The organism is Synechococcus sp. HIMB2401 (assembly GCF_042883245.1).
In the GTDB taxonomy this organism is placed as follows: Bacteria; Cyanobacteriota; Cyanobacteriia; order PCC-6307; family Cyanobiaceae; genus Parasynechococcus.
The window spans coordinates 1-46,064 of the sequence record NZ_JBDJKK010000006.1 but is presented as its reverse complement, the minus strand read 5'-3'; the positions used below and the strand labels follow the sequence as shown (position 1 = coordinate 46,064).

The 46,064-nt window shown below is 60.3% G+C and carries 45 protein-coding genes and 3 pseudogenes; 25 read left to right on the top strand and 23 right to left on the bottom strand.

Annotation, left to right across the window (positions count from 1 at the left end; genetic code table 11):
- Window positions 1–181: pseudogene (locus AAXE93_RS11900) on the top strand (photosystem II D2 protein (photosystem q(a) protein)); the annotation flags it as partial.
- Between the two features lie 53 nt (window positions 182–234).
- Here AAXE93_RS11900 and AAXE93_RS11895 read toward each other — a convergent pair.
- Window positions 235–873, bottom strand: coding sequence for a hypothetical protein (locus AAXE93_RS11895; protein ID WP_390131006.1), 639 nt, complete (start codon window positions 871–873; stop codon window positions 235–237).
- Window positions 874–1,090: 217 nt separating this feature from the next.
- Between AAXE93_RS11895 and AAXE93_RS11890 the strand changes: the two are divergent.
- The 3 genes and pseudogenes from AAXE93_RS11890 to AAXE93_RS11880 all read left to right on the top strand — a co-directional run.
- Window positions 1,091–1,552: pseudogene (locus tag AAXE93_RS11890) on the top strand (photosystem II D2 protein (photosystem q(a) protein)); the annotation flags it as partial.
- Between the two features lie 312 nt (window positions 1,553–1,864).
- Window positions 1,865–3,427 carry a hypothetical protein gene (locus AAXE93_RS11885; RefSeq protein WP_390131004.1) on the top strand — a complete coding sequence of 521 codons (1,563 nt, stop codon included), beginning with the start codon at window positions 1,865–1,867 and terminating at the stop codon, window positions 3,425–3,427.
- 58 nt (window positions 3,428–3,485) lie between these two features.
- Window positions 3,486–5,081, top strand: a complete 1,596-nt coding sequence (locus AAXE93_RS11880) for an ArnT family glycosyltransferase (RefSeq protein WP_390131002.1) — start codon at window positions 3,486–3,488, stop codon at window positions 5,079–5,081.
- Between the two features lie 31 nt (window positions 5,082–5,112).
- Here the strand turns inward: AAXE93_RS11880 and AAXE93_RS11875 are convergent, their stop codons facing one another.
- From AAXE93_RS11875 to AAXE93_RS11865, 3 genes are read right to left on the bottom strand one after another with little or no spacing between them, the layout of a single operon-like run.
- Window positions 5,113–6,549 (bottom strand): ArnT family glycosyltransferase, encoded by a 1,437-nt coding sequence (locus tag AAXE93_RS11875; RefSeq protein WP_390131000.1) that lies wholly within the window; start codon window positions 6,547–6,549, stop codon window positions 5,113–5,115.
- Window positions 6,550–6,604: 55 nt separating this feature from the next.
- On the bottom strand, window positions 6,605–7,735 hold the full coding sequence (locus AAXE93_RS11870) for a glycosyltransferase (RefSeq protein WP_390130998.1): 1,131 nt from the start codon (window positions 7,733–7,735) through the stop codon (window positions 6,605–6,607).
- A 23-nt stretch (window positions 7,736–7,758) separates the two neighbouring features.
- Complete coding sequence (locus AAXE93_RS11865) at window positions 7,759–9,309, bottom strand: ArnT family glycosyltransferase (RefSeq protein WP_390130996.1); 1,551 nt, start codon at window positions 9,307–9,309, stop codon at window positions 7,759–7,761.
- Between the two features lie 479 nt (window positions 9,310–9,788).
- Here AAXE93_RS11865 and AAXE93_RS11860 point away from each other — a divergent pair, with 479 nt between their 5' ends.
- The 5 genes from AAXE93_RS11860 (at window position 9,789) to AAXE93_RS11840 (ending at window position 16,738) form a co-directional block, all read left to right on the top strand.
- Window positions 9,789–11,210 (top strand): iron uptake porin, encoded by a 1,422-nt coding sequence (locus tag AAXE93_RS11860; RefSeq protein ID WP_390130994.1) that lies wholly within the window; start codon window positions 9,789–9,791, stop codon window positions 11,208–11,210.
- 210 nt (window positions 11,211–11,420) lie between these two features.
- On the top strand, window positions 11,421–12,926 hold the full coding sequence (locus AAXE93_RS11855; protein ID WP_390130992.1) for an iron uptake porin: 1,506 nt from the start codon (window positions 11,421–11,423) through the stop codon (window positions 12,924–12,926).
- Between the two features lie 115 nt (window positions 12,927–13,041).
- A complete protein-coding gene (gene cysK, locus AAXE93_RS11850) occupies window positions 13,042–14,010 on the top strand; it encodes a cysteine synthase A (RefSeq protein ID WP_390130990.1) in 969 nt (322 codons plus the stop codon).
- Window positions 14,007–14,675: a J domain-containing protein gene (locus AAXE93_RS11845; protein WP_390130988.1), complete on the top strand. Its 669-nt coding sequence runs from the start codon at window positions 14,007–14,009 to the stop codon at window positions 14,673–14,675. The genes cysK and AAXE93_RS11845 overlap by 4 nt, the downstream gene beginning before the upstream one ends.
- Window positions 14,672–16,738 (top strand): glycosyltransferase family 39 protein, encoded by a 2,067-nt coding sequence (locus tag AAXE93_RS11840; RefSeq protein ID WP_390130986.1) that lies wholly within the window; start codon window positions 14,672–14,674, stop codon window positions 16,736–16,738. Before AAXE93_RS11845 ends, AAXE93_RS11840 begins: the two co-directional genes overlap by 4 nt.
- On the opposite strand, the gene AAXE93_RS11835 is transcribed toward AAXE93_RS11840, so the two are convergent.
- Window positions 16,717–16,971 (bottom strand): NAD(P)H-quinone oxidoreductase subunit O, encoded by a 255-nt coding sequence (locus AAXE93_RS11835; protein WP_006850906.1) that lies wholly within the window; start codon window positions 16,969–16,971, stop codon window positions 16,717–16,719. The two genes, AAXE93_RS11840 and AAXE93_RS11835, sit on opposite strands and share 22 nt — an antisense overlap.
- An 82-nt stretch (window positions 16,972–17,053) precedes the next feature.
- Between AAXE93_RS11835 and AAXE93_RS11830 the strand changes: the two genes are divergently transcribed.
- The gene (locus AAXE93_RS11830; RefSeq protein ID WP_390130984.1) at window positions 17,054–17,983 is read left to right on the top strand and encodes a TIGR01777 family oxidoreductase; all 930 of its coding nucleotides are present in this window, start codon (window positions 17,054–17,056) and stop codon (window positions 17,981–17,983) included.
- Here the strand turns inward: AAXE93_RS11830 and AAXE93_RS11825 are convergent.
- From AAXE93_RS11825 to AAXE93_RS11805, 5 genes are read right to left on the bottom strand one after another with little or no spacing between them, the layout of a single operon-like run.
- Window positions 17,931–18,203: a hypothetical protein gene (locus AAXE93_RS11825; protein ID WP_114987461.1), complete on the bottom strand. Its 273-nt coding sequence runs from the start codon at window positions 18,201–18,203 to the stop codon at window positions 17,931–17,933. The two genes, AAXE93_RS11830 and AAXE93_RS11825, sit on opposite strands and share 53 nt — an antisense overlap.
- Entirely contained in the window at window positions 18,200–19,369 is a 1,170-nt protein-coding gene (locus tag AAXE93_RS11820) for a lipid-A-disaccharide synthase-related protein (RefSeq protein ID WP_390131012.1), read from the bottom strand. Before AAXE93_RS11820 ends, AAXE93_RS11825 begins: the two co-directional genes overlap by 4 nt.
- A gap of 14 nt (window positions 19,370–19,383) precedes the next feature.
- The gene (locus AAXE93_RS11815; protein ID WP_170951429.1) at window positions 19,384–19,551 is read right to left on the bottom strand and encodes a hypothetical protein; all 168 of its coding nucleotides are present in this window, start codon (window positions 19,549–19,551) and stop codon (window positions 19,384–19,386) included.
- A 46-nt stretch (window positions 19,552–19,597) separates the two neighbouring features.
- Window positions 19,598–20,017, bottom strand: coding sequence for a hypothetical protein (locus tag AAXE93_RS11810; protein WP_115080526.1), 420 nt, complete (start codon window positions 20,015–20,017; stop codon window positions 19,598–19,600).
- A 49-nt stretch (window positions 20,018–20,066) separates the two neighbouring features.
- A complete protein-coding gene (locus AAXE93_RS11805) occupies window positions 20,067–20,459 on the bottom strand; it encodes an iron-sulfur cluster assembly accessory protein (RefSeq protein ID WP_114987465.1) in 393 nt (130 codons plus the stop codon).
- Window positions 20,460–20,529: 70 nt separating this feature from the next.
- On the opposite strand from AAXE93_RS11805, the gene zds reads away from it, so the two are divergent.
- Genes zds through AAXE93_RS11790 form a run of 3 tightly spaced genes read left to right on the top strand, consistent with a single transcriptional unit; the run spans window position 20,530 to window position 22,926 of the window.
- Entirely contained in the window at window positions 20,530–21,996 is a 1,467-nt protein-coding gene (gene zds / locus AAXE93_RS11800; protein ID WP_390130980.1) for a 9,9'-di-cis-zeta-carotene desaturase, read from the top strand.
- A complete protein-coding gene (locus tag AAXE93_RS11795; protein ID WP_115131727.1) occupies window positions 21,996–22,433 on the top strand; it encodes an SRPBCC family protein in 438 nt (145 codons plus the stop codon). The genes zds and AAXE93_RS11795 overlap by 1 nt, the downstream gene beginning before the upstream one ends.
- Before the next feature lie 19 nt (window positions 22,434–22,452).
- Window positions 22,453–22,926 carry a hypothetical protein gene (locus AAXE93_RS11790; protein WP_390130978.1) on the top strand — a complete coding sequence of 158 codons (474 nt, stop codon included), beginning with the start codon at window positions 22,453–22,455 and terminating at the stop codon, window positions 22,924–22,926.
- Here AAXE93_RS11790 and AAXE93_RS11785 read toward each other — a convergent pair.
- The 5 genes from AAXE93_RS11785 to AAXE93_RS11765 all read right to left on the bottom strand — a co-directional run bounded on the left by AAXE93_RS11785 (window position 22,902) and on the right by AAXE93_RS11765 (window position 27,174).
- Window positions 22,902–23,699: a uroporphyrinogen-III synthase gene (locus tag AAXE93_RS11785; RefSeq protein ID WP_390130976.1), complete on the bottom strand. Its 798-nt coding sequence runs from the start codon at window positions 23,697–23,699 to the stop codon at window positions 22,902–22,904. The two genes, AAXE93_RS11790 and AAXE93_RS11785, sit on opposite strands and share 25 nt — an antisense overlap.
- Window positions 23,696–24,898, bottom strand: coding sequence for a glycosyltransferase (locus AAXE93_RS11780; protein ID WP_390130974.1), 1,203 nt, complete (start codon window positions 24,896–24,898; stop codon window positions 23,696–23,698). Before AAXE93_RS11780 ends, AAXE93_RS11785 begins: the two co-directional genes overlap by 4 nt.
- Before the next feature lie 65 nt (window positions 24,899–24,963).
- Window positions 24,964–26,565, bottom strand: a complete 1,602-nt coding sequence (locus AAXE93_RS11775) for a glycoside hydrolase family 3 N-terminal domain-containing protein (protein WP_390130970.1) — start codon at window positions 26,563–26,565, stop codon at window positions 24,964–24,966.
- A complete protein-coding gene (rbfA, locus tag AAXE93_RS11770) occupies window positions 26,546–26,968 on the bottom strand; it encodes a 30S ribosome-binding factor RbfA (protein WP_115131722.1) in 423 nt (140 codons plus the stop codon). The genes AAXE93_RS11775 and rbfA overlap by 20 nt, the downstream gene beginning before the upstream one ends.
- The gene (locus tag AAXE93_RS11765) at window positions 26,968–27,174 is read right to left on the bottom strand and encodes a DUF751 family protein (RefSeq protein ID WP_006850467.1); all 207 of its coding nucleotides are present in this window, start codon (window positions 27,172–27,174) and stop codon (window positions 26,968–26,970) included. Before AAXE93_RS11765 ends, rbfA begins: the two co-directional genes overlap by 1 nt.
- A gap of 59 nt (window positions 27,175–27,233) precedes the next feature.
- On the opposite strand from AAXE93_RS11765, the gene AAXE93_RS11760 reads away from it, so the two are divergent.
- The gene (locus tag AAXE93_RS11760) at window positions 27,234–27,959 is read left to right on the top strand and encodes a glutathione S-transferase family protein (RefSeq protein ID WP_390131010.1); all 726 of its coding nucleotides are present in this window, start codon (window positions 27,234–27,236) and stop codon (window positions 27,957–27,959) included.
- On the opposite strand, the gene AAXE93_RS11755 is transcribed toward AAXE93_RS11760, so the two are convergent.
- Window positions 27,925–28,602 carry a DUF6816 family protein gene (locus AAXE93_RS11755; RefSeq protein ID WP_390130967.1) on the bottom strand — a complete coding sequence of 226 codons (678 nt, stop codon included), beginning with the start codon at window positions 28,600–28,602 and terminating at the stop codon, window positions 27,925–27,927. The genes AAXE93_RS11760 and AAXE93_RS11755 overlap by 35 nt on opposite strands.
- On the opposite strand from AAXE93_RS11755, the gene AAXE93_RS11750 reads away from it, so the two are divergent.
- Entirely contained in the window at window positions 28,601–28,864 is a 264-nt protein-coding gene (locus AAXE93_RS11750; RefSeq protein ID WP_115131720.1) for a chlororespiratory reduction protein 7, read from the top strand. The two genes, AAXE93_RS11755 and AAXE93_RS11750, sit on opposite strands and share 2 nt — an antisense overlap.
- A gap of 3 nt (window positions 28,865–28,867) precedes the next feature.
- Here the strand turns inward: AAXE93_RS11750 and AAXE93_RS11745 are convergent, their stop codons facing one another.
- A complete protein-coding gene (locus AAXE93_RS11745) occupies window positions 28,868–29,443 on the bottom strand; it encodes a shikimate kinase (RefSeq protein ID WP_390130965.1) in 576 nt (191 codons plus the stop codon).
- 51 nt (window positions 29,444–29,494) lie between these two features.
- Between AAXE93_RS11745 and AAXE93_RS11740 the strand changes: the two genes are divergently transcribed.
- Genes AAXE93_RS11740 through AAXE93_RS11725 form a run of 4 tightly spaced genes read left to right on the top strand, consistent with a single transcriptional unit; the run spans window position 29,495 to window position 32,745 of the window.
- Window positions 29,495–30,415, top strand: a complete 921-nt coding sequence (locus AAXE93_RS11740) for a 6-pyruvoyl tetrahydropterin synthase family protein (protein ID WP_390130963.1) — start codon at window positions 29,495–29,497, stop codon at window positions 30,413–30,415.
- Between the two features lie 11 nt (window positions 30,416–30,426).
- Complete coding sequence (locus AAXE93_RS11735) at window positions 30,427–31,119, top strand: RibD family protein (RefSeq protein WP_390130961.1); 693 nt, start codon at window positions 30,427–30,429, stop codon at window positions 31,117–31,119.
- Window positions 31,120–31,152: 33 nt separating this feature from the next.
- The gene (locus AAXE93_RS11730; RefSeq protein ID WP_390130959.1) at window positions 31,153–32,328 is read left to right on the top strand and encodes a GNAT family N-acetyltransferase; all 1,176 of its coding nucleotides are present in this window, start codon (window positions 31,153–31,155) and stop codon (window positions 32,326–32,328) included.
- 9 nt (window positions 32,329–32,337) lie between these two features.
- Complete coding sequence (locus tag AAXE93_RS11725) at window positions 32,338–32,745, top strand: DUF4346 domain-containing protein (protein WP_390130957.1); 408 nt, start codon at window positions 32,338–32,340, stop codon at window positions 32,743–32,745.
- Window positions 32,746–32,748: 3 nt separating this feature from the next.
- Here AAXE93_RS11725 and AAXE93_RS11720 read toward each other — a convergent pair.
- Window positions 32,749–34,189: pseudogene (locus AAXE93_RS11720) on the bottom strand (B12-binding domain-containing radical SAM protein).
- 144 nt (window positions 34,190–34,333) lie between these two features.
- Between AAXE93_RS11720 and AAXE93_RS11715 the strand changes: the two are divergent.
- Window positions 34,334–34,426, top strand: coding sequence for a hypothetical protein (locus AAXE93_RS11715; protein ID WP_011365270.1), 93 nt, complete (start codon window positions 34,334–34,336; stop codon window positions 34,424–34,426).
- Here the strand turns inward: AAXE93_RS11715 and AAXE93_RS11710 are convergent.
- Window positions 34,419–35,642, bottom strand: a complete 1,224-nt coding sequence (locus tag AAXE93_RS11710; RefSeq protein WP_390130954.1) for an MFS transporter — start codon at window positions 35,640–35,642, stop codon at window positions 34,419–34,421. The two genes, AAXE93_RS11715 and AAXE93_RS11710, sit on opposite strands and share 8 nt — an antisense overlap.
- A complete protein-coding gene (gene rimO / locus AAXE93_RS11705) occupies window positions 35,639–37,015 on the bottom strand; it encodes a 30S ribosomal protein S12 methylthiotransferase RimO (protein WP_390130952.1) in 1,377 nt (458 codons plus the stop codon). Before rimO ends, AAXE93_RS11710 begins: the two co-directional genes overlap by 4 nt.
- A gap of 85 nt (window positions 37,016–37,100) precedes the next feature.
- On the opposite strand from rimO, the gene AAXE93_RS11700 reads away from it, so the two are divergent.
- Window positions 37,101–38,030 (top strand): vitamin K epoxide reductase family protein, encoded by a 930-nt coding sequence (locus tag AAXE93_RS11700; protein WP_390130950.1) that lies wholly within the window; start codon window positions 37,101–37,103, stop codon window positions 38,028–38,030.
- Between the two features lie 13 nt (window positions 38,031–38,043).
- Here AAXE93_RS11700 and nadB read toward each other — a convergent pair whose 3' ends face one another.
- The 3 genes from nadB to AAXE93_RS11685 all read right to left on the bottom strand — a co-directional run bounded on the left by nadB (window position 38,044) and on the right by AAXE93_RS11685 (window position 41,003).
- Window positions 38,044–39,702 carry an L-aspartate oxidase gene (nadB, locus tag AAXE93_RS11695; protein WP_390131008.1) on the bottom strand — a complete coding sequence of 553 codons (1,659 nt, stop codon included), beginning with the start codon at window positions 39,700–39,702 and terminating at the stop codon, window positions 38,044–38,046.
- A 70-nt stretch (window positions 39,703–39,772) separates the two neighbouring features.
- Window positions 39,773–40,180, bottom strand: a complete 408-nt coding sequence (gene psbU / locus AAXE93_RS11690; protein ID WP_115009316.1) for a photosystem II complex extrinsic protein PsbU — start codon at window positions 40,178–40,180, stop codon at window positions 39,773–39,775.
- Between the two features lie 112 nt (window positions 40,181–40,292).
- The gene (locus tag AAXE93_RS11685; RefSeq protein ID WP_390130947.1) at window positions 40,293–41,003 is read right to left on the bottom strand and encodes a DUF3120 domain-containing protein; all 711 of its coding nucleotides are present in this window, start codon (window positions 41,001–41,003) and stop codon (window positions 40,293–40,295) included.
- Window positions 41,004–41,113: 110 nt separating this feature from the next.
- Between AAXE93_RS11685 and AAXE93_RS11680 the strand changes: the two genes are divergently transcribed.
- From AAXE93_RS11680 to AAXE93_RS11665, 4 genes are read left to right on the top strand one after another with little or no spacing between them, the layout of a single operon-like run.
- The gene (locus tag AAXE93_RS11680; protein ID WP_390130945.1) at window positions 41,114–41,977 is read left to right on the top strand and encodes an undecaprenyl-diphosphate phosphatase; all 864 of its coding nucleotides are present in this window, start codon (window positions 41,114–41,116) and stop codon (window positions 41,975–41,977) included.
- Window positions 41,978–41,996: 19 nt separating this feature from the next.
- The gene (locus tag AAXE93_RS11675; RefSeq protein WP_390130943.1) at window positions 41,997–43,394 is read left to right on the top strand and encodes a TIGR03279 family radical SAM protein; all 1,398 of its coding nucleotides are present in this window, start codon (window positions 41,997–41,999) and stop codon (window positions 43,392–43,394) included.
- A 24-nt stretch (window positions 43,395–43,418) separates the two neighbouring features.
- The gene (locus tag AAXE93_RS11670; protein WP_390130941.1) at window positions 43,419–45,125 is read left to right on the top strand and encodes a TolC family protein; all 1,707 of its coding nucleotides are present in this window, start codon (window positions 43,419–43,421) and stop codon (window positions 45,123–45,125) included.
- The gene (locus tag AAXE93_RS11665; RefSeq protein WP_390130939.1) at window positions 45,119–45,922 is read left to right on the top strand and encodes an inositol monophosphatase family protein; all 804 of its coding nucleotides are present in this window, start codon (window positions 45,119–45,121) and stop codon (window positions 45,920–45,922) included. The genes AAXE93_RS11670 and AAXE93_RS11665 overlap by 7 nt, the downstream gene beginning before the upstream one ends.
- The last annotated feature ends 142 nt before the right edge of the window (window positions 45,923–46,064 follow it).

The following is a 46,064-nucleotide window of genomic DNA, read 5'->3' as shown; positions in this document are numbered from 1 at the left end:
GCGCGCCTATGACTTCGTGTCACAGGAAATCCGCGCTGCAGAAGATCCCGAATTCGAGACCTTCTACACCAAGAACATCCTTCTGAATGAAGGTCTGCGTGCCTGGATGGCACCGGCTGACCAGCCGCACGAAAACTTCGTCTTCCCTGAAGAGGTTCTGCCCCGCGGCAACGCCCTCTGATCTCAAGGCCGATTGTTTCTTCAACCGCCCATCCGGGCGGTTTTTTTTTTGGTTCAGTAGCTGTCTGAATCAGGTCCCAGACGCAAGGTGAGATCGAGGCTGTTGCGTTGATCGAGCAGCGCTCGCAGCAGTGCATCGATGAGAAGAATGATGCCAACCAGCTCCAGCGCTTCCTCCAGGCCAGTGATGGCGCCGTACCAGGGGCTATGCAGTCGGATCAGATTCGATCGAACGGCAAAGCTGCCGATCATCTCCATGCCGATGGCACCGCCGATATAGACGGCCCCTGCTCGCAACAACCGTGATGCCGTTGCTCGGGAGATTGAGCCGAGGAAGCGGCGAAAGCGCCACAGCAGGATGAGGGCGAGGACGGCGTAGGGCACCACCCAGGTGGATGCCAGAGCTGGGTGCACCTGGTGCCTGAGCCCTGGAATGATCAGGATCTCGTGGATCTGAAGGGCTTCGTCGAGTGCGAGAAAGATGAAAATCTTCGAGAGCAAACGCCAGTCTTTGGTCGCGATGCGATCGCTGCTCTGCCCCAGTCGTTGCATCAACAGGGCCGCCATCAGCAACAGCCCGCTGCTGAACAGGGTGGGCAAGTTGAGCTCCCGATCCATGTTGAGGCTGTCGAGCCAATGTTTCTTCGCCCCAAAGCCATAAATGCCCACTTGCACGACGCTGTGGGCAACCAATAGTCCTCCGGTGACGGTAGTCAGCAGCTTTCGGATCGATCTTGGCGTCAGTGGAATGATCCCGATCTGGTTTGGATTTGCTGTAGTGGGTTTTTTAATCACGGTTCGCTTGTGGGGTGGATGAACTCCGGCCTCATACTTCGTTCCTAAACCTTTGCTTAACCTGTGCTTCTAGCAAGGTGCTGCATTGGGCTATGACCTGCAAGGGGGTTACACCTCCTTCGGTGTGGCTGCGATCCTCCGCTTCCTTCTCTTCCTCCAGGGCTTCCACAACTGGACCCTGAACCCCTTCCACATGATGGGCGTCGCCGGCATCCTCGGCGGTGCACTGCTCTGCGCCATTCACGGCGCCACGGTGGAAAACACCTTGTTTGAGGACGGTGAGCAGGCCAATACCTTCAAGGCGTTCGAGCCCACTCAGGAAGAAGAGACCTATTCCATGGTCACCGCCAACCGCTTCTGGAGTCAGATCTTCGGTATCGCCTTCTCCAACAAGCGCTGGCTGCACTTCTTCATGCTGTTCGTGCCTGTGATGGGCCTGTGGACCAGCTCCATCGGCATCATCGGCCTGGCCCTCAACCTGCGCGCCTATGACTTCGTGTCACAGGAAATCCGCGCTGCAGAAGATCCCGAATTCGAGACCTTCTACACCAAGAACATCCTTCTGAATGAAGGTCTGTATACAATAATTTGATAAAACTTTTATAAATTATTTGCACTTATTTTGAAATTTAGGCTGCTCTTTTTGATGGTTTCTGGACGACACAAAATGGCAAATCTGTTTGCATTAGCTTGCCGTTGCTTGGTAAAAATATTCTCTAGATCAGACTTAAGTATTTCTCGCACCTCGCTCTGGGCTCGTAAATTGTAATCAACACTTCGCCTGGTGGTCGATATTTTTGAATTCAAAAGGTAATTAAATTTGGTTACAAATTATCTTTTTGTGCCATCTGTGCTTACGCTTTACATGCCTTACCTATTTAAAAAGTTGATGTCTATACGCGATTTAAACTCAAAAATTTCACTTAAATTAGTATTTATACTTTATATCGTGACTACACTAGTTGGCGTCTCTTCACATGTGCTTTGGCGTGATGAGATGCAGGGTTGGTTAGTAGCAGTAGGAAGCTCAAATGTTTTTGAGCTGTGGAATAATAATGCTCCATCTGGGCACCCTATAGTTTACCCATTATTAACGTTTATTTCTTCGCTGATATATGAAAACCCACTGTCCATGCAGCTAATGCAATGGTCATTTGCCGCGATTTGTGTGCTTATATTTTTAAGACGAGCTCCTTTTTCAAAGTTTCAGAAGTTATTATTCACATTTGGCTATTTCCCATTTTGGGAGTATTGCCTTATCTCTAGGCACTATGTTGTAATACAGCTTTTGTCCTTTATTGGTGTAATTTATGTAAGCAAGAGAAATTATAGCCTAGTTTATATATCAGTTCTTATAGCTTTGCTGCTAAATACTCATGCTCTCGCTTGGAGTATTGCAATTGGATTTTTTATTGCAATAGCCGATGACTTTTTATATAAAAGATTGCGCAAAGGTGAGTGGGAGTTTTCTTCTGTAGATTCTTTGAGTTGCCTTGCGTCTGCGATTCTTTTATTTATCGCTTCGTGGCTGTCATTAAATAGCCTTTTTCAGACCTCCCGAAGTATTGATAGTGCGTCCATTGAAGTAAGCTTGAAGTCAATTTTAGTCGCGTTTGGCAGATACTTGGGCGGTAATATTTTAATTGTACCTGACTCCTCCCGATGGCTTGATTTATCAGTGTCTGCTGCTGTATCTGTCGCATTAATCATCGCTACTATCTTGTATATATGGCGTTCACGAAAAGCTCTATTGTTCTATTGTTCGTCTACATTTTGCTTGCTTTGCTTTAATGCTGCTGTATATAGTGGAGCAGGCTCAAGGCATTTCGGAATTTATTTTATAATTATAATGGCTTCGGTTTGGCTTTGTAGATCAGATCTTTCTGCATCTTGCAGTAGTTTGGTGGCCAATGTTAAGGAGTCCAACTTAATTGAATCTAGATCTGGATTTTCGCTATTTTTGTCTTTTATTCTAGCTATTCATTTTTTTGCAGGGATTCATAGAGTTTCCCTCGATATTGTTTATCCATATTCTGCGAGCAAAGAAGTTGCTGCTTTTATAAGAAATTCAGAGTATGCTAACTGGCCTTTGTTTGGTTCCAGGGATGTAGAGCTTGCTTCTGTCTCGGGTTATCTTGGGAAATCAATTTATTATCCTGAAATCAATCGATTAGGCACCTTTACTGAGTGGATTAATCGGAATTCATCATTAAGTAGAGAGAACTCATTGGATTATATTCAGGAATACATGGATTCACATCCAAATATCAATTCGTTGCTTGTAATTCTAAGCAATAGCTCAAATTTAAAGCATGATTTTGGGCGAGGTGATTTAACGATCTCCGATGATATATCGATTGAGTTTGTCAAAAGTTTTCTTCGATCGTATAACAAGCCAGAAAGGTACTATATTTACAAAGTTGGACGGGCTATCAATGTCTTGAGTGAGTGATGTGCAATACCCTGTATCGATACTGTGAATTTTGTTGAGAGCTACTCCTTCTTTTTTAATGCAGTTGCTTATCAGGCTTTCAATGTGTTCTCTTCTTAAAAAGAAAACTATAAATGTGCATATTTTTCTTCTATCTCTATTGATATTTATCGTCTTTATTTCGCTAATGTGGGCTGATGTGCAGAGTTTAATTGCTCATGACGAAGGCCTTTATGCAAGGCGAGCAAAATTAATATCTGATTCAGGTGATTGGCTCTCTCCATTTGCATCGCCACACCACAAAACAGTTGGTTCGTATTGGGCAATCGCTATAAGTCTGAAGATCTTTGGAATTAGCGACTGGGCTTCTAGATTACCGAGCATTGTAGCAGGATATATAGCAACATTGCTCTTTTATTTTACTTCTCTGAGATACTTTAAGCCCCTGAATTCTTTAGTTGCTTCTTTGGCATTAATTGCCATGCCTATTTATTTTCAGTCGTTGCGTACAGCAGGTCCTGATATGATTTTGATAGCACTAATCATGGCGCAAGTATATTTTTTAACCTCTGCTAAAGATGCACCTCGTAGAGTGTTTCGCTGGAAAATATTTGGCTTTGGTGCGTGCGTCGCAATGTCCTTTTTTGTGCGAAGTTTGGTGGCATTAATACCGCTTGTATCGTTATTTCCACTAATTCTTGCGCTGCAATATGTGCGCAGTATCCAATTTTGGATTTGGGCAATAAGTGGTCTATTCCTAGGTTCCATTCCGTTAATGTTTAATCTCTTATCGGTTTTTGAAGACCACGGATACTCTGGCTTGGTTTCTCTTGTTTCGTTTGCTTCGAGAAAAGCTGATGTTACTGAATGGAATTTATTCTCCAGTCTTCCATTCTACTTCACTAGGCTTGTATTATTGACGTTTCCTGCATTTGTCTTTCTTTTGCCACGCATGCAATCTTTCGGCAAAAGATTATTTTCTGATAAAGCATGTGGATTGCGAATTGAGCTTAATGCGTTGACAATATTATTTCCATTAATCTATATAATCTTATTGTCTTTTATAGGGACTAGGCATTATCATTATTTGCTGCCTCTTGTGCCCCTGCTTGCGCTGAATATTGCTCGTATGAATTTAATATTTAAAAGAAGCGCATTTAGGTTTGAGACTGGCTTTGCTGGTGTCATGTTTGTGCTTTATATGTTGGGTGCATGTGCTCTTTATTTTAAGCGTGACTATCTGCTTGATGCCGCATTTTATACTGGATTTTTTGCAATAATTTCTTCTTCTATTTTATGCTTCTATGCTTTTTATTCTAGATTTTTCTCTCGGCGAAAGCTTTCTCCTTTTGCCTCGATTTTTGCGTTTCTCATGGCGCAATATTTGACTATTTCTGCATTATCAGCAAGCGGTATTATTTGGAGTACTAACAAGGATCTCAAGGCATTGGCTAGCTCTATTAATAGTGAGTGTAAGTCCGGTGTATATCTTTATGGGCTTCCTAGTAAAGATGAAACAATCCTAAGATTTTACCTGGATAATTCTTATGTATTGCGGTCTTTGGGTGGCTTGTCCGCTGAATATGGTCGGTGCTTGGTCGCAGTAGAGTCTTCGAAGAGTCAGGTCTTGCAGGATCTGTCTAGTCATAAAATATCAAATTTTTACTTTAGATAATATGTTAACTTTACGAGTTAGCGTAAATTACCTAAGGTATCAAGTTTTTTATTGGAATCAAATATGTCTCCTCTTTGTTATCTATAAAAGATATATTATGTGCCTGAATTAGTTCCCTTATCCTATTTGATTCGGCTTCTTGCATTGGCGTATAAGTGTTACGCCAGTTCAGGCTGCCCGTTACGTAGCTGGCTCCATCGTCTTTGAGTTTTTTGAGTTGATCTATTGTTAGTTCTCTGCTTGGGATGATCCATCCCTGCCTTCGTGCAAGGTTTAGCAGTGTTGGGTCTGAATCAGTGACACAAACAACTCGGGCATTGACTGGGATTTCTTTTCGAATGCTTTCTGCGAGGGGCATCCAGGTGCTTAGTCGTCGTATTTCTACTGCCCAGTAGTCAAATGAGAGGATTGAAAGGCTGGCGATTAATGTGATGCTGAGTAATATTTGAATCGTCCAGCGTCGTTGTTTGTGCTGCAGGGTTTGCCACCCGAGGCCTACAAGCGGTGAGCTGAATAGTAAAAAGGGGAATTGGTAATACTCATGCACGGTGCTTGATCTCATCGTCGCAACGGTGCAAATCAGCATCCCGACGGCTCCTCCAAGTGCTATGCGCCCTCCGCCAAATCTCCAGCACCTCATGGTGCCGATCATCAGCAAGGGGACTCCTGTTACAACAAGCGCACGTAGACCAGTTCGGATTGCAAGATTCACCCAGCTTGAGAGATTTAGTGCTAACCCGATGTTGCTACGATCGCTATCCTCTCCCCAGAATCCAAACGTCAAGCCGCTTGCTTCACCTAGCTGGTAGGCATGCACGTACCAGGCTGACGTAACCGCGAGGGCCGTTGATACATACACCCAGAACCAGGGATTCAGAGACAAGCGTAAGAGCCGTCGCAGCATCTGCTCAGGAGATTCCGCCTTTGCGCGAGGCGATGGTGTGAGCTGCACGAGTAGTAGAGGTAGGCCTAGCCAGAGCCAAGGAATCACTTTGATGAGTGCTGCTCCGGTAAAGCAAATCCAGCTCAGGCTCAGCGCCAAGGCTTTTCGTCGTTCAACAAAGATGCTGTGGGCTTCTAGTGATCCCGCGGCGCACAGCACTAATAAGGCTTCTGCCTGAAACGTCCTTCCGTAGTAAACCCCCAAGGGTGCGAGGGCGAAGGCCATGCCCGCCCACCAACCGACCTGGGGGGTGAACCAACGCCGGCCCAGGCGCATCACCAGCCAGATGGTCAGTGCGCTGCAGAGCACCGACAGCCCGCGACCCAGCCATTCCTGCACGCCTATCAGGTTGTACAGGCGGCTTACCAGAAAGGGGTAGAGGGGAAATTCCGATTCCACAAAGCCGGCACTTGCACCGCCCCAATCGATCTGAGGCAGCCAGATCGGAGTGCCTTGCTGGCTGAAATGCCTTGCCATGGCTGCAGTGTCGGCCTGGCGCCAGCTGTGAACGCCGACCACGGGCATCCAGATCTGCACCAGCCGCAGCAGGCTTCCCAGGACGATGGGCAGCCAGGTCGGCTTAGGGGCTGTTCCAGACAAATCGGGATGAGGCCGCATAGTTCCAGACGTAGACGACAACAATGCCCGCCAGTTGGGCCCAGAGCGTATGGGCCTGGATCAGGGTGTAGAAACTGGTAGCCAGGCCAACATTGGCAAGGGCCGGCAGGGAGGCCACCAGCAGGAACTTCAGCAACCCCCGGAGCAATTGCCGTCCGCTCTGGCGTCGGTCGCGAAAGGTGAGGGCATTGTTCACCAGATAGTTCGAGCTTGCGGCGGTAATCACCGCCACAGGAAGCGCCTGCTGAAACGCCAGGTTGAACAGGCTCATCAACAGTGCTGTGGATAGCAGCTGCACCACCACGCCTGAGGCGCCCACAAGCCCGAAGCTGATGGCCCGCCGCGGCAGCAGCCGCAGGGTTGCGGTGTGAATCAGGGACACGACGAAGTCCCAGAGGACGGCGAGATCGAGCTTGGAGCTGCCATGCAGCCTTGGCTGAAAACGCAGCGGAATTTCTCCCACCTTCAGCTGGCCACGACTAATGGCCAGGAGTTCGTAGAAGAATTTGAAGCCGTTGACGTCCACTTGACGCACCAGCGGCAGGCAGCGCTCGAGGCGCAGCACCATGAAGCCGCTCATGCAATCGCTCAGGTGCCGGTAGGACCTGGGCAGGCTCCAACGGGCCAGACGGTTGGCGAGGGTGGAGCCATCGGTACGTCGATCACTGAGTCCCCGGATTTCTGAGTGGTCGAGGAAACGACTGCCCGCCACAAGGTCCAGTCCCTCTCGATCCAGGAGCTGCAAGGCCTCGCTCACGGAGGTCGGTTCGTGCTGTCCATCGCTGTCCATCACCACGGCGATGGGATAGAGGGCTGCGATCAGGCCTTCCTTGATGGCGCTGGCCAGTCCGGAGCGTCCAACGCGTTGGATGATCCGGATTCTTGGGTCCTGGCGGGCCAGGGCGCGAACCAGATCTGGGGTGCCATCGCGGGAATCGTCATCGACGATCAGGATTTCGAGCGGATGATCCATCTCCAGGTGAAGCAGGGCTTCGATCACCTGGCGGATGGAACCACCTTCATTGAATGTGGGCAGCACCACGGACAGGCCGCTGTGGCTTGTCGTTCCTTCACGTTCCGCGGTGGACGACACAGTGCGCTCCAGTCGGGCTCAGGTTACCGACAGTTGGCCAGGCTCCATCGCCCCGCCTGGCCTTCGGTGATGCAGTCCTTCTGCGGCTTGTCGCTGAGACGACGGCCTGGGCCACCTCTAAAGCGCTGAATGCGTTGTTCGGCATACCAGTTCAGGCTGGGGCGTTCGCCGTAGCCCTTCAGCTGGATCTCGTCTCCAGGGTTGGCACGGGCCAGGGCTGCCACCGGTTGCACGGGCCAGGTTTCGTTGAGCTCCCACAACCACAGGGGGGAGTGAAACAGCAGGACCAGTGCTGCCACATTGCCGCAGCTGAGGCTGATCACCCCAAGGCGTCGTTGCTGTGGTGCGCCAGAGCGCAGCCACCATCCGCCGCCACACCAGCCGAGGCCTAGCAGGCCCGCCAGGCCGCGGTAGGGCCCAAGGCTGCTACCAATGCTGCTGAAGCTGCTCAGCCAAAGCAGCAGGAGCAGCAGCCCGAGCCCGCACCAGAACATTGGAAGCCGCAACAGCAGCCAGCGGCAGGGGGGATTTGGGCTCTCGGGTGCACTCTTGGAAGAAAATGGCCACTCCACCAGCCAGACCAGCAGCGGAGCACAGAGGAGAGCGATGGGCAGCCAGAGCGGATGGCTGTACCAGGGGAGCTGGGTGCGCAGCGGAAGAATGGCTCCGGCCAAAGTGAGCAGGCAGGCCAGTGACCAACGGCCCCAACGACTCTGACGCCAGCGCCAGGCCCAGACCAGGGCGAAGGGCAGCAGCGGCAGCCAGGGCCAGCCCCCCTCCAACACTTCGATCACCGGGACCCGCCAGCCCAGATCACTGCCTTCGCCGGCATCTAACAGAACCCGCCCGGCGCCATCGCCGCCCCAGAGCCAGAGCGCCTGGCTCCCTCGGATATGGGCATGCCAGAGATGCCAGCCGATCCCGGGTGCCAGGCCCAGCAGCACCCCGATCAGGGCTGTCATCCTGTTGTTCCAGCGTCTCCATTCCTGGCCCCAGACCAGTGCCAAACCGGCGGCCGCCGCCGCGGGCACCAGCAGCGGGGCTTTGAGCAGCAGCATGGCGCTGGCCATCAGGCCGGCGACGCTCCCCCAGAGCGCACTGTTTCGGCTGCCGTCGAGCTGCAGCAGGGTCAGCCAAAGCAGAGCCATAGCCGACAGCTGGGTGCCATCCAGCATGGCCAGACGTCCGTGCCGGGCCACCGGCAACAGCGTCAGCAGAATCACGCTGGTGGCGAGGGCGCTGGAGCGATCTCCCGGCCGCAGCGTCCATTGCAGCCAGCCTCCAAGGGGCACCACCAGGCACGACAGCAAGGCGGGTGCCAGGCGGATGGTCCACTCCGAAGGGAGCTGGTTGTGCTGTGTCGTGGCGCCGATCACGAGGGCGATCAGGCTGTGCAGACCAGGTGCCTTGTTGAGGTAGGGCTTGTCCCAGAGGGTGGGGAGCAACGGGGCTTCCCCGAGGCCGTGGCGAAGTTCAAGGGCCACCCGTGCCACGGTGGCTTCATCGAAGTCCCGCAAGGGGAGATCGCCGAGGCTGATCAGGGCCAGCACGGCAGCGGCTATACCGAGCGCCACCAATGCGATCCAGGGTGCTGCGTCAGGAGCTGAGCCGGAGCGCATGGGGCCCCTCTTCACATCAAAAACTGAGTATGGTCCGGATGTTCAGGATGCAGCGGCGTGGAGAGGTGAGTGCTTCTTTCGTGAGGTGCTCACAATTCCGAAGGCGTTGCCGGCATTCACAATCCTTCAGGAGGAGGTGTCCATGATTTCCAGTTGTTTGATCCAGGGTCTGCTGATCGCGGAGAACGCCGGCTGAACGGCGCCTTCTGACTGATCATCCGGTTCCGCGGCAAAAGCGGACCCGGCGAGAGCCCCCGTACGGCCTGCCGGACGGGGGCATCGTTTATTCAGAGTGAATTCGCTGGAGACCCAGAGAGTATCTGTCGATGCATGTCGATGTAAGTACCGGCACAAGCTGCATTGGATAACGAGTGGCCAGCCCTCAAAATCCGGATTGGCGTAGTAGCGCCAACTTCCTGTGTGAGGAATCCAAAATGAAGCTTTTCCAGCAACTGCTGGTGGCTCCCGCCGCCCTTGGTCTTCTGGCCACCGGCGCCAATGCTGCCGAGCTGAACATCAACGGCGTTTCTGATTACGCGGCTTCCGCTGATCAGGTCACCAGCGTCACCCAATTCTCCGACGTCTACCCCACCGACTGGGCCTACCAGGCTTTGGCTGGTTTGGTTGAGACCTACGGCTGCGTCGCCGGTTACCCCAACGGCACCTTCCGTGGCAACCGGGCCATGACCCGCTTCGAAGCGGCTGCCCTGCTGAACGCTTGCCTCGACCGCGTCACCGAAGTGACCGACGAGCTGCGTCGCCTGATGGCTGAGTTCGAAACCGAGCTGGCCATCCTCAAGGGTCGCGTTGACGGCCTCGAGGCCCGCGTTGGCGAACTGGAAGCTACCCAGTTCTCCACCACCACCAAGCTGAAGGGCTATTCCGCCTGGGTGCTGGGTGCTCTCGACGGTATCGATGGCAAAGAAGCCACTACCCTCAACTACGACCTCCGTCTGAAGCTGGCAACATCCTTCACTGGTAAGGACCAGCTGACCACCGTTCTGCGGTCTGGCAACTTCGACGATTCCATCTTCGGAACCGGTCTGACCTTCGTCGAAACCGCTATGGGTTCGAAGAACAGCGTCAAGGTTGGCCGTCTGTTCTACACCTTCCCTGTTGGCGACTCCCTGAGCGTCACCGCAGGTCCCATCGTCCGTACTGACGATGCCTCCATGTACGCGGGCTATGCCACGTACTACCCCTCTGATCTGCTGCTCGACTTCTTCACCTACGGCGGTGCACCCACCACCAACAACCTGGGCTTCACTGGCTCTGGTATCGGTGCTGTGTACACCCTGGGTGACAGCGGCTTCAAGGTGAGCGGCAACTACGTCGCCAAAAATGGTGCTGATTCCAGCGCCGGCATTGGTACTGACGAGTCTGCTTCTACTTCTTCTTGGCAGCTGTTCTACGAAGGTGAAGCCTTCGACGGCAACCTGCTTGCTCAGGTTGGTTACTCCTTCGACCAAAACGTTGGTCTTGCCATCGGCAACTCTTCCACTGCTGACCGCGAAGGCTTCAGTGTCGCTGCAGCTTGGAAGCCCGCTGATGCTGGCATCGTTCCTTCCATCAGCACCGGTTATTCCTCAGCTGATGAAGAGGGCGTGACTGACGACATCGATTCCTGGTATGTGGGTCTCGAGTGGAGCGACGTGTTCATTGAGGGCAACTCCTTCGGTGGCGCAATCGGTTCTGCCCCCGCATATGAAGATGGTGTCGACAACACCATGTGGGAAGTCTTCTACAGCTTCGCTGTTAGCGACAACATCACTGTCACCCCTGCAATCTTCGGCATCGACGAGGACGGCAAGGACGACGTGTTCGGCGGTATCATGAAGACCACCTTTAAGTTCTGATCACAAGACTGAGTTCTAGGACTCTTCCTCAGATCTTTAGCCCTCCACCTTTGGTGGGGGGTTTTTTTTGCGTCACAACGCAAATGAATGGTCTTAACCGATACTTAAACAGCCCTTGATTTGCCTTTGGCGATGGAGTGAAGCCGCGCCAATAGCGTGGAGCCGCTGGCATGTATTGCTTGCACTTTTCTCTTGGTGTGAGAACCCAAAATGAAGATTTTCCAGCAACTGCTGGTGGCTCCTGCCGCCCTCGGCCTGATGGCCGCTGGCGCTAACGCCGCCGAGCTGAACATCAACGGCGTCTCTGATTACGCGGCCACCGCTGATCAGGTCACCAGCGTCACTCAATTCTCCGACGTCTACCCCACCGACTGGGCCTATCAGGCTCTGGCTGGTTTGGTTGAGACCTACGGCTGCGTCGCCGGTTACCCCAACGGCACCTTCCGTGGCAACCGGGCCATGACCCGCTTCGAAGCGGCTGCACTGCTGAACGCTTGCCTCGACCGCGTCACTGAAGTGACCGACGAGCTGCGTCGCCTTTTCAAGGAATTCGAAACCGAGCTGGCTATCCTCAAGGGTCGCGTTGACGGCCTCGAGGCCAAGGTTGGCGAACTGCGAGCAGCTCAGTTCTCCACCACCACCAAGCTCAAAGGTAAAGCCACCTTTGTGACTGGTGCCATGGATTCTGAAGAGGGTGGTGCTCAGGCTGACGACGATGCGTTCAGCTTCTCTTATGACTACCGCCTCGGCTTGAAGACCTCCTTCACTGGAAAGGACCTTCTGTTTGCTCGCCTGCGTGCCGGCAACATGAAAGATGGTTCCGCTTTTTCTGGCGGCTTCCGAAAGCTGGACGTTTCCGGTATGTCCGGCAACACCCTCAAGCTTGATCGCTTGTACTACAAGTTCCCGGTGGGTTCGGGTTTTAGAGCCATTGCTGGACCTATGGCTCGTAACACCGAAAGCCTTGGCATGAAGCCCACGGCCTACACGGTGAAGACCCTGAACATGTTCGGTGGCCAGTTTGGTGCTGGCAACGTTTACAACAAAGAGACCGGCGGTCTCGTTGGTGTGATCTGGAAGCAGAAAGTTGCCAAGGGTGAGCCCCGCTTGACAGCCGCTCTGAACTACGTCGCTGATGACGGGGAACAGGCCAGCTCCGCTAAGGGCATGTTCACTGCTGAATCCAACGGCAATACCACCGCTCAGATTGGTTACGGCACCAAGAAGTGGGGCGCTGCTATCGGTTACCGCTACGGCCAGTGCGGCGCAGGCTTCGGTACTGCTTACTCGGGTGTTAAGCAGAGCTGCGGCACTGCTGACAATGTCGATTCCCAGAACTTTGCTCTGAACGGTTTCTGGAAGCCTGAAGAGACTGGTTTCATTCCTTCTGTAAGCCTTGCTTACGGCTGGTCTGACCTCGAAGGCAGCACCGTCGATGAGGCCCGCACTTGGATGGTGGGTCTTCAGTGGGACAAAGTTGCCAATACCCCCCACACCCTGGCTGTTGGTTTCGGCGCCCCTCTGTACGTCGAGTCCCAAGACGGCACAGACCCTGATGCTCCCGAGATCGCTTGGGAAGCTTCTCTGAAGTACAAGGTCTCCAGCAACATCACCATGATTCCGGCAATCTTCTATCTGCCTGAGTCCAACTCCTCCCAGGGCGTTTCTGGCAAGGAGCAATTCGGTGCTGTTCTCCAGACCGTCTTCAAGTTCTGATCACCCGGCCCGACTTCGGTTGGGCCTTCAGAACCACTTTCCTCACACACACATATCCCGAGCCCTCCCCTGCGGAGGGCTTTTTTTATGGTCGTTCTGCGGGCAAGCTGCAGTCATGAGCATTGCTCCTGACATCACAGCCTTGATCGGTGGCACGCCCCTTGTGCGGCTGAATCGATTGCCCCAGGCCTGCGGCTGCCAGGCCGAGATCCTGGCCAAGTTGGAGAGCTTCAACCCATCCGCCTCGGTCAAAGACCGCATTGCCAGCGCCATGGTGCTGGAGGCGGAGCAGGCCGGCACGATCGTTCCCGGGCGAACGGTGCTGGTGGAGCCCACCAGCGGCAACACCGGGATTGCCCTGGCCATGGTGGCGGCGGCTCGGGGCTACCGGCTGATTCTCACCATGCCGGACACGATGAGCACGGAGCGTCGCGCGATGCTGCGGGCCTACGGCGCCGAGTTGCAGCTCACGGACGGTGCCCAGGGCATGAATGGGGCCATCGCGCTGGCCAAGGAGTTGGTGGATGAGATTCCCAACGCCTACCTGCTTCAGCAGTTCGACAACCCCGCCAATCCAGCTGTGCATGAACGCACCACGGCTGAAGAGATCTGGCGCGATACCGACGGCCAGATCGATGCCTTTGTGGCGGGGGTGGGCACCGGTGGCACGATCACCGGCTGTGCCCGTCTTTTGAAACAACGCCAGCCGCAGCTTCAGGTGATTGCTGTTGAGCCCGAGGCCAGTGCTGTGCTGTCCGGAAAGCCCCCGGGGGCCCATCGCATTCAGGGGATTGGAGCTGGTTTTGTTCCTGCGGTGCTGGAACTCGATCGGATTGATTCGATCCTCACGGTGAGCGATGAGGAGGCGATGCAGGTGGGCCGGCGCCTGGCTCGGGAGGAGGGTCTGCTCTGCGGCATCAGCAGCGGAGCAGCCATGGCCGCTGCCCTGCGGGTGGGCCAAGCCCCCGCCATGGCGGGCAAACGCCTGGTGGTGATGCTGGCTAGTTATGGCGAGCGCTACCTCTCCACCCCGATGTTCAGTGCTGCTTCGCAGCTTCCCGCTCGGAGGGATGGTCAGCTGTGAGCGATCCCTATGCCGTGCTCGGTGTCAGCAGCACCGCCAGCAATGCTGAGATCAAGGCGGCCTACCGCCAGCTGGTGAAGCAGCACCATCCCGATGCCGGTGGCGACGACCAGCAGATGCTGGCCCTCAATGCCGCTTGGGAAGTTCTTGGCGATGCTGAGCGCCGTAAGGCTTTCGATCGCACGCGGCCCCAGCCGGGCCGAGCGGCATCCCCGACGGACCTGAGGCGGGCCAGCCGTGCCCACGATCGTGCTGTGGCCGCTGACGATGCCCTGGTGGAGTGGTTGCGGCGGGTTTACGCCCCGATCGACCGCATGCTCGGTGAGGTGATCAATCCCTTCCCCAAGCAACTCAAGGCACTGTCAGCAGACCCCTACGACGACGAGCTGATGGAGGCGTTCTGCAGCTATCTCGAGGCGAGCGGACGTCGGATGGACAAGATCAAGCAACTGTTCCAGTCGTTGCCCACACCGGCCTCGGCCCGTGGCTTCGGGCTGAGCCTTTATCACTGCCTTTCCGAAGTGGAGGACGCTCTGGCGGAACTGGAGCGCTACACCATGGGCTACGTGGATGGCTACCTCCACGATGGTCGCGAGATGCTGCGGGAGGCCAAGCAGCGACGCAAGCGGCTCCAAGATGAACGGCGTCGCTTGGAGATCGTGTGAAACAGCGTTGGCGTTTCTGGGCTTCGGTGGCCCTGATCTGGGTGCTCTCCACTCTGGTGGATCGGCTCTGGTGGACGCTGCAGACCGGCGTCCCCGCCTGGGATCAGGCTGACTACCTCAACAGCGCCATGGACCATGGCCGCGCCTTGGGCTTGCTGCCGGGCGGCGGTTGGCAGGGTTGGCAGGCCCTGCTGGATCTGTCACCGAAGATTCCGCCCCTGGCCTCGCTGGTGAACGGCAGCGTGATGGCTTTGAGTGGTGATGCCCCGGAGCAAGCGGCCTGGAGCCTGAGTCTCTGGCACGGTTTGCTTCTGGTGGTGATGGCGGGTTGGGGACGACGGCTGCAGGGGGATGGCCTGGCCTTGGTCGCCTGCCTGCTGGCGGCATTGACGCCGGCCTTTCTGGATCTGCGCACGGACTACGTGCTGGAGATGGCCCTGGTCGCCACTTGCAGCCTGGCGGTCTGGCGTCTCGGGGTCTGGTGCGATCCCAAGGGCGGTGGCCGCTGGGGGCAGGCCTGGGGTTGCACCCTGGCAGCCATTGCAGCGGTGCTGGTGAAGCAGAGCGCCCTTCTTGTGCTTGTCCCTGCGGGACTCTGGGCTGCGGGGATCGCGTTGCAGCGGGGTGGCCCTTGGTTGCGGCAGGCTCTGCTGCTGCCCCTGCTCACGGCGGTGCTGATCGGCCCCTGGTTGCGTCACAACTGGATTACAAGCTTAGGCGGCACCAATCGGGCTGTGTTTGAGTCGGCGGTCCGGGAGGGGGATCCAGGCGCGCTCAGTCTGGCCGGCTGGCTTTGGTATCCCCGGATTTTGCCGGTACAGCTGGGCAGCGTGTTGTTGTTGGTGGGGCTGTCAGGGTTGTTGCTCTGGTGGCTGCAGCGCCAGCAGTGTTCAACTGATCACTCCTGGTCCTGGCGCTGGCTCTTGCTCAATCTTGTGGCGGCCTGGGTGTTCACCACCCTGAGTCCGAACAAGGACGCTCGCTACATCACGCCGCTTTTGCCATCACTTGTGTTGCTGCTGGCCCGGGGGTGGTGGCAGTGGGGCCATTGGTTCGAGGCCAGGCGTTCCAGGCTGGTGTGGCCCTTGTTCGGTGCTGGGCTGCTGGCCTGTGTCCCGGCGGGCTGGGCGCATCAGCTTCATCGGTTTGAGCACCGTTCCCGCGGTCCGGTGGAGGCTGTGGTGGAGGCCGCCGGCGGTGCAGATCCCAGTAGGCCTCCTGCCACCCTGATCGTGGTGCCCAGCACCTCCGACCTCAACCAGCACAACGTCAGCTTCTACGGCCGTCGCCGCGGTGGTCAGACCGTTGGACGCCAGTTGGGTGGCAGTCGAGAGGACCGTGAGCCTGTGCTGGCACGATCGGAATGGGTGGTGTTGGCGGAAGGGGACCAGGGATCGGTGCGCAAAGCGGCCCGATCCCTGGACCAAGCCGTGCGCCGCAGCGGTGTTTTCGAGCTGGTCAATCAGTTTCCGCGTCTTCGGGGGGGCAGTTATTCGCTCTGGCGCCGCAGCGCGACGCATCCGATTGAAGGCCCCTCTTTTGCGCAGCGCTTCCCCGAGCTCGCCGCTGGCTTGGCGGCAGGGCCGGTGGGGCTGGATCCGGTGTTCGCTGTGGTGGGGCAGGAGCACATGCTCGATGGCCATTTCAGTTACAGGGAGCCGGTGCGTTCTGAGGCCTTGGCGGCCTTGGCGCAGGATCCCGATGCTGTGCAACCGCGTTGGACCCTGGCGCTGCTGGCGGTGCTGGAAAACCGCCCTGTGCAGGCAGCGGAGCAGTTCGAGGCTCTGCAACGGCTGTTGCCTGATAACCCCTGGCCAGCGGCCTACCGCAGTGTGGTCAACCTTGCGGGGTGGAACCCCTGGCAGGCAGCCGCCGCTGCGGATGGGGCCGACGTTTCGAATCCTGTGCTGGCGGCGCTGGGGGATCTCAGCGGCGTGCTCTCCGGTGCTGTGTGGCGCATCCCCGCCGCCATGACGTCAGTTCCAGCGGCCGTCACAGCCGTGGAGGAGGCCCTGGAGTCTGCCTCCAACGAAGATCAGGATCAGGAGCAGGCTTCCAGCTGATCCATTCGCAGCCACACATCGGGCACCGGACGGTTCCAGCGCACCTGGCCGTAGTCCCCTTTCACCACCAGCAGCTCGCCGGGACCTTCAAAGATGTAGTCGGGTGCTGTGGGATCGCTGGCGCCAGCCTCAAGGCTGGAGCTGTAGGCGGCTCTGTTCACCTTGACCAAGGCACCTTTGCGCAGCGCAGCAGGCTTGGCCTTGGCGGGGGCAGCGGCGTCGGATTCGGCCATGACAGGGGATGGTGATGGCACCAGGCTAAAACCAATCGCCCACGAACCCCCTTAGCCTCCCAGCCGCACCACCCCCGCTTCCATGCGTCTGCTGCTGTTCGGCTGCACTGGTTTTGTTGGCCGTGAGCTCCTGCCGCTCCTGCTTCAGGCTGGCCATCAGCTCACGGTGGTCAGCCGCCGCTTGGCCCGTGGCTACGACGCTGAACGGGCGGATGGGCGACTGACCTGGATGCAGTTCGACCCCGCCAGCAGCAGCACCTGGGCCGATGCCGGGCTGCTGGATGCCCTGAACCAGGCCGATGCGGTGGTCAACCTGGCGGGAGAACCGATTGCCGAGAAGCGTTGGACCCCGACCCACCGGCAGCTGCTTGAAACCAGCCGTCTGGAAACGACCTCTCAGTTGGTGAAGGCGATCGAGGACTGTGCAACGCCACCGAAGCTGCTGGTGAATGCCTCAGCCATCGGCTTCTACGGCTCCAGCCTGGACAAGCGTTTTCTTGAATCGAGCACCCCTGGCGACGACTTCCTTGCGAGCTTGTGTGAGCGCTGGGAAGCGGCGGCTGAGGCGGTGCCTTCCGCTGTACGGCAGGTCACCCTGCGGATCGGCATTGTGTTGGCGGCGGACGGCGGTGCACTCGGAAAAATGCTTCCGGTGTTCCGCACAGGGTTTGGTGGTCCGATCGGCAGTGGCCGGCAATGGATGAGCTGGATCCACCGCACTGACCTATGCGCCCTGATCCTTCAATCCCTCACAGACGAGAGCTGGAGTGGCGTGATCAATGCCGTGGCTCCTGAGCCCGTCTCGATGACGGCCTTCTGCAAGCAACTGGGGCGCAGCCTGGGCCGTCCGAGTTTGTTGCCGGTGCCCGCTCCAGTGCTTCAAGTGCTTCTGGGGGATGGCGCCAAGGTGGTGTTGGAGGGCCAGCAGGTTGCCTCGGAGCGGCTGGACGCTCTGAACTTCAGCTTCCGCTACCCCGATCTGGCTTCAGCACTCGCCGCTGCCACCAGCTGAAGATGCCGCTCACCAGGGCCGCCATGATCAGCAGGCTGATGGCTGGGGCGAACAGGGGTTGCCACAGCAGCTGAACCTGGTCCATCAGCCAGTCATGGCCTTGGCCCTGTTGCACCACGGCAACGGCGAAGACCCCTGCGCCGATAAACACCAGCAGCACGTTCACCATCAGCAGGCGGTCGAGCCAGCGTTTCCAGGCCGGTTCAGGCGTGGCACTCATGCAAGCAGTGAGCAAATGGCTGCCGCCATTCTCGGGCCTCCACCAGCGTCTCCGAGGCGCCATTTGGCCTCCTCTTGGCATTGCTGTTGCAAGTCAGGATCCCGTCGCGCACGTTCAAGCAGAGCCATGGCCAGCGCCGCTGTTCCCTCCAAGGCCTCATGGCTGCCACTCTCCCCGTCGGCACAGAACACAGTGGGGCCCAGCAGGCGCCGTTGGGCCTCGGCGAATGCTGCTGTGAATTGAGGCCCATGGCCCGGCAGCTGCAGCACCGGTTTGGCCAGGCCAACGGCTTGCTCGATGGCGGTACCTGCCATGCCGATCACCAGATCGCTGTGCTGCAGCACGGCACGGAAGGCCTCGCGGCGAACGTTGATCCCCCAGGCCCCCTCACGCTCCAGCACGCCGTTTTTCAAGTGCCAACCGCATCGTTCGCTCAGCCGCCGCAAGCTGTCGTCATCGAGGCTGGGCACCAAGGCCAGATCCACGTTGCAGCGAACTGTGTTGGGCAGCAGCTCGATCAGCCGCAGCAACAGCTGAAGGTTCTGTTCCAGTTCCGGTCGGCGGCTGCCGGGCAGCAGACCGATGCGTGGCGTGCTGCTGGGCGGTGGGGTGGCCGCTGTGAGCACCGAATCCATGAACGGATTGCCCAGGAAGGTCACCGGCCGTTGCAGTTGTCTGCTGAGGTCTTCGGCGGTGCGTTGATCGCGGCTGTACACCGCTTTGAAGCGGCGGCTTTTCAGCAGGTTTGCGCAGGGCCAGGGGAGCCGCAGCGTCCCTTCGTAGTGGCTGGAGTAGGCCACCAGGTAGGTCGCCACAGGCCGTTGGCTGAGCCATGCCGCGATCACAGGGATCACATCTCCCACCACCAGGATTAGATCAAAGCGACGCCGGTACCGCATCAGACGCCCCAGGCGTCGGAGCAAATACAGCACTTGCCCTTGGGCGATCTCAGTGAGGCGGCCGCGAAGGCTGGTGTAGCCGATGCCGCCGGTGCTGAATTCATGGCTGCGTCCCAGCAGCGGCACGCCGGCTTTTTGGTAGGCGCTGCCAAGGCCCACCAGCGGAAGAGCCTGCACGTTGTGGCCCTGCTGCTGAAGCTCCTGGGCTAGCAGGGCGCCGGAGAGGTCTTCACCGTGGCCATTGCTCAGCAGCAGGATGCGTGCCATTGCCGGGCTGCCCATCACCACATCCAGGTGTTCGGATCCGGTATGCCGTTGGCGCGCCTGGCCAGTTGCAACCGCCGCGCTTCGCTGGCCAGGCGTTCCTGCCGCAATTGAGCCGAACGATCCGCTGGAGGTCGCACGCGAACCTGGGACGGCAGACGGGTGATGGTCCAGGTGGCTGTCATGCAGGGTTTGTCAGGCAGTGGCTGTCAGGCAGAACGTCCGTTGTGATCAGAGCTCAAGCCAGGCTTTCACTTTCTCGAGGGCCTTCCAGCCGGGTTTGCGTTCAAGCCCGTCGGCGATCGAGGCCTTGAGTTCGCCGGACACCTCTGGGGCCAGGGTCATCACCTGCTGGACCACCTGGATGTGGTCACGCACGCCCTTGGATTGGGTTTCCAGCAACGCCAGGCTCAGGTTGATCCTGGCCTGGGGGTCCTGGCCGTTGAGTCTCACCGCGAAACGTGCCGACCGCAGCGCCTCCTCTGGTTGGTCGCAAAGCAGCTGCAGCCAGGCCAGGCAGGTCCAGCCCGCCGATTGGCGAGGAGCGGCTTCAACGATGCGGGCGAAATCAGGGAGAACCTCTTCGGCCGCGGCGCCAGCCTGATAACGGGCCATGGCCTGCTCAAACAGGCTGTCCTGGGAAGTCTCCATCACTAGGGAGAGGGCAGTGATCTCCCCTCAGATTCCCACGTGGCTTCGCTCACACGGCGAAGGAACTGCCGCAGCCACAGGTCTGGCTGGCGTTGGGGTTGGTGAAGTTGAAGCCACCACCGATCAGAGCCGTGCTGAAGTCCAGCTGCATTCCGTAGATGTAGAGCAGGCTTTTTGGATCACAGATCACCCGGAAGCTCTGACCGTCAGCCGCCATGTATTCGTAGGTCTCGTCGTCGTCGAGGGTGTCTGAGGCGGGCACGAAATCCATCGTGTAGCTCATGCCGCTGCAGCCCCCAGACCTCACCCCGACGCGCAGCACCTGGTTCTCACCCTGTTCGCCACACAGCTTGGCCAGCTGCTGCATCGCCGGTTCGGTGATCAGGATGCCCTTGCCGTCTTTGGCGGTATGGGCCGGCGCGGTATCGGGGGTGGAAGTCATGGTCAACGCAGGCTCGCGCTCTCACTCTATGAACGCTCATACATAGAGTCGCCTTAGTTGACCAGATCATGTGCGGGTCGCGATCGTTGGTTCCGGCCTCGCCGGCCTCTCCGCTGCAGTGGACCTCGTGGATGCGGGCCATGAGGTGAATCTCTACGAAGCCCGTCCCTTCATGGGCGGCAAGGTGGGCAGCTGGGTGGATGAGGGCGGTAACCACATCGAGATGGGGTTGCACGTCTTCTTCTTCAATTACGCCAACCTCTTCGCTCTGATGCGCAAGGTGGGAGCGTTCGAGAACCTTCTGCCGAAGCAGCACACACACCTGTTCGTGAACAAGGGGGGCGATCTGCGGGAGCTGGATTTCCGCTTCCCCATCGGCGCACCCTTCAACGGCCTCAAGGCCTTCTTCACCACACCGCAGCTCAGCTGGATCGACAAGCTGCGCAATGCCCTGGCCCTGGGCACGAGTCCGATCGTGCGGGGTCTGGTGGACTACGAGGGGGCGATGCGCACCATCCGAGCCCTCGACTCCGTCAGTTTCCAGGACTGGTTTGTGGGCCATGGCGGCAGCCCCGAAAGCATCCGGCGGATGTGGAATCCCATTGCCTATGCCCTGGGCTTCATCGACTGCGAGGCCATCTCCGCCCGCTGCATGCTCACCATCTTCATGATGTTTGCGGCCAAGACGGAAGCCTCCAAGCTCAATCTGCTCAAAGGATCACCCCATCGCTGGCTCACGGGTCCGATTCTCGACTACATCCAGCAGCGTGGAGGCAAGTTGCATCTGCGTCATCGGGTGAAGCAGGTGGACTACAGCGAGGGTGAATCCCCTGAGATCACTGGCCTGCAGCTGGGAACGCCCGAAGGAGACATTCGTGTAGAGGCTGACGCCTACCTGGCCGCCTGTGACGTGCCCGGGATTCAGAAACTGCTGCCCGAGGCCTGGAACCGTTACCCCCAGTTCAAGGCGATTCATCAGCTGGAGGCCGTACCCGTGGCCACCGTTCAGCTCCGCTACGACGGCTGGGTGACCGAGCTGGGAGATGCCCAGGAAGCCCAGCGCCGGGATGTGGCGACACCCACGGGGCTCAACAACCTGCTGTACACGGCTGATGCCGATTTCAGCTGTTTTGCCGATCTGGCCCTGGCCAGTCCGGAGGATTACCGCAAGCAGGGAGAGGGCTCTCTGCTCCAATGCGTGCTCACCCCTGGTGATCCCTGGATTCCCAAGTCGGTGGATGAGATCGTGGCCCACACCGACCGTCAGGTGCGCGAGCTGTTCCCCTCGGCCCGCAATCTCAAGCTCACCTGGAGCAACGTTGTGAAACTGGCGCAGTCGTTGTACCGCGAAGCCCCTGGTATGGAGCCCTACCGCCCGGAGCAGCGCACGCCGATCCCTAATTTCTTCCTGGCCGGCAGCTACACCCGTCAGGACTACATCGATTCGATGGAGGGGGCCACGATGAGCGGTCATCTGGCGGCGGCGGCCATCCTCGATCAGCCGGTGAAGCTGGCCACCAATGCGGCGGTGGCCTGATGGGACGCTGGCTCGAACACACGGTCACCTCCGAGGTGCAGGCCCCGGCCTCCAAGGTCTGGGAGGTCTGGAGTGATCTCGAAGCGATGCCCCGTTGGATGCGCTGGATTGAGTCGGTCAAACCACTCGACGACCCTGATCTCACCGATTGGACTTTGGCGGCACAGGGCTTTCGCTTCAGCTGGAAGGCCCGGATCACCCAGCGGGTTGAAGCCCAGCAACTGCACTGGGAATCAGTGGGTGGTCTGCCCACCAAGGGTGCCGTTCGCTTTTATCCCGAATCCGACGACCGCACTGTGGTCAAGTTGAGCGTGACCTACGAATTGCCGCGGGTCTTGGCACCGCTCATGGAACCCAGCATCCTGGGGGGCATCGTGACCAAGGAGCTTCAGGCGAATCTTGACCGTTTCCGTGACCTGGTGGAAGCAGGCGGCTAAGAGGCGGCTAAGCATTGGCTTGCCCCCGTTGCCGTGTTGGTGGTTGTGGGGGGGCTGTGGTGGCGAAACGCCAACGGCCACGGCGCTGCCATTGGTTCCAGTGAAACCTGAGCCGCTTCCGGAAACCTCAGCGGTTCAGGCCCCGTCGATTGGCCTGACCCCTCTGCCTTTGGCTGAGGAGGTGCAGCAGGCTGCCCCCGGCGGCCGGGTGGATCCCTTTGCTCCTCTTGTTGGTGTGGAGGCTGCGGATGCTCAGGCTCCCGCGACTGGCCTCGCTCTGACTGGCGTTTTGTTGGTGGGAGATCAGAAACGAGCCATCGTGACCACCCCCAACGGCAGCGGTGTGATCTGTGTGGGCGCAGAGGGCCGCTGCGGCGCGGATGCTCCGCTGTTGCTGCCGACTGGATGGTCGGTGCTCAGTATTGATGTGGCGCGCGGTTGCATTCGCTTCGCGCTGAACGATGAGCCTCAGGATCCCTTCTGTATTGCCTGAGCGCAGGCTTCGGCTAACCCTTCGAGATCGTGGGGGTCGGCCTCAGCATCCACCCGGCCGAAGCATTGGCGGCAGCTGCGACTGGTCTGGGGGCCGATTGAAACCAGCTTCACCCCCTCCAACCGTTCAGCCCAGCCTGGACCGAAGCGCTGTTCCAGCAGCTGCGCGGTGTGCTCCGCTGTCTTCCCGCTGCTGAAGGCGATGGCATCAACGTCACCTTCCTCCAGGGCGGTCGCTGTGGGCTCCGGCATCGTGGCGGGGCAGCCCGACTCATAGGCCGCCACCTCCACCACCCGCACCCCGGCTTCACCGAAGGCGTCCGCCAGCAGGGTGCGACCACCGCTCTGCACCCGTGGAAGGAGAATCTTGAGACCCCAGCCTGACACCGGGAAGTGATCGATCAAGCTGTCGGCCACGAAGCTCGGAGGCACGAAATCAGCGGCCGCCCCCAGGTCGTCCAGCACCTGCGCCGTTTTGCGGCCCACCGCGGCAATCTTGAGACTGGCGGGGCGTCTGGCCAGGCAACGGCCAAGGCGTTGCAGCCGCTGTTCCACGGCCTGCACGCCATTGGCACTGGAGAACACCAGCCAGTGAAAGCTCTCCAAGTCCTCGAGGGCGTCATCCAGAGGACCCCAGTGGTCGGGTGGTCCGATCACCAGGGCAGGAAGATCCAGCACCGTCGCACCCCGCTGCTCCAGCAGCTGGCGCGCGGCTCCCAGTTGGTCGGCCGCGCGGGTGACGACCACCGTTCGGCTTTGCAACGGCTGGCTCAAGCGACAGCCTCCCCGTCCAGTTTCACCACCCCCTCCACCCTTTCGCGCAGCTGCTGAGCAGCGTCAGCGTTTCCCTGAGCCTGAAGCAGGTTGATGGCGCGGATGAAGCTGCCGCGAGCGGCGTCGATGTTGCCGCCCAACAACTGGGCCACGGCATTGTTCTGATGGCACTCAGCGTTGTTGGGATCCAGGGTGAGGGCGCGCCCGTACGCCTCCAGGGCCGCGGCGAGGTCGCCGCGCCTCCGTTGCATCAGCCCCAGGTTGTACCAGGCGAGGGCCACTTCCGGTGCCCGCTGGGCGGCGGTTTGGGTGAGGCTGATCGCTTCCTCCAGGTTGCCCTGATCCATCAGTCGAGCCGCCAGGTTGAGGCGGGCTCCAAGACTCACCCGAGTGTCCAGCGGAATCTCCAGGGCTTGTCGGTAGCAGTTCACCGCCTTGTCGGGATCACTGGGGGTCAGGGCCAATCCCAGGTGCAGCAGCAGTTCATACCGTTCGGCACCGGCTGAACCGCACTTCTTCAGGCCGTTTTCCAGCAAGGGAATGGCGTCTTCGTTCTTGCCCTCACTGATCAACAGCCCCCCGAGCTTGGCGCTGGCATAGGGATTACCGGGACGCTCCTGCAGATCAGCCTCCATGGCCTGCCGCAGCCGATCGGCCTTGTCGCTGCCCGCCAGCAGTTCCGGTCGGTAGCCGTCATGGAGGATTGCCGGCTCACTGCAATCGGCGATGCGCCATTGGGTTTCGGCGTCCAGCAGGCTGCGAACGCTGTCGTCGATCATCGAGTGGTATGGCCGGCTCCACTGGATCGAGGGGTGGCGGCGGAACAGACGACTGACGCTGGAATAGGGAGCCATGGCAGCCCCCACCTCGTAACGCAGCAGCTTGATCACCAGCACATCTGGCTGGGCCATCAACGCCTTCAGGGCTGGGATGGCCTCGGGGCGCAGTTGTTCATCGGCGTCCAGCACCAGCACCCAGTCGCCGTTGAGAAACTCCAGGGCCTGGTTGCGGGCTGGGGCGAAGTCCCCCGGCCAGGGAATCTGCTCAACCCGGGCTCCGGCCGCTTCGGCGATGTCCACCGTCGCATCGGTGGAACCGGTGTCCACTACCACCATCTCGTCGGCGAAGCCCTGCACGGAGCGCAGGCACTCCCCGAGACGCGCCTCTTCATCGCGCACGATCATCGAGAGGCTGAGCATGGTCGGCCGGCTTGGGGTTGGCGCGAGGTTAAGTGCGGTTGGCCAGTGCGGTTGGTTGGTGGTGGTCAGTCGGTGAACGCACCGCTGTTGCCGGTCGGCATCGCGCTGGGGAACAGTTCGGTGAGCACCTGGCGTTGGGCTTCCTGCATTTGGCCGGCGGAATAGGCGGCAGGGCAGCTGCTGGGCAGAAGTGGCTTCAGGCTGTCCCAGAGGTAAGGGCTGCCGTAGACCACGACTCCGGCCAGCCGGTTGATGGCGATCAGTTGCTGGATCGCTGCGGCCCAGGGTTCTTGGGCATCCCGTCCGGCGCGGAAGGGGTTGCCCCGCAGGAACAGCTGCAGCAGCACCGCTCCATCGCCGAGGCGGTCCATCGCCAGGGGCGCGTCCGCTTGGCCGCTCCAGGGCGATAGCCCTTCGCCATGAATCACGATTGAGCGAAATCCTTGTGCTTGAGGAGTGCGCAGGGCCGGGGACCAGCCGCTGAGGGCGGCTGCGCTGGGCACCATGGCATCCACGCGCACCAGGTTGATTCCTGCTTGTGGAAGAACCTTTGCTTCGCCGACCGTGATGCTGTGACGCACCAGCTCAGCCTCAAGGGCTTGCTCGTCTGCGCTGACGATCGGACTTGAAGCTGTGCTGGTGGGGATCGATGCCAGCGCATGGCCCCGGCGCTGCAGGCTCTCGTCCAACCGCTCGAGGCACAGCCTTCCACTGCTGAAACCGTCGCAGAGACCATCGATGGCGGCATCCGCATCCGCCGGCATCAGGATCAGGTCGGCCCCGGCTTCAAAGGCCAGCACAGCTGCTTCGGCGGCGCCGTGCCGTGCGCTGATCGCTTCCATCACCAGGGCATCGGTTACCACCAGCCCGTTGAACCTCATCTGGCGCCGCAGCAAATCGGTGAGCACGGCGTTGGAGAGGGTGGCGGGCTGCTGCGGATCCAATTCCGGCAGCACCAGATGGGCCGTCATCACGCTCTCCACACCGGCGGTAATGGCGGCCTGAAAGGGCGGAAGTTCGATCTGTTCCAGCCGTTCGCGGCTGTGGGGCAGCACCGGTAGGTCGATATGGGAGTCGCTGGTGGTGTCGCCGTGGCCGGGAAAGTGCTTGGCGCATCCGAGCACCCCCGCTTGCTTGAGCCCCCGCTGGAACGCCACCGCCAGGGCACTGGCAGTCTTGGAATCCTCGCCCCAGGCCCGCACATTGATCACAGGGTTGGCGGGGTTGTTGTTGACGTCGCACACCGGCCCCAACACCCAGTTCAGCCCACAGCGGCGGGCCTGTTCGCCGGTGCAGCGGCCATAGCGCTCACTCAAATCCAGGGCCAGCTCGGGCTCCCGCTGGTGGAGTCGCCCGAGGGCCAGGGGCGGCACCAGCCAGCTGGCCCCTTCGAAGCGCTGGCCAACGCCCTCTTCAACGTCCGCGCAGATCAGCAACCGCTGCTCACTCCAGCCCTGCAGTTGCTGGGTGCGTTGTTGCAGCTCAACAGCGCTGCCCCCCAGCAGGATCACGCCACCAACACCTTCCCGCAGCAGGCGCTGCAGTTCGCTGTTTGGAAGCTCCCACTGCGGGTAGCGACGCTGCTGGTCGCTCAGATGACCACTGGCCCGCACCACCAGCAGTTCCGCTACGCGGCGCCGCAGGCTGTTAGCCGGCCGGCTGTTCATCACTGCCTGGCTGTTGATCACTGCCGGGGGGAATCTCGCCCCGCTGCTGCCGTTCGTCTTCGAGGCGATTCAGCAGTCCCAGCACTGAGGTGCCGCGTTCCAGACCCCGATCCAGTTGGAACACCACTTCGGGAGCGCGTCGCATCTGCAGCCGTCGCCCCAGTTCTCCCCGCAGGAAGCCGCTGGCGGCCTGAAGCCCCTCGAGCACCTGGTCGCGCTCCTGAGCTTCCCCGAACACGCTCACGAAGATCTTGCAGTGCTGCAGATCGCCGGACACTTCCACTTCGGTGATGCTCACCATGCCCTGGTGCACCCGTTCATCACGGATGCCATTGATCATCAGTTCGCTGACTTCTTTGCGGATCAGGGCGGCCACCCTCTCCACTCGACGCCCCTGTGCCATCACGCCATCGGTGCTGAATTCACCATGGCACGCAGCACCAAGGTGAGGCTGATTCCACCGCTGATCAAGGCGCCGATCAAGGCCACGGCCGTGACGGGATTGCTCCGGCGTGCGGCCAGGGGTTCGGCAACGGAGTTCATCACCCCGAGGGTGAAGGCGATCAAGTAACGGGGATAACGGGAGACGTTGAGGAAAAACTCCCGCATGGTTCTGGCGTGCTTGCAAATCTGCTGGCTACTCTGCCGGGCCCATGGCTGTTTTGGACATGTTGGAGCTGCATCAATTCCGCCATTCCGCGTTTTGTCTCAAGGTGCGGATGGTGTTGCAGGCCAAGGGGCTGAGTTTCCGCACCGTGGAGGTGACCCCCGGTGTCGGCCAGGTGGCCGTGTTCCGGCTGTCCGGTCAACGGCAGGTTCCCGTGTTGGTGGATGGTGATCAGGTCATCGCCGACTCCAGCGCCATTGCACTGCATCTGGATCAGCGGGAGCCAGGCCCTGCACTGATTCCCGCTGATCCGCGTCAGTCCGCCCAGGTGCATCTGCTGGAGGACTGGGCCGACACCACCCTGGCCATGGCGGGCCGCTCCTCCCTGGTGCAGGCCGCGGCACTGGATCCTGAGCTACGGGTGGCCCTGTTGCCCGACGACCTGCCCGACCCCGTGCGTTCGGTGATGGGAGTGATCCCAGGCGGTTGGGTGAGCAACATCACCGAACTGGTCAACCAGAAGGAGCGCACCGAGCTGCTGACCAGCCTGGAGCAGTTGGCCACATCCGTGCAGGCCAGCCCCTGGTTGGTGGGGGACAGCATGACCATTGCCGACATCGCCGTTGCGGCTCAGTTGTCGTTGCTGCGCTTCCCCTCTTCGGCGGGAGCAGCCCTGGCCGGTAAAGGTGTGCCTGGGCTGAGCGATCACCCCAAGCTGCAGCCCTTGTTCCAGTGGCGCGACCAGATCGAACTCAAATTGATGGAGCGGACTCTGGAAGAGGTGTGAAGCGCAGTTGGTAGTGGTGCTGGGCGATGGCCTGATCCCGCAGGCTCTCGCCCGGAGAGGCGTAGCGCCCTTGCCATTGCTCGGCGCAGATGTCCTTGCCGCAGCGGTGATAACGGCTCAGGGTTTCGATCCTGCTCAGCCGCGGCGGCCCGGGCGCATGCAGGATCTGCAGCACCAATTCATCGGCCAGGAAAGTGTCGGCGCTCGGGCTCTCCTGGCGGCGGCCCGTCACCGTGGTCTCGAGATAGAGATCCCCTTTCAGTCGGGCAATCTGGCGATTGGCGGAGTCGGGGTCTTCTTCTACCCCCAGAAGCTGCTCGCCAAGCAGGGCACGACCGATGGCCGTGGCGTTGAAGCTGCGATCGCCGACCAGTCGACCGCGCCGGTCGGCTTGAAATCGTGCTTGATGCAGCAGGGGTGGATCGTCGGGGGCATCGAGATCAACGCTCTCCACTTGCCAAAGCCCGGCAAACCAGTCGGGGTAAATCAGGTCGTTCCGATTTGAGGGCCGCGGCAACGGTGCCGGCAGGCTCCAGTCGGGCCAACTGTTCAACCGCTGCTCAAGACCTGTCTGGGCCCAGGCGGGGCCGCCACTGAGCAGGATGGTGAGGCTGATCAGCAGCATCCACAACCGCCGTTCCATGTCTGATCCCCTGATCCGTGCCCTTGATGACTATGTGGTGCTGGAGCCCGGCAAGCCGGAGCAGTTGCTCAGCGCTGCTGACACGTTGACATGGCTGAGCGGTTGGTTGCGCAGCCTCGATCAGTTGCCGGACGATCTGGCAGATCAACCCGATGTCGACGCAGCGGCGCAGCGGTTGATCGATACGGCCTGTGATCTGGAGATCAGCCCTGGGGTGACTTTGCAGTGGTTTGCGGTGCGGTTGGAGCCGCCCACCGCTTGAGATTCAGTCGGTTCGGCGTTGGGTCGGATCCTTCAGCAGGCTTGGCACCAGTTGCAGGATTCCGTCGGCCACGGCCTCTGGGGTTTCGTCGTTGATCACCACCGTGAGATCGGCCTCGGCATAGAGGGGACGACGCTCGTTCAACAGTGCGTTCAGAGCCGCCTCCGGATCGGCGGTTTGCAGTAACGGGCGCACGGTGCTGTCGGCGTTCAGCCGCTGCAGCAACTGGTCTGGCACCACATCGAGCCAGATCACGATGCCGCTGTGCAGCAATCCCCAGTTCTCCGGTTGGGTCACCACGCCGCCTCCGGTGGCCACCACCAGCGAGTGACGCTGACTGATCGCACTGAGTACCTGGCTTTCCAGGCTGCGGAAGCCCGCTTCACCATCCCGATCAAAGATTTCCGGGATGCTGCAGCCCGCCGCCTGTTCGATCACCGCATCTGCATCCACAAAGCCGTAGCCCAGGCGTTCGGCCAGGGGGCGGCCCGTGCTCGTCTTGCCGCTGCCCATCATTCCCACCAGATAAAGGCTGCGCCCGGCAAGACGCTGCTTGAGGGTGGGGGTGGAATCCGCCATGACTCGGAAACGGCAATAGCTCATTAGGATGCCTCGCGGCCGGAACGTCACATGACTGAAACGAAGTCACCAGCACGGCACGGCCAGGGTCGTGGTTGTGTCATCACCCGGAGGGCCTGTTTCAGTGCCAGTCATCGCTATTGGCTGCCGGAACTGTCTGCCGATGACAATGCCGCCCGTTTCGGGCCCTGCGCTTTGGCTCCTGGCCACGGCCACAACTACGTGCTGATTGTCTCCATGGCTGGCGGTCTGGACGCCGACGGCATGGTGCTCAACCTCTCGGAGGTGAAGCACGCCATCCGCAACGAGGTGACGGGCCAACTCGATTTCCGCTTCCTCAATGAGGCCTGGCCGGAATTTGACGTTGCCACCGCTGAAGGTTGCCTCCCCACCACCGAGGCCCTGGTGCGGGTGATCTGGCAGCGCCTCAGTCCTCATCTGCCGATCACGGCGCTGCGCCTCTACGAACAACCGGGCCTTTGGGCCGACTATCTCGGACATCCCATGGACGCCTTCCTCACCATTCGCACCCACTTCGCCGCCGCTCACCGACTGGCCCGCCCGGAGCTCAGTCAGGAGGAGAACGAAGCGATCTACGGCAAGTGCGCCCGTCCCCACGGCCATGGCCACAACTACCTGGTGGACGTGACCGTGCGTGGTGAGATTGATCCCCGCACCGGGATGGTCTGCGACCTCTCCGCGCTGCAGCGCCTCGTGGATGATCTGGTGGTCGAGCCCTTCGACCACACCTTCCTCAACAAGGACGTCCCTTTCTTTGAGGAGTGCGTGCCCACGGCCGAGAACATCGCCCTGCACATCGCTGATCGTCTCTCCAGCCCGATCAAGGCCATCGGCGCCAGCCTGCACAAGGTGCGATTGCAGGAGAGCCCGAACAATGCGGCCGAGGTTTACGCCGAAGCACCGCAACTGGAGATGTCCCCAGCTGCCCTTGATGCCGTGGCTGCCGTCTGATCGACGGCTTGATGCCCCAAAGCCCCACTCCCACACGCCCAACCCCTTCTCGCCCCTGCGTGCGGCTGGTGCTGGCCATCAGTCTCGATGGACGCCTTGCTCCGCATGAAGGCGGTGCGGCCCAGCTTGGTGGTGAAGGAGATCGGCGCGCCCTGGAGCAGGCGCTCGCCTGGGGGGATGCCTGCTTGATCGGTGCTGGAACCCTGCGGGCCCATCAGTGCACCTGCTTGATCCGCAGCCCTCAGCTGCTTGAGCAACGCCGAAGCGAGGGGCGCGCCGAGCAGCCGGTCGCTGTGGTGGTGAGCCGATCCCCCGACTTCTCAAGCACCTGGCGGTTTTTTGATCAGCCGCTTCAACGTTGGCTGCTGGCTCCTGAACCTGTGGATCAAGGTTTTGATCGTTGGTTCCCTTTGGCCCCAACCTGGCCGGACCGGCTCAAGGCGCTCGGAGCAGCTGGGATTCAGCGTCTGGTGCTTCTGGGTGGCGCCCAGCTCAGTGCCGATCTGTTGCAAGCCGATTGCGTCGATGCGCTCCAGCTCACCTTGGTGCCCCAGCTCCTGGGCGGCCGCTTCAGTTGGTTGCCTTGCACCGATGTGCCGTTGCCAGCTGCCTTGGCGCAACCAGGTGCTTGGCAGTCCGATGGTGCTGAGGATCTCGGGGACGGTGAGTGGCTTGTTCGCTACCGACGGATCCGATCTGGTTAAGGTCGATCCACCTCGGCCAAAGGCACCGTCGCAATGACGTCACTTACGGCCCGCTGGCATCGCTCCATCAACGAAATCCCGGAGCAGCAGTGGAACAGCCTGGTTGGAGACGCCGCGATCCCCTTCTACCGCTGGAGTTGGCTGGAGGCCTTGGAAAGCTCCGGAAGCATCATTCCCGAGCAGGGCTGGCAGCCCCTGCATCTGGCCCTCTGGCGTGATGACATTCCGATTGCGGTGGCTCCACTGTTCCTCAAGGGCCACAGCTATGGCGAGTTTGTGTTCGACCAAACCTTTGCCCGTCTGGCGGCGGATCTGGGGCTGCGCTACTACCCCAAGCTCCTGGGCATGAGTCCGGTGAGCCCAGTGCTGGGCTACCGCTTCCATGTGCGATCTGGAGAAGATGAAGCTCTGCTCACCCGGGAGTTGCTGCGGGCGATCGATCGCTTCTGCGAACAGAACGGGATCCTCAGCTGCAATTTCCTCTACGTGGATCCGCAGTGGCGGCCCCTGGCGGAGGCCGCCGGCTGTGCCGCCTGGCTGAACCAGCAGAGCCTGTGGAGCCGCGGCGACGACCGGACGTTTGAGGATTACCTCAAGGGCTTCAATGCCAACCAGCGCCGCAACATCAAGCGGGAACGCAAGGCCGTGGCCAAAGCCGGGATCACCGTGACACCCCTCAGCGGCGATCAGCTGGATCTGCCGCTGTTGCAATCCATGCATCGTTTCTACGAGCAGCACTGTGCTCGCTGGGGACCGTGGGGCAGCAAATACCTGGAAGAGGGCTTTTTTGAAGCGTTGGCACGGCTGCACCGCGATCAGCTGGTGCTTTTTTCTGCCCACCGAGGTGACCCGCGCGATCCGGTGGCCATGTCGATGTGCGTGCAGGACGGTCGACAGCTCTGGGGCCGCTACTGGGGCAGCCACGAGGAGATCGATTGTCTTCACTTCGAAGTCTGTTACTACGCTCCGATCGAATGGGCTCTGGCCAACGGCATCGTCAGCTTTGACCCCGGAGCCGGTGGCAGCCACAAACGCCGGAGAGGCTTTGTGGCACGGCCCCACGCCAGCCTGCATCGCTGGTACCAGCCCCAGATGGATCAGTTGATCCGCACCTGGTTGCCCAAGGTGAATGGCTTGATGCTGGAGGAGATCGAGGCCATCAATGCGGAGCTTCCCTTCAAAGCGGAACCTCCGGCCTTGGCTTTGTAGGTTGAAGGCATGACCACAACTCCGGAAGCACCAGCATCCACCGCTGCAGCGATCGATGCTCTTGATCAGCGCTTGTCCCAGCGGTTTATCGCTCTGGATCCCAGTGGCTATTTCCTGATCAAGCTGGATCGTGATGCCACCGAACTGGTGCTTGAGCACTACGGCAACACCATCGATGACAAGGGGTTGGCTCGAGATTCCGAGACCGGTGAGGTGTTGCGCTGCGACGGGGGCAATGCTCCTCGGCGCCCTTCAGCTGTTTACCGCGGCAGTACGGCCAAACAGCTGGGCATCCAGCTCACGGAAGGGGAAGCCCCACACCCGGTCAGTCGCCTCGACCATGCCCTTTATTTGGGACGGGAGTTGCAGAAGGCTGAGCAGTGCCTGCGTGACGGCACGGTCTATGTGCAGGACTGAGGATCAGGCCGGCTGCAGTTCTTTGGCTGCTGTGGGTTCTTCTGGGGGCAGTGATTCCAGCTGCTCGCGGATTTCCTTCTGAACGATCGAGCGGTATTCGAGGAAGTGCTCGTTGTGGGCCAGCACCGATAGGAACTGTTCAAGCAGGCCAGGATTGTTGCGGGCCATGCCGAGCAGGTAACGCCAGAAACGGGTGCGGGTGTTGCGCTTAATGCCTTGCCGCCACACCACGATGGTCAGAGCTTTGAGGTCCACCAGGCTGGGCAGTTTGGCCGCGGCTTTCCAGCGGGGTGCGCCCATCTTCAGGTAGTAGCTGTAAACCCGGTCCATGTAGGCGTTGGGTTCGTACAGCGCGCAGAACGCGTCCACGTACTCATTGGCAATGTCGCGGATCGGTCGGGTGGGTTTGAAGTTCAGCAGGTTGGTTTGGTTCACACCCTTGGCAGCGTCTTCTCCCTGAATCAAGCGGCCTTCCCGCTCCAGCCGTGCCCAGAGGGCTGTTTTGGGAAGGGCCTGCAACATGCCCATCATCGCGGCGGGGATACCGGTGCGGGTGACAAAGTTCACGATCCGGTGGCCTGCGCCATTCTTCTCGCCGTCGAAACCGATGATGAAACCCGCCATGACGCGGATTCCGTTGGCGGTGATCCGGTCCACTGCGGCATCCAGTGGGTTGCGGGTGTTCTGCACCTTGCGAGCCGTTTCCAAGCTGGCTTCGTCCGGGGTTTCGATGCCCAGAAAGACGCTTTCGAAGCGCGCGTCGTGCATCATCCGCATCATCTCCTCGTCGTCGGCCAGATCCACGGAGGCTTCGGTGGAGAAGCTGAAGGGGTACCCACGCTCCTCCTGCCAGGTGCGGATCTGGGGCAGCAGCAACTTGGCGTTGCGCTTGTTGCCGATGAAGTTGTCGTCCACCAGAAAGATCGAGCGCCGCCAGCCCAGGTAGTGCAGATACTGAAGTTCGGCCACCAACTGCTCGGGGGTCTTGGTGCGGGGCTTGCGGCCGTAGAGAACGATGATGTCGCAGAACTCGCAGTTGAAGGGACAGCCCCGCGAGAACTGCACGCTCATCGAGTCGTAGGCCTCAAGTTGCAGCAGGTCGAAGCGTGGAATCGGGGTGGCGGTGACGTCTGGCTTGTCTCCCTCGGCGGTGAAGCGACCACCGGTTTCTCCCCGTTCCAGGGCATCCAGGAACATCGGCAGGGTGATTTCCCCTTAATCAAGGATCTTGAAGTCCGCCAGATCCAGTTCCGGTACATCCGGTGTGGAGCTTGCGAAGGGGCCACCAACGGCTACAGGAAGACCTCTCTGCTTGGCCTTGCTGATCTGCATAGCCATGTCGTCCTTCTGGACGATCATTCCCGAAATGATCACCAGCTCGAGAATCTTTTCGTAACTCCAGAAGGTTTTCGGGAATTCGGGATATAACGAAAAGCGTGCGCATGGCGTCGGGCGTTGGTGGATTGACGTCAGGTCGGCCCGGCTGGGGATACCTCTCAATCGGTATCAGCTCTTCACAAAGCTCAAGCGCAATGGCCTGAACTCAGGCCGGTGTCTGATCTAATGGTGGTCACCTCCGTACTTGCACATGGGCGTCGGCATCTATCTCGGCCTGGTTGGTTCCGGTCTGGTGACGGCTTTTGTGCTCACCAAGCTGCTGAAGGGAATCAAGCTCATCTGAGCGGTTCCAACGTCTTCGCTCCTCGCTTTCGTATCCAGAACACAGCCACAGCAGCGCTAAGGCCGCCAGTGACTGCGAAAGCCGTGGAGAGATTGGTGAACATCACCATCAGGGCAACGATCAATCCACTGAGCCCGCCACCGCCGAGAAAGGCGATCTGGCTGAGCCCAGCCATCCGGCCTCGCATCACCTGCGGTGATCCGATCTGACTGATCAGGTTGCAGCTGCTCAGCAGCCCGGCTGTGCCGGCGCCGATCAGAAAGGCCATGGCCAGACTGAACACAGGCCCTGGAGTACGGGCCATTCCGAGCTGGGCCACTGCGGTAATCAAGCCAAACCCCCCGAGAGTGAGGAACGGGCGCCGGCAGAGACGCTGGCTGTTGCGTTGCAGCACCAGCCCGCCCACGATGCTGCCGCCCGCCAGCACGCTGGTGAACAGCCCCAGATCCGTGGGATTGGGCCCCAGTTGATCGAAGGCGATCAACGGGGCCAGTCCCGGGTGATAGAACCCGATCAGACAAAGCACAGCGGTGAAGCTGAGCACCCCTTGAAGGGTGCTACCGCAGTGGCGCCAGGCATTGAGCAGGCTGGCATCCTGCCCGCCGCTGCTGCGAACTTCCCGATCCCGATGCGGGTTGAGCAAGAACATCACACTGGCGATTGGCAGCAGATAGCTGGCCGCATCAATACCCAGGGCCCAGGCCGGGCCAGTGGCCGCCAGCAACAACCCGCCGATTGGCGGGCCCACCAGCTTGCCCACGTTGAACACCACCGAAAAGCTGGTGAGGTATCCCGCCAGCTGTTCCGGCTGCTCCACCAGGATCGAGCAGTACTTGTTGCGGGCCGTTAACTCATAGGCGCCGGCGATGCCCACCAAAAGGGTGCTGCAGAGGAGCAGCAGCACCTGGGCTGTGCCCTCCAACAGGGGAATCGCCAGGGCCCCCAGGGCAGAGGCAGTCAGCAGTGCCCATTGCGCCTGCACCAGCACCCGTTCACAGCCCACCCGGTCGGTGCGCACCCCCGCTGGACCACTCACCAGCAAGCTTGGAAGTGAAAGAGCGGCGAAGTTCAACGCCAGCACGAAGGGATCCACGCCCCCTTTCATCAGAATCCAGCCCTTGGCGGTGATGCCGGCGAACGAACCCGCCGTGCTCACACCGGAGGCGATCAGGAAAAGCTGGCGCTGCTGCTCGTTCCGCAGTTTGAGGAGGGTCAACCCTGGCGTTTCGCTGCGGCCACCATGGCGCGGGCTCCAACAATCCGCCCGCTGAGGTCGTAGATGTCAGCCCCGGTGATCTCCACCGGCACCAGGCTGCCCGGCGCAGCTTGCTGCCCATCGGCGCCGGGTTGCACCCGCACTTCACCGTCCACTTCGGGTGCAAAGCGGGCGCAGCGCCCCATCATCTCGCCGGTTTGTGGGTTGTGTTGTTCGATCAGCACGTCAACAGTGCGTCCCACCCAGCGGCTGTTGCGTTCCGCTGAAATGGGTTGTTGCAGAGCCATCAGGGCATCCTTGCGTGCTTGAGCTACCTCGGGATCAACGCGATTGGGAAGGTCTGCCGCTGCCGTGCCGTCCTCCGGAGAGAAGGTGAATACCCCCACATGATCGAAGCGTTGGCGCTCGACGAAGCCCATCAGGTGCTGGAAGTGCTCCTCGGTTTCGCCGGGGAACCCCACGATCAGCGTGGTGCGCAGCACCGCGTCGGGGAGTTGGTCGCGGATCTGATCCAGCAGGCGGTCGTTCACATCTGCCTGCCAGGGGCGGTTCATCGCCCGCAGCACCTCCGGATGACTGTGCTGCAACGGCAGATCCAGATAAGGCACCACATTGGGGACCTCCCGGTAGGCCGCCAGCACGTCTGGGGTTAGCCCGGTGGGATAGGCGTAGTGCACCCGGATCCAGGGGATCTCCACGTCGCCCAGAGCCCGCAGCAGTTCCGCCAATTTGGGTCTGCCGTAGAGGTCAAGGCCGTAGTTGGTGGTGATCTGGCTGATCAGGATCAGCTCCTGCACCCCCTGTTCCGCCAGTTGGTGGGCTTCGGCCACGATGGATTCGATCGGTCGGCTGCGCTGGTCCCCTCGCAGTTTTGGAATGATGCAGAAGGCGCAGCGGTAGTCGCAGCCCTCGGCCACCTTGAGGAAGGCCACCGCCTGGTCTGTGGTGCGTTGGCGTGGCAGGTGTTCGTCACCCACAAAGGTGGGAACAGCGCTCACCTGGTTCACCCGCTCCCCCGCTTCCACCCGCTGCAACACATCCACGATGTGCTGGTAGTCGCCGGTTCCCACGATGGCTTTGGCCTCGGGGATCGACTCCAGCAATTCCTCCTGGAAATGTTGGGCCAGGCATCCCGCGATGATCAATTCCTTGCCCTGTTCCGCCAGTCCCACCAGGGTGCGCACCGATTCTTCGCGGGCGTCCTGGATGAAGCTGCAGGTGTTCACCACCACCACGGCGGCATCCCGTTCATCGGTGCTGACGCCATAGCCCGCTTCTGCCAGCAGTCCCACCATGTGTTCTGTGTCCACCCGATTCTTCTCGCAGCCCAGGTGGGCAAAGGCGACCGTCGGTTTCGTCGGGGTGCTGGTCATCACGTCGCCGGCAGGCCAAAGATCAGCCTACGAAGCGGCCTGATCACGCCGGAACTGACAGAATCCGATCACTTGAAGTTCAAGGATGGGCACCACCCGTCTCGTCAGCCGTCGCCGTCAGGATTCCGGCGCTAAGTGGGCCCGCATCGCCATGGCGGTGTTGGCCACCGCTGGGTTGATCGACACCGGTTCGATCACCCTGAAGCGCTGGGGTCTGCTCGGCAACCTCACCTGTCCTATGGGAGCTGACGGTTGCGACAAGGTGCTCAACAGCGCCTGGGGCACGGTGTTTGCCGGGATTCCGCTCTCGTTGGTGGGGGTGCTGGCCTATGGCGCTGTGCTGCTGATGGCGCTGCTGCCCCTGTTGCCAGGGCTGCAAGAGAACAAGGGCGACCTGTCCCTTCGCACCTGGTGGGGGCTGTTCACCGTGTCCCTCGGTATGGCCGTCTTCAGCGGTGTGCTGTTGGGGGTGATGCTGTTCAAGATCCAGGCCTTCTGTTTTTTCTGCGTTCTTTCGGCTGCGCTGTCCCTCTCTTTGCTTGTGCTGTCCATCGTTGGTGGTGGTTGGGACGACTTCGGTCAGTTGCTGTTCCGCGGTGTGCTTCTGGCCCTGGCGGTGCTGCTGGGGGGCCTGATCTGGGCATCGGTGGTGGATCCAAACCGGCCCGACGCTGTGGCCAGTGGATCCGGCGTAGCACCTGTTGTCACCACCGAGAGCACATCCGCTTCGATCGCTTTGGCTGAGCACCTCACCAGCAGCGGCGCCGTGATGTATTCCGCCTACTGGTGTCCCCACTGCCACGAACAGAAGGAGCTGTTCGGCAAGCAGGCTTCGGATCAGCTGAACGTGGTGGAGTGTGCGCCGGACGGTGATGACAACCAGGCCGATCTCTGCCGCAGCAAAGGATTGGAGGGTTTCCCCAGCTGGGAGATCAACGGCAGCATCGATTCCGGAGTGAAAGGGCTCGACACTCTTGCGGAACTCAGTGGCTACAAGGGCGACACCGACTTCTGAATCAGGACTGCCCTCAGTCCCGCACGGCACGGGTGACGATGCCCCGTTGCCGTTGTTGCCGGGAATGCTGCCTCCATTGCGGTAGCGGCGCAGGAGCATCGCTGCGGTAGTGGCCTCCCCGGCTTTCTCCGCGAAACAGGCAGGCCTCCAGCATCAGGCGGCTGGTCAGCAACCTGTGGTGGAGATCCAGCAATAGGTTCAGATCGCGTCGGCTGTTTTCAGCCAAGAGCCTGGGGGCACAGGGGTCTTGCCGTAGCAGGGCCTGGAGCAGTGCCTGCTGCTCCAGATGTTGTTCGTCGGCTTTCAAGTTGCCGATGGCCTGGCGCAGTCCAGCGGCGGATCGTTCCACCCCCGCACGTCGCCAGCAGAGCTGCCGCAGCTGCTCGATGGCGTCGATCAACTGCGAACTGCTGCAGCCGTCGAGGCCCAAGGCAAGCGGCTGCGTTCTGTCGCTGGCGAGGGCCGCTGGGACGGGGCCGAGCTCGATCTCTTTGAGGCGATGGGCGAACACCAGGCACTCCATCAGGGAGTTGCTGGCCAGTCGGTTGGCGCCGTGCAGGCCTGTGCAGGCCACTTCTCCCACGGCATAGAGCCCCGGCAGGGTGGTGGCGGCCTGCAGGTCTGTGGACACCCCTCCCATCCAGTAGTGGGCGGCTGGGGCCACGGGTATGGGCCGTTCCAATGGATTCAGTCCGAGTTCGTCGCAGCGGTCGAGGATCGTTGGGAAGCGTCGTTCCGCTTGCTCCCGCGGGATGGCGGCGAAGTCGAGCCACATCTGCTTCACCTGCTGCCGCTGCATGGCCTGCATCAAGGCTCGGCTCACCTGGTCCCGCGGTGAGAGGTCGCGTTGGGGCAGGTGGGCCACAGGGCTGCCCCCCAGGGCATCCACCAGCACGCCGCCCTCTCCGCGAACGGCTTCTGAGATCAGAAAGCAGGGGGCGTCATCCAGGCGGATGGCCGTTGGATGGAACTGAACGAATTCCAGATCTTCCACGGCTGCGCCCGCCTGCCAGGCGAGGGCGATGCCTTCGCCACAGGCCTGGGCTGGGTTGGTGGTGTTGGCGTACAGATGACCCCCACCGCCGCTGGCCAACACCACGGCGCGGGCTTCGATCCCGTGAAGATGGGCCCCATCCAGCACCTGCACACCGCAACAGCGCCCATCGCGCACCAGCAGTTGCGTCACGCGCACGCCGCGGCGATGCAGCAATCCTGGCCGTTGCTCAACACGATCCCGCAGCACATCCACCAGGGCTCGCCCTGTGCGGTCCTGCACATGCAGCACCCGCCTGTGGCTGTGGGCTGCTTCCAGGGTGGTGGCCAGACCGTCCTGATCCCGGTCGAAGGCCATGCCCAGCTGCTCCAGGCGCTCCACGCAATGGGGTGCTTCCTGCACCAAGAGCCGCACCGCATCGCCATCGCAAAGGCCGGCTCCAGCCAGAACGGTGTCCTCCGCATGGCTGTCGGCGCTGTCCTCGTTGCGGGTCACCGCGGCGATGCCCCCCTGGGCCCAGCGGCTGGAAGAACGACGTCCCGTGTTGCGGTTGAGCAGCAACACCTTGAACTCCGGCGGCAGATCAAGGCAGGTCATCAAGCCAGCAGCCCCGGCACCGATCACCACCACGTCCCAGGGACCTGAGGGGATGGGATCAGAGCTGCGGGGCTGGGCCATCACGGGGACAAAAAAACCGCCGGTGGTCCGGCGGTTCAAGCAGTCACAACCAGTGTGACGGGGTCAGGAATCAGCGGTATTGGCCGTCGTTGATGCGGTCGTCGCCCTCGTTCAGAGCAATTGAGGGAGGGGTGACGGTGAAGTTGTCGCGGTACTTCGCGAACAGCTCTTGCTGACGCTCGGTCAGATCAAGAGAGAGCACGTCGTCAACGCTGTCGTAAGGGCCACCCAGCACGATCTTGCCGGCCATGGTCGGGTACATCCCGGGAAACTGCTGGAAACGGCGCACGGAGGAATTGTTCAAATCCACCTTGCCGTCCCGTGCGGCAATTTTGTCGTCCGCGATGTTGCGGATCTCGTTGCCGGAATACTTGCTGCGAAGGTCGTCGTCGGCGTAGACGCTGCTCGGAAGCACGAGACCTGCCATCAGGCTCGCCATCACCAGTGCGCCGGTCAGCCAGCTCAGAAGCCGCTTCATCTCAACTCTCGATCAGGGGTCGGAACGGGTCGACCGGCAGTGCCGGCTCCGGAAGACTACAAGTCGTTGCGCCGTTCAAGCCTTTGAATCGGGGCAGCTTTTGCAGTTCGTTTCACTCGATCAGGCCACTGAGCCCGGGCTGCAGCAAGGCTGAGAGCAAGAACAAGCCATCCACCCAAAGGGTGGTGATCAAGACGGCAGCGGCCATGGATCCCGCTTCACCGGTGAAACCGCCGCTGTTCCTGCTCAGGCGACGTCCAGCCAACAGAACGAGAACTGCTGAGACCACCAGAGTGACCAGGGGCAGGGGCTGAAGCAGATGTGTCCCCGCTTGATGCAGCAGTAGCGGCGCTTGATCGAGGGAGGCTGTCACCACTGCGGGCCAGAACTGCATCACGCCGGTGGCCGCCATGGCCAGGTCAGTGCAAGCTGTGCCCACAAGGGATGACAAATAAAACGTTGCCGCTAGGCGCCAGCGCCCCTGCAGGCCGCCCAAGGCCACGGGCACGGCGAAGGCTTCCACCGGCAGGTGCAGAACGGGATGGGCCCGCAGCCAACCCCAGAAAATGCAACCTGCCAGCCAGCTACCGCTGAAACCCACCAGCAGGGAACCCAGGTCGGATGTTCTCTGGGAGCGGCTCTGGTGCATCACCAGTCCAGCTGCAACCAGAACTCCGGTGAACAAGGTGGCTGAAAACGGATCCAGCCTTACCCAGGGGGCTTGCAGGAACACCGGCAGCACCACCATGGCTGCGGCGATGCGGGCCACGGGAAAGGACCACGACCGAGCGGGGGCTGATGTTTGCCAGGTGCCGCCGATCAAATGCCCTTTGTGAAGAAAGTCACGGAACCTTAGAAGACATCATCCAGTGACGCGGCTGACATGCCCGCTTCGTCTGCCGGGGATACCGTCAGAGCGACACTCACACGTTGATGGCGGACCCCTCTGCATCCCTCAGCCTGCTGGAGGCCTGCTGGCGTGATCTGGTGTTGGGGGTGGTTCAAGGACTCACTGAGTTTCTGCCGATCAGCAGCACCGCCCACCTGAAGGTGGTGCCTGAGCTCCTGGGTTGGGGCGACCCGGGTGTCTCCGTGACCGCCGCCATTCAGCTGGGCAGCATCGTTGCCGTTATCGCCTATTTCCGCGCCGATCTAAGCCAGGTGCTGCGGGGCATCAGCCGCGCCTTCCGCAATGGCCAGTGGCGTGAACCAGAGGCGCGTCTCGGGTTCGCCATGGTGGTGGGCACCCTGCCGATCTTGCTGATCGGATTAGGGATCAAATTCGTCTGGGCCCAGGGCTATGAACAGTCACCCCTGCGCAGTGTTCCTTCGATTGCCATCGTCTCGATTGTGATGGCGTTGCTGCTGGCCTTGGCTGAACGGGTCGGCGCACGGTGTAAGCAGCTTCCAGGGGTTTCAGGCCGCGATGGCCTGCTGGTGGGGCTGGCTCAGGCCCTTGCATTGATCCCTGGGGTCTCGCGTTCCGGCAGCACCCTCACGGCGGCCCTGTTTGACGGTTGGCAGCGTGCTGATGCAGCCCGGTTTTCCTTTCTTTTGGGCATTCCCGCCATCGCCATCGCGGGTCTGGTGGAGCTCAAGGATGCTTTGGCCGCCAGCCCTGGCAACGGTCCCCTGCCGTTGCTGGTGGGCATTGGTTCAGCTGCAGTGGTGTCGTGGCTGGCGATTGATTGGTTGCTGAAATTCCTGCAGCGCAATAGCACCTGGGTGTTCGTCGCTTACCGGCTGCTGTTCGGGCTGCTGTTGCTGGTCTGGTGGGGCGTTCACGGCGCACACTGAGTTCAGATGAAGCCGGCTTGTGTGGAATGAGCCATCCGCCGGGGTTGCCGTTGCAGCTCTGGATCCAAGTAGCAGTGGTCGTCAACCGCAGCCCGCGGTGGTGGCCTCCGTCGAGTCTGGCTCGATCGGGGAGGAGCTGGGTTTTGAGCCCGGTGATCAGTTGCTCAGCATCAATGGCATTCGCCCGCGCGATCTGATCGATTACCGCTACCTCTGCGTGGAGGAGGAGCTTTGCCTTGAGGTGCGTGATGCCAAGGGTGCGCTGCATCGGGTGGAGTTGGAGAAGGATGCCGATGACGGCCTTGGGCTGGCTTTCACCGAGGCTCTGTTCGATGGTTTGCGCCAGTGCAACAACAACTGTCCGTTCTGTTTCATCGATCAGCAGCCCCCTGGGCGGCGCGACAGCCTCTATCTCAAAGACGACGATTACCGCCTGAGTTTTCTCTATGGCTCCTATCTGACGCTCACCAACCTGGCCGAGGGCGACTGGCAGCGAATTGAAGAGCAGCGTTTATCGCCGTTGTTTGTGTCGGTGCATGCCACGGATCCCGAGCTGCGTTCACGCTTGCTGGTGAATTCGCGTGCTGCCCAGGTGATGGACCAGCTCGCCTGGTTTGATCAGCGCGATCTGCAAATCCATGCCCAGGTGGTGGTTTGTCCAGGACTGAATGACGGTCCTGCCTTGGAGAGAACGCTGAACGACCTCGCCTCCTTCGCGGCTGGCCCCTGGCCGGCGGTGTTGTCTGCGGCGGTGGTGCCGGTGGGGCTCACCCGTTTCAGGCCGGCTGACGATGGTCTGGTCCCTGTGGATCCGGACTGCGCCCGCAGGGTGATTGCTCAGGTGGAACCCATGCAGCAGCACTTTCAGGAGGTTTTGGGCACCCGTTTCGCCTGGCTCTCCGATGAGTGGTACCTGGTGGCGGGGTTGCCCTTGCCGCCCCGGGACAACTACGAGGATCTCCCGCAGCAGGAAAACGGCGTGGGCAGCATCCGTGCCTTCCTTGAAGCATTGGATGCCGCAACTGAGGATTTGCCCAGCGCGGTTCCTCAGCCCCGTCGTTGCAGCTGGGTGGTCGGTCAGATCGTGGCGCAGGCGTTGCAGCCTGTGGCTGAACGGCTGAATGCTGTTGATGGCGTCGAGTTTCACCTGATCGGATTGCCGAGTCCTTACTGGGGGCAGGAGCAAGTGGTGACCGGATTGCTGACGGGACAGGATCTGCTCACTGGCCTGCAGGGCCGAGAGCTGGGCGATGAGCTGCTGCTGCCATCCGTGATGTTGCGGCAAGGGGAGCCCGTTTTCCTGGATGACATGACCCTGGAATCCTTGGCCGCGCAGTTGCCTGTCCCCATTCAGATCGTGCATGGGGCGGCTGACGTCGTGGACTCGGTTGTGGGTGCCATAGGAAAAAGTCCCTAAGCTCCGTGAAACTCCTGGATTGCTGTGCGCCGGATCACCGCGGGTATTTGCCTCGTAGCTGGCGTTGTCTCTTCCGGTGTTCCCCCTGCGCTCAGCGAAGACGCTGTTCAAGTTGATTCGGCCTTGATTGATCAGGCCACGCTGCCGGACGCGATTGACTCGAAGGGTGCCCTTCCCAAGGCAGATCCTTCTGTGATCTCTCCCGCGGTTGATGCGCTGCCGCCTCCGCTTCTTCCTTTGGCGGCTCCCCCCAGCCTGGCTCTCCCTGATGCACCATCTCAGGTGCGTATCCATGAGCTGCGTCCCCTCACCCTCGAAGAATCGCTTCAACTGGCAGAGGTCAATAGCCCTCAGCTCAAAGCAGCGGCCAGTCGGGTGGATCAGGCCAAATCTGGACTCCGTGCAGCCATCGCCGCCTGGTACCCCACCGTTGACCTTTCGGCCAGCGGACTCCCTGAGTATTTCAAGTCGTATTCCTACCGAAACCCAGATTTCGTCACCAACAACGAGACCTACGGTCGTCAGTGGCGGGTCAATGGCAGCTTGCAGGTGAGTTGGGATCTGATCAATCCCGCCCGTGTTCCTCAAATCGCTGCCGCTCGCGATCGCTTTGAGCGAGCCGGCGACTCGTATTTGATTGCTCTTCGTGATCTTCGACTAGAGGTGCAAACTGCCTACTTCGCGCTGCAGCAAGCCGATGAGGGTGTGCGTATCGGCCAGGACTCTGTCAAAGCGTCATTGGTGAGTTACCGCGATGCCCGGGCGCGCTTCAATGCAGGTGTGAATACGAAGCTGGAAGTCCTAGAAGCGGAGACTCAGCTGGCGCGGGACCGCAATATCCTGACTACTAACCGGCGTGATCAGGAGACTCAGCGCCGCAACCTGGCCAGAGTGCTAGGCCTTCCTCAGGACGTCACTCCGACTGCCGCGACCCCCGCGCGACCCTTGGGCCTCTGGGAGCCCACACTCCAGGAAAGCATTGTTGCTGCGTACAACTACAGCGAAGAGCTTGATCAACTGATCCTTGATATCTCAATCAACAACAGTCAAGCCAATGCGTCCCTGGCGGCAGTGCAGCCTGTCGTGCGTTTTGTGAATTCCACCTCGGCGTCGCGCACGGAAGGGCAAAACGGCCAGACATCTCGTAGTGATATCGATATGGGGGATTTCACTTATGGCGTGCAGAACAGCACGGCGTTAACTGCGAGTTGGCGCTTGTTTGACGGTGGGCGTGCTCGTGCTGAATACAGGCGCTCCAAGCAGGCCGCGGAAGAAAGCCGCCTCAATTTTGCGAGAACTCGTGATCAGATCCGCCTTCAGGTGGAGAGAAGCTTTTTGGGTCTGCGAGCCGCCATTCAGAACATTGACACCACAGCCACTGAGGTTCTGTCATCACAAGAATCCCTTCGGCTGTCTCAGCTGAGGGTCCAAGCGGGTGTTGGGGTCCAGAGAGAGGTGGTCAACAGTCAGCGTGATCTCACCCAGGCAGAGTTGAAATATGCCCGTGCCCTTAATGATTACAACACCAATTTGGTGACGCTTCAGCGCCGCACAGGTCTGGATGCCTTGATCGCCTGTAACGCGGTCTCCTTGACGGGAACCAAACCAGAACCGGAGCAAGAACCGATTCCGATCGAGCCCACGCCACTGAAGACCGCTTGCCCATCGGTGGCCACCGCAAGTTCGTCGGTCAATCAAACTGAGACCAGTCCTCTTCAGCCCTTGTGGTGACATCCGTGCTCAGTGACGGTCAACTGGGCGCTGTTCATCTGTTGCTGGATCGCATCCGTGCTCGTCAGCTTCAGGACTTTGGTCAGATCGGCTCCGACGTGAAGCCCGATGGTTCTTTAATTACTGACTGCGATCGCTGGAGTGATGCCGCTCTGGTGGAGGGGTTAGCCAGCATCTCCCCCGGTGAAGGCGTTCTCAGCGAGGAAGGATCGAAAACAGTTCCAAACACGCGGGCCTACTGGGTGGTGGATCCCTTGGACGGGACCACCAACTTTGCGGCGGGCATTCCTTATTGGGCGATTTCCGTGGCCCGTTTCGTCGATGGCCGTCCCAGTGAGGTTTTCCTGGATGTGCCAGCGCTGAATCAACGCTTTGTCGCACTGCGTGGTCGGGGTGCCACTCGAAACAATCAGCCGCTCACCTCGGAGACCCGAGCCCTTGCCACCAGTGCTTGTGTCTCTCTTTGCAGCCGCTCGATTCGGGTGTTGCAGCGCAAACCGGATCAGCGTTTTCCTGGGAAGATCCGTTTGCTTGGTGTCGCCAGCCTCAATTTGGTGAGCGTTGCGATGGGGCAGACCATCGCTTCCCTAGAAGCCACGCCCAAGATCTGGGATCTGGCGGCGGCTTGGTTGGTGCTGGATGAGTTGGGTTGTCCGATTCGTTGGTTGGATGCGGATCCAGCGCAGCTCTCTCCAGGAGAGGACGTTGCCGACCTTGGCTTCCCTGTGCTGGCGGCCGGTTCATGGGCTCATTTGGCGCGTTTTCTCCCCTGGGGAGAGGCCCTAGTGCAGCCATGAAGGGTCGCCATTGCGACCTCGGGGGATGTGGTGTTATGGTTTTGTCTTGCGCGGGAGCCGAGAGGCGAGCGCGCAAGCCGAAGCGCTTGAGGCGAAAGTCTTGATGTGTCTGAGGCGGCTTACGAGACCAAGAGGGAGCGAT

Coding starts and splice junctions, on each gene's coding strand:
- AAXE93_RS11750 (WP_115131720.1), top strand. CDS start 28,601: ATGTCTGATCCCCTGATCCGTGCCCTTGATGACTATGTGGTGCTGGAG.
- AAXE93_RS11855 (WP_390130992.1), top strand. CDS start 11,421: ATGAAGATTTTCCAGCAACTGCTGGTGGCTCCTGCCGCCCTCGGCCTG.
- AAXE93_RS11730 (WP_390130959.1), top strand. CDS start 31,153: ATGACGTCACTTACGGCCCGCTGGCATCGCTCCATCAACGAAATCCCG.
- AAXE93_RS11835 (WP_006850906.1), bottom strand. CDS start 16,971: ATGGCCGAATCCGACGCCGCTGCCCCCGCCAAGGCCAAGCCTGCTGCG.
- AAXE93_RS11780 (WP_390130974.1), bottom strand. CDS start 24,898: ATGCTCAGCCTCTCGATGATCGTGCGCGATGAAGAGGCGCGTCTCGGG.
- AAXE93_RS11740 (WP_390130963.1), top strand. CDS start 29,495: ATGACTGAAACGAAGTCACCAGCACGGCACGGCCAGGGTCGTGGTTGT.
- AAXE93_RS11830 (WP_390130984.1), top strand. CDS start 17,054: ATGCGTCTGCTGCTGTTCGGCTGCACTGGTTTTGTTGGCCGTGAGCTC.
- AAXE93_RS11875 (WP_390131000.1), bottom strand. CDS start 6,549: ATGCCCGTGGTCGGCGTTCACAGCTGGCGCCAGGCCGACACTGCAGCC.
- AAXE93_RS11880 (WP_390131002.1), top strand. CDS start 3,486: ATGCAGTTGCTTATCAGGCTTTCAATGTGTTCTCTTCTTAAAAAGAAA.
- AAXE93_RS11810 (WP_115080526.1), bottom strand. CDS start 20,017: ATGGAGACTTCCCAGGACAGCCTGTTTGAGCAGGCCATGGCCCGTTAT.
- AAXE93_RS11735 (WP_390130961.1), top strand. CDS start 30,427: ATGCCCCAAAGCCCCACTCCCACACGCCCAACCCCTTCTCGCCCCTGC.
- AAXE93_RS11760 (WP_390131010.1), top strand. CDS start 27,234: ATGTTGGAGCTGCATCAATTCCGCCATTCCGCGTTTTGTCTCAAGGTG.
- AAXE93_RS11765 (WP_006850467.1), bottom strand. CDS start 27,174: ATGCGGGAGTTTTTCCTCAACGTCTCCCGTTATCCCCGTTACTTGATC.
- AAXE93_RS11680 (WP_390130945.1), top strand. CDS start 41,114: ATGGCGGACCCCTCTGCATCCCTCAGCCTGCTGGAGGCCTGCTGGCGT.
- psbU (WP_115009316.1), bottom strand. CDS start 40,180: ATGAAGCGGCTTCTGAGCTGGCTGACCGGCGCACTGGTGATGGCGAGC.
- AAXE93_RS11860 (WP_390130994.1), top strand. CDS start 9,789: ATGAAGCTTTTCCAGCAACTGCTGGTGGCTCCCGCCGCCCTTGGTCTT.
- AAXE93_RS11775 (WP_390130970.1), bottom strand. CDS start 26,565: ATGAACAGCCGGCCGGCTAACAGCCTGCGGCGCCGCGTAGCGGAACTG.
- AAXE93_RS11815 (WP_170951429.1), bottom strand. CDS start 19,551: ATGACAGCCACCTGGACCATCACCCGTCTGCCGTCCCAGGTTCGCGTG.
- AAXE93_RS11715 (WP_011365270.1), top strand. CDS start 34,334: ATGGGCGTCGGCATCTATCTCGGCCTGGTTGGTTCCGGTCTGGTGACG.
- rbfA (WP_115131722.1), bottom strand. CDS start 26,968: ATGGCACAGGGGCGTCGAGTGGAGAGGGTGGCCGCCCTGATCCGCAAA.
- AAXE93_RS11745 (WP_390130965.1), bottom strand. CDS start 29,443: ATGGCGGATTCCACCCCCACCCTCAAGCAGCGTCTTGCCGGGCGCAGC.
- AAXE93_RS11885 (WP_390131004.1), top strand. CDS start 1,865: ATGTCTATACGCGATTTAAACTCAAAAATTTCACTTAAATTAGTATTT.
- AAXE93_RS11820 (WP_390131012.1), bottom strand. CDS start 19,369: ATGGCACGCATCCTGCTGCTGAGCAATGGCCACGGTGAAGACCTCTCC.
- AAXE93_RS11805 (WP_114987465.1), bottom strand. CDS start 20,459: ATGACTTCCACCCCCGATACCGCGCCGGCCCATACCGCCAAAGACGGC.
- AAXE93_RS11755 (WP_390130967.1), bottom strand. CDS start 28,602: ATGGAACGGCGGTTGTGGATGCTGCTGATCAGCCTCACCATCCTGCTC.
- AAXE93_RS11700 (WP_390130950.1), top strand. CDS start 37,101: ATGGGCACCACCCGTCTCGTCAGCCGTCGCCGTCAGGATTCCGGCGCT.
- AAXE93_RS11795 (WP_115131727.1), top strand. CDS start 21,996: ATGGGACGCTGGCTCGAACACACGGTCACCTCCGAGGTGCAGGCCCCG.
- AAXE93_RS11725 (WP_390130957.1), top strand. CDS start 32,338: ATGACCACAACTCCGGAAGCACCAGCATCCACCGCTGCAGCGATCGAT.
- nadB (WP_390131008.1), bottom strand. CDS start 39,702: ATGGCCCAGCCCCGCAGCTCTGATCCCATCCCCTCAGGTCCCTGGGAC.
- AAXE93_RS11825 (WP_114987461.1), bottom strand. CDS start 18,203: ATGAGTGCCACGCCTGAACCGGCCTGGAAACGCTGGCTCGACCGCCTG.
- cysK (WP_390130990.1), top strand. CDS start 13,042: ATGAGCATTGCTCCTGACATCACAGCCTTGATCGGTGGCACGCCCCTT.
- rimO (WP_390130952.1), bottom strand. CDS start 37,015: ATGACCAGCACCCCGACGAAACCGACGGTCGCCTTTGCCCACCTGGGC.